39 protein-coding genes (1 of these 39 only partly in view) are annotated in these 42896 nt (G+C 62.3%); 7 read left to right on the plus strand and 32 right to left on the minus strand.

Annotation, left to right across the window (positions count from 1 at the left end; translation table 11 throughout):
- Positions 1–52, plus strand: the 3' end of a protein-coding gene (locus BMH52_RS27365; RefSeq protein ID WP_014716703.1) for a DnaJ C-terminal domain-containing protein. 887 nt of this gene lie to the left of the window's left edge; the window shows 52 of its 939 coding nt (coding positions 888–939); its start codon lies beyond the left edge, outside the window; it ends in the stop codon at positions 50–52.
- Positions 53–135: 83 nt separating this feature from the next.
- A complete protein-coding gene (locus BMH52_RS27370) occupies positions 136–5307 on the plus strand; it encodes a dermonecrotic toxin domain-containing protein (protein ID WP_073845640.1) in 5172 nt (1723 codons plus the stop codon).
- Here the strand turns inward: BMH52_RS27370 and ureC are convergent.
- The 20 genes from ureC to cbiE form a co-directional block, all read right to left on the minus strand.
- Positions 5304–7004, minus strand: a complete 1701-nt coding sequence (gene ureC, locus BMH52_RS27375) for an urease subunit alpha (protein WP_073845642.1) — start codon at positions 7002–7004, stop codon at positions 5304–5306. The genes BMH52_RS27370 and ureC overlap by 4 nt on opposite strands.
- Positions 7005–7171: 167 nt before the next feature.
- Positions 7172–7477: an urease subunit beta gene (locus BMH52_RS27385; RefSeq protein WP_003188134.1), complete on the minus strand. Its 306-nt coding sequence runs from the start codon at positions 7475–7477 to the stop codon at positions 7172–7174.
- Complete coding sequence (locus BMH52_RS27390; protein WP_020301611.1) at positions 7474–8007, minus strand: GNAT family N-acetyltransferase; 534 nt, start codon at positions 8005–8007, stop codon at positions 7474–7476. The genes BMH52_RS27385 and BMH52_RS27390 overlap by 4 nt, the downstream gene beginning before the upstream one ends.
- A gap of 5 nt (positions 8008–8012) precedes the next feature.
- Positions 8013–8525, minus strand: a complete 513-nt coding sequence (locus tag BMH52_RS27395) for a GNAT family N-acetyltransferase (protein WP_073845644.1) — start codon at positions 8523–8525, stop codon at positions 8013–8015.
- A gap of 9 nt (positions 8526–8534) precedes the next feature.
- Positions 8535–8837 (minus strand): urease subunit gamma, encoded by a 303-nt coding sequence (gene ureA / locus BMH52_RS27400; protein ID WP_003171437.1) that lies wholly within the window; start codon positions 8835–8837, stop codon positions 8535–8537.
- Positions 8838–8929: 92 nt separating this feature from the next.
- Complete coding sequence (locus BMH52_RS27405; protein WP_014716708.1) at positions 8930–9769, minus strand: urease accessory protein UreD; 840 nt, start codon at positions 9767–9769, stop codon at positions 8930–8932.
- A gap of 30 nt (positions 9770–9799) precedes the next feature.
- On the minus strand, positions 9800–10498 hold the full coding sequence (gene urtE, locus BMH52_RS27410; RefSeq protein WP_034134779.1) for an urea ABC transporter ATP-binding subunit UrtE: 699 nt from the start codon (positions 10496–10498) through the stop codon (positions 9800–9802).
- Positions 10499–10653: 155 nt separating this feature from the next.
- Positions 10654–11487 (minus strand): urea ABC transporter ATP-binding protein UrtD, encoded by an 834-nt coding sequence (gene urtD / locus BMH52_RS27415; RefSeq protein WP_014716710.1) that lies wholly within the window; start codon positions 11485–11487, stop codon positions 10654–10656.
- Positions 11484–12551: an urea ABC transporter permease subunit UrtC gene (urtC, locus tag BMH52_RS27420; RefSeq protein ID WP_072434902.1), complete on the minus strand. Its 1068-nt coding sequence runs from the start codon at positions 12549–12551 to the stop codon at positions 11484–11486. The genes urtD and urtC overlap by 4 nt, the downstream gene beginning before the upstream one ends.
- Entirely contained in the window at positions 12551–14053 is a 1503-nt protein-coding gene (gene urtB / locus BMH52_RS27425; protein ID WP_032904025.1) for an urea ABC transporter permease subunit UrtB, read from the minus strand. Before urtB ends, urtC begins: the two co-directional genes overlap by 1 nt.
- Before the next feature lie 165 nt (positions 14054–14218).
- A complete protein-coding gene (gene urtA, locus BMH52_RS27430) occupies positions 14219–15484 on the minus strand; it encodes an urea ABC transporter substrate-binding protein (protein WP_003188149.1) in 1266 nt (421 codons plus the stop codon).
- A 194-nt stretch (positions 15485–15678) separates the two neighbouring features.
- A complete protein-coding gene (locus BMH52_RS27435; RefSeq protein ID WP_014716714.1) occupies positions 15679–17040 on the minus strand; it encodes a PepSY domain-containing protein in 1362 nt (453 codons plus the stop codon).
- A 118-nt stretch (positions 17041–17158) separates the two neighbouring features.
- Positions 17159–19219, minus strand: coding sequence for a TonB-dependent copper receptor (locus BMH52_RS27440; RefSeq protein ID WP_073845646.1), 2061 nt, complete (start codon positions 19217–19219; stop codon positions 17159–17161).
- Positions 19220–19312: 93 nt separating this feature from the next.
- Complete coding sequence (locus BMH52_RS27445) at positions 19313–19714, minus strand: DUF2946 domain-containing protein (RefSeq protein WP_032873444.1); 402 nt, start codon at positions 19712–19714, stop codon at positions 19313–19315.
- A gap of 10 nt (positions 19715–19724) precedes the next feature.
- Positions 19725–20207, minus strand: coding sequence for a copper chaperone PCu(A)C (locus tag BMH52_RS27450; protein WP_073845648.1), 483 nt, complete (start codon positions 20205–20207; stop codon positions 19725–19727).
- Positions 20208–20254: 47 nt separating this feature from the next.
- Positions 20255–20647: a DUF2946 domain-containing protein gene (locus tag BMH52_RS27455; RefSeq protein ID WP_003188156.1), complete on the minus strand. Its 393-nt coding sequence runs from the start codon at positions 20645–20647 to the stop codon at positions 20255–20257.
- Between the two features lie 469 nt (positions 20648–21116).
- Positions 21117–21440 carry a DNA-binding protein gene (locus BMH52_RS27460; RefSeq protein WP_014716718.1) on the minus strand — a complete coding sequence of 108 codons (324 nt, stop codon included), beginning with the start codon at positions 21438–21440 and terminating at the stop codon, positions 21117–21119.
- A 5-nt stretch (positions 21441–21445) separates the two neighbouring features.
- A complete protein-coding gene (locus BMH52_RS27465) occupies positions 21446–21778 on the minus strand; it encodes a type II toxin-antitoxin system RelE/ParE family toxin (protein WP_019818285.1) in 333 nt (110 codons plus the stop codon).
- 56 nt (positions 21779–21834) lie between these two features.
- A complete protein-coding gene (locus tag BMH52_RS27470; RefSeq protein WP_072434910.1) occupies positions 21835–22560 on the minus strand; it encodes a cobalt-precorrin-6A reductase in 726 nt (241 codons plus the stop codon).
- A complete protein-coding gene (gene cbiE / locus BMH52_RS27475; protein WP_072434912.1) occupies positions 22557–23762 on the minus strand; it encodes a precorrin-6y C5,15-methyltransferase (decarboxylating) subunit CbiE in 1206 nt (401 codons plus the stop codon). Before cbiE ends, BMH52_RS27470 begins: the two co-directional genes overlap by 4 nt.
- 38 nt (positions 23763–23800) lie before the next feature.
- Between cbiE and cobG the strand changes: the two genes are divergently transcribed.
- The 5 genes from cobG (at position 23801) to BMH52_RS27500 (ending at position 29150) form a co-directional block, all read left to right on the plus strand.
- A complete protein-coding gene (gene cobG, locus BMH52_RS27480; protein ID WP_032904724.1) occupies positions 23801–25147 on the plus strand; it encodes a precorrin-3B synthase in 1347 nt (448 codons plus the stop codon).
- On the plus strand, positions 25140–25766 hold the full coding sequence (locus BMH52_RS27485; RefSeq protein WP_014716722.1) for a precorrin-8X methylmutase: 627 nt from the start codon (positions 25140–25142) through the stop codon (positions 25764–25766). The genes cobG and BMH52_RS27485 overlap by 8 nt, the downstream gene beginning before the upstream one ends.
- Complete coding sequence (locus BMH52_RS27490) at positions 25766–26497, plus strand: precorrin-2 C(20)-methyltransferase (protein WP_019818281.1); 732 nt, start codon at positions 25766–25768, stop codon at positions 26495–26497. Before BMH52_RS27485 ends, BMH52_RS27490 begins: the two co-directional genes overlap by 1 nt.
- A complete protein-coding gene (cobJ, locus tag BMH52_RS27495) occupies positions 26497–28134 on the plus strand; it encodes a precorrin-3B C(17)-methyltransferase (protein ID WP_073845650.1) in 1638 nt (545 codons plus the stop codon). Before BMH52_RS27490 ends, cobJ begins: the two co-directional genes overlap by 1 nt.
- 236 nt (positions 28135–28370) lie before the next feature.
- Complete coding sequence (locus BMH52_RS27500) at positions 28371–29150, plus strand: hypothetical protein (protein WP_032904016.1); 780 nt, start codon at positions 28371–28373, stop codon at positions 29148–29150.
- Here BMH52_RS27500 and BMH52_RS27505 read toward each other — a convergent pair.
- The 12 genes from BMH52_RS27505 to BMH52_RS27560 all read right to left on the minus strand — a co-directional run.
- On the minus strand, positions 29147–29743 hold the full coding sequence (locus BMH52_RS27505; RefSeq protein WP_003171467.1) for a MarC family protein: 597 nt from the start codon (positions 29741–29743) through the stop codon (positions 29147–29149). The genes BMH52_RS27500 and BMH52_RS27505 overlap by 4 nt on opposite strands.
- Before the next feature lie 200 nt (positions 29744–29943).
- Entirely contained in the window at positions 29944–32718 is a 2775-nt protein-coding gene (locus BMH52_RS27510) for a hybrid sensor histidine kinase/response regulator (protein ID WP_072434913.1), read from the minus strand.
- A 116-nt stretch (positions 32719–32834) separates the two neighbouring features.
- On the minus strand, positions 32835–34127 hold the full coding sequence (gene purD, locus BMH52_RS27515) for a phosphoribosylamine--glycine ligase (protein ID WP_014716727.1): 1293 nt from the start codon (positions 34125–34127) through the stop codon (positions 32835–32837).
- A 125-nt stretch (positions 34128–34252) separates the two neighbouring features.
- Entirely contained in the window at positions 34253–35860 is a 1608-nt protein-coding gene (gene purH / locus BMH52_RS27520) for a bifunctional phosphoribosylaminoimidazolecarboxamide formyltransferase/IMP cyclohydrolase (protein ID WP_014716728.1), read from the minus strand.
- Between the two features lie 82 nt (positions 35861–35942).
- Positions 35943–36263 carry a DNA-binding transcriptional regulator Fis gene (gene fis, locus BMH52_RS27525; protein WP_002555375.1) on the minus strand — a complete coding sequence of 107 codons (321 nt, stop codon included), beginning with the start codon at positions 36261–36263 and terminating at the stop codon, positions 35943–35945.
- A complete protein-coding gene (gene dusB, locus BMH52_RS27530; RefSeq protein WP_003188182.1) occupies positions 36260–37273 on the minus strand; it encodes a tRNA dihydrouridine synthase DusB in 1014 nt (337 codons plus the stop codon). Before dusB ends, fis begins: the two co-directional genes overlap by 4 nt.
- A gap of 185 nt (positions 37274–37458) precedes the next feature.
- Entirely contained in the window at positions 37459–38718 is a 1260-nt protein-coding gene (locus BMH52_RS27535) for a DUF3426 domain-containing protein (protein WP_072434915.1), read from the minus strand.
- Positions 38719–38748: 30 nt separating this feature from the next.
- Complete coding sequence (gene prmA / locus BMH52_RS27540) at positions 38749–39627, minus strand: 50S ribosomal protein L11 methyltransferase (RefSeq protein WP_034126418.1); 879 nt, start codon at positions 39625–39627, stop codon at positions 38749–38751.
- A 185-nt stretch (positions 39628–39812) separates the two neighbouring features.
- Positions 39813–41174 carry an acetyl-CoA carboxylase biotin carboxylase subunit gene (gene accC / locus BMH52_RS27545; RefSeq protein ID WP_003188188.1) on the minus strand — a complete coding sequence of 454 codons (1362 nt, stop codon included), beginning with the start codon at positions 41172–41174 and terminating at the stop codon, positions 39813–39815.
- Between the two features lie 17 nt (positions 41175–41191).
- Positions 41192–41656: an acetyl-CoA carboxylase biotin carboxyl carrier protein gene (gene accB, locus BMH52_RS27550; protein WP_014716731.1), complete on the minus strand. Its 465-nt coding sequence runs from the start codon at positions 41654–41656 to the stop codon at positions 41192–41194.
- Between the two features lie 24 nt (positions 41657–41680).
- Positions 41681–42136 carry a type II 3-dehydroquinate dehydratase gene (gene aroQ, locus BMH52_RS27555; RefSeq protein ID WP_014716732.1) on the minus strand — a complete coding sequence of 152 codons (456 nt, stop codon included), beginning with the start codon at positions 42134–42136 and terminating at the stop codon, positions 41681–41683.
- A 291-nt stretch (positions 42137–42427) separates the two neighbouring features.
- A partial coding sequence (locus BMH52_RS27560) for a methyl-accepting chemotaxis protein (protein ID WP_143192556.1) occupies positions 42428–42896 on the minus strand: 469 nt, incomplete at its 5' end.

A 42896-nucleotide genomic window follows, 5' to 3' on the forward strand; every position in this document is an offset into this window, starting at 1 on the left:
GTGGGAGGCCCTGGCGCAAAAGGCTGCGTTCAATCCGCGCGAGCAGTTCTGAACGGGTCATTGATTTAGTTAGCGCCAGCCGCAAAAACGGCGTGCCTAGGATGACAACCTCTTCCAAGAAAAGGTTGTCATCCCATGCCGGACCTTCAAGTCACCGACCCCGCCACCCCGCCTCCTGGTGAGCAGGGCCAGCATTACGAACTGATCAAGCAGGCGATCCCCACTTGCCTGGTCAACAGTTCGCCCTCCCGTCGCAAGGCCCTCAAGGACACGCCGCCGGCTATTCCCCGCTGGTATGACGCCGCTTCCCAGGCACGCAAAGATCAGCTCAAAGTGCTGCTGGACGCCCGTTGCGAGTCGCTCAACGAACTGGAGAAAACTTTCAGTCACATACGCTCGGAGCAAGCGTTTGCCCAACCCTTGCTGGAAGCCGAGCTAAAGGCTATCGGCCACGAGCTGGACGTCAATCAAACCTGGTTGCGCCTGTATGTACCGGTCGAAGATGCCTTTGGCGTGAAGACCGGTGGCTTCAGGGTCAAAACGTTCTCCCTGCTGCACGCTGCCCTCGGCAACTTTGAGCAACGGGAGACTCGAGAGGGCTATTTCAACAGCGCCTCAGGTTTCATTACCCAACCGGACGTGCGCGATCATTTCGAGCGCCACACCACGACCCTGAAGATTCATGCGTTCACCCAGCTGTGCCGAGACCTGGACCTGGGCAAGCAGTACCAGGCTCACCTCAAGGCACAGTTGAAACCTGACGACGCCAAATCCCAAGCCGAACTGCGCGAACGTTACGTCCGGCATCAGAAAGCCGCCTTCAAGGCGGCGGCGTACCTGGCGTTGCTCAAAGGCGACATTGGCGACAGCGACCACGCGCTGCTGATGCGGGTGGCGGCCGGGGAAAAACATATTCTCAGCGACGGTAAGCCCATCGGGTATCGCAGCCTGAGCCTGATGAACCTGCATGTGCACGATTGCCTGGTCATCGACACTTGCGCCAAGCCTGGCTACACCTGCTGGGTCATCGTCTATATTCCCGATGACCCCGACCATCCCATCAAGCGTTATGAAAGCTTCAATGACTTTCGCAATGATTTGACCGAGCGCCTGAGCGCGAAAACCACCCAGCAAGCTGACCGCTCCCAAGGCTGGAAGGCTACGCCGAACCAGCATTTTTTTGCCCGGTTCGTTGCCGACAAAGACCGCGCCTACTACTACAAACGACTGACCGAACTGGTGCTGGACGCACCTCCCCAGCCGTTTGGTGCACAGGCCTTGCGATCGGAGTGGGGGCGCTTGCTGACTTCTCCGTCCTTTGCCACGCCTTCGGCACTGGGCGAACCCCAGCCCTACGTGCGCGTGCATGCCACTGCCCCTGAATTCAACATTCGCGCCCACACCCTGACGGACCTATGGCAAGTTGCAGACCTGTGGACCTATCGCCTGGGCAGCCTGCGTACGCGGCTGTTCGAGAACGCCCGGCATCGTGCGGTGAGCACCGCCGATGTCGATGAGGCCTCGCGTTCACTGCGCGCTGCGCATTACCTGAGTATCGGCCTGTTCGGCCTGAACCTGGTGGCCATGGCGGTGCCGCCGCTGGGTGTGGTGATGGCTGTGGCGATGGCCGGGCAACTACTTTACGAAGTCATCGACGGTGTTATCGAGCTGAGCGAAGGCGACCGCGAAGCGGGCTGGGCGCACATCACCGACGTGGTGGAAAACCTGGCGGCGCTGGCGGTACAGGCAGCCGTGGTGCACTTCACCGTGTCGCCGTTTATCGAGCAGCTCAAGGCCGTTACCCTGCCCAGTGGCAAGACTCGGCTCTGGAAACCCGACTTGTCGGCCTATGAGCACACCGCGTCCCTCCCTTCAGTGGCGGCGGATGAGCAAGGCCTGCACCGGCACAACGGCCAGACCGTGCTGCCGTTGGAGGGCAAACGCTATGCCGTGCAACAAGACCCGCTGACCGAGCAATATCGCATCCTGCACCCTACACGTGCCGAGGCCTATCAACCGATATTGAAGAGCAACGGCACTGGCCTCTGGAACCATGAAGTGGAACGCCCGCACACCTGGGAAGGCGCCACGTTGATGCGGCGATTGGGCCCGGTGACGGAGGGCTTCAGCGATGCCGAGTTGGAGCAGGCGCGCAGCGTGGCGGCTGTGAGTGAGGACGTGCTGCGCCGCGTGCATGTGGAAGGCGAGCCGGTACCGGCGATCCTGCTCGACACCCTGCGCCAGTTCAGGGCGTATCGCGATGCGGTGAACGTCGCCGAGGGCATTCGCCAGGGCTCGCTCAGCAGCGCACTGTGCAGCTATGCCGCATCCCTGGCGGTGGAGTTGCGGGGATGGCCAGCGAGCAAGGCGATCGAGGCATTTACCGGCACCGAGTTGAGCGGACCGTCGATCAAATACGGTAATCAGCAGGCCGCGGCGGCGGACACCGTGCAGGTCCACCGCGCCGATTTGATGAGCGGCCAGTTGCCCATACGCATTATCGAAGCGCTCAGCGAACCTCAGCGAGATGCTCTGGTGGGCAGTTACACCGCCCGCACACCCGAGGCGAGAACCGAGGCCCTGAGATTGAAACTCGAACAAAGGGCCATCGAGGTGCGCGAGCGGTTGATGAAGAGTATCTACGTCGAGCAGCAGCCACCCTCCGACACCGCGATTATGCTGATCCAGCGCGACTTCAGTGGCGTGCCGACGATTTTGGCGCGCGAAGTGCTGGCGGACGCGACGCCGAGCGAGCGCGACACGATGAACCGCGCCAAGCGCATTCCCCTGCGGCTCGCTGAAAAGGCGCGCCGGGCGCAGCAGCAAATGCGCCTGACCCTCGCGTATGAAGGCTTGTACCTCGACGCGTTGGCCGGTCCAGACACCGAAACCCTGGCCCTCCACACACTGCCGGCACTGCCCGGCTGGTCGGACAATTTGCGCCTGGAAGTTCGCGAAGGCCGGTTTGAAGGCCCAGTGCGCGCCAGCTTCGGCCCCCTGGAGGCGAGTAGTCGCAAGGTGTTGGCACGCATGGAGGATGGGCGTTACCAAGCCTTCGATGAGCGCGGCCAGCACCTGCATGGGCTCAATGGTTTCTATGGTGCTTTGCAGCATGCGTTGACCGATGCCCATCGCAACGCGATTGGCGTGCCCCACGTCGGCCAGGGTGAGCAATTGAAGGGGTTGATCAAGCAGCATGCAATAGGCCGAGTACCGTTGCGCAAAGCCTTGGGCATGTCGCCGGAAAAACTGCCTTTTTTTCGACCGCCCAGCGTGTTGCCGGGTGAGCGTCGCGGCTATCCATTGAGCGGGCGGGGTGGCACTGAGTGGGAAAAAATCACGCGCGAGCGGATCCGCAGCCTGTACCCGCAAATCACCCGGGACGAAATGCTCGCCCTGATCAACGAGCGCGGCGCGCTGGATCTGAGCTGGCTGCGTGCGTTGGAGCAAGAGTACAAGACCCTGCAGGCCGCCTTGCACAACTGGTTGAGCACACCGCCCCGGGGCATGGAGGCGTTCGGTGACCAGCAACGCCAGGTGCTGAGGGCCAGGCGCAAGATTTATACGGCGCTGGATGACGCCTGGAGAAAGGTCGGCCCACGGCACTACGATCGAAATGGGCGCCTTTTGGGGCAGAAAATCGAATGGTTGGAAGACGACCTGGCGCAGCAGCTCAGAACCTTGCCCGCACTGACTGCAAACTTCGACCATGTCAGCTACTTGGGCATTGTGGGAACCGAAGGCTCGCAGCTGACGGATGCAGATGTGCAGCCACTGCTCGCCAACTTTCGCGGTCTGCGTCGATTAGGGATCGAGGCTGCTCAACTGACAAGCGTGCCGTCAGCCATCGAACAGATGCCGCATTTGCAGCGGTTGCATTTGGGCGGCAACGATATTGTCCTGACGCCTGAAGACGTCCTGCGCTTGAAAGATCGGGTGCGTCTCAAGGAGTTGTTTTTGGACATGAACCCACTCGGCTTGCCACCCGATGTTGGGCGCATGCCGCGCTTACAGACCTTGCTGCTCAATGACACAAGCCTGGAGGAGTGGCCTGCCAGTGTGTTCCGTGTGCCCAGGCCGGAAAATTTCATTCTGGATATGCGGCAGAACCCGATAGCGCGGATTCCCGAGTTCGCGCCGGGCTCGGATAAGGCACTGATTGTGGCGAAAACCTTCCTCACCCGTGAAGAGCTGACGCCTGAACTGCTTGCTCAATTCAAGCGGTACATCGAGGCCGCTGGCCGCGATCCGGATCGCCAATTGCCGAAAAGGGGGGCGCTCGACAGCGAGCAGTGGAAAACCGGTTATTCGGCGCAGGAATGGCCCTCCAGGCAAGTGTTATGGGACATGCTTGAAGGCTCGTTTGGCTCTGAGGGCTTTTTCAATCTTCTTCGTGCCGTCAGGCACTCCGGGGACTCGACAGGCAGGGGCGGCGTATGGTTGCCGGAATTGACCGCCAAAGTCTGGCGCATGCTTGAGGCGATGGGCGAAGACGCCGAATTACGCGAGCACTTGTTCCTGATGGCCCGGGACCCAGCGGCCTGCGTGGACGCCGGGGCGCAGTTGTTCAATTCGATGGGCGTTGCCGTGCTGCATTGGTCAGCCTACTTCAGCGAGGATGTCGACGCCGTGCGCAGGGCCGTGTTCAACCTAGCCAGGAGGAAATGGCGCCTTGATGAGCTGGGGCGTATTGCCCATGCTCGCGTCGCCGAGTTGCAGGAGCAGGGCGCCAGGTTTCCCGAGTATGATGCCCAGGGCCTGCGCATTGAGCATTACGATGGCGCCGGTAATGTGATCGCCGATATCGACGAAGTCGAAATCTATCTGGCGTATACGGTGCCGCTGGCCACCCGGCTGGACTTGCCCTGGCAATCCAGAAGCATGATGTTTCGCGAGGACTATGTCACGGCGCCGATGGTGGAGGCGGCATTCCAGCGCGTACAGCTGCAGGATCAGGGCGCGCAGTTGCGTGACAATCTGCTGGAGCAGCCGATGTGGACTGACTTCCTGCAGCGTGCGCATCAAACTGATTACGCGCTGATTGCCGAAAAATTCGACGCCCTGATCGACTATGAGGCCGCGCAGGCACAATGGGCCGCCGCTGCCCACCTCCCCGAGAGAGCGAGGCAGGCCCTGCGTCAAACCATCAGCCAGACAGCCCGGCGCCTGGGCCGATCGGCTTCGGAAAGTGAACCGGGGCAACTGATGCCCCAGCAAGACTACGATGACACCTTTGGCCGCATCAATGCCGAGCTGATCACCTTGAACCAGACACTGACCGATCAAGCGATCAGCGCCATCCTCTAGAACAGGAAGTACCGCTGGGCCATCGGTAACACCTCGGCCGGTTCGCACCACAGCAACTGACCGTCAGCCTTGACCTGATAGGTTTGCGGGTCAACCTCGATATCCGGCAGGTAATCGTTGTGGATCAGGTCGGTTTTCTGCACATCGCGGCAACCCTTGACCACCGCGATCTGCTTCTTCAGGCCCAGGGCCTCGGGCAGTCCGGCCGCCTGCGCGGCCTGGCTGATAAACGTCAGGCTGGTGGCGTGCAGGGAGCTGCCGAAGCTGGCGAACATGGGTCGGTAATGCACCGGCTGCGGCGTCGGGATCGAGGCGTTGGCGTCGCCCATCAGGCTCGAAGCAATGGCGCCGCCCTTGAGGATCAGCGTGGGCTTGATGCCGAAAAAAGCCGGGCGCCACAGCACCAGGTCGGCCCATTTGCCGACTTCGATGGAGCCGACGATATGGCTGATGCCGTGGGTGATCGCCGGGTTGATGGTGTATTTGGCGATGTAGCGCTTGGCGCGGAAATTGTCGTTGCCGGGGCCGTCGCCGGGCAGCGGGCCGCGCTGTTTTTTCATCTTGTCGGCGGTCTGCCAGGTGCGCGTGATCACTTCGCCGACACGGCCCATGGCCTGGCTGTCGGAACTAATCATCGAGAACGCGCCGAGGTCGTGCAGGATGTCTTCGGCGGCGATGGTTTCGCGGCGGATGCGGCTTTCTGCGAAGGCCACGTCTTCGGCAATGCTCGGGTCCAGGTGGTGACACACCATCAACATGTCCAGGTGTTCGTCGATGGTGTTACGCGTGAACGGCCGCGTCGGGTTGGTGGAGCTGGGCAGCACATTGGGGAAACCGCAGGCCTTGATGATGTCCGGTGCATGGCCGCCACCGGCACCTTCGGTGTGGTACGTGTGGATGGTGCGGCCCTTGAGCGCGGCGAGGGTGGTTTCGACAAAGCCCGACTCATTGAGGGTGTCGCTGTGGATCGCCACCTGCACGTCGTAGGCATCGGCGACGCTCAGGCAGTTGTCGATGCTCGCCGGCGTGGTGCCCCAGTCTTCGTGCAGCTTCAAGCCGATCGCACCGGCCTTGACCTGCTCGATCAGCGGCTCGGGCAAACTGGCGTTGCCCTTGCCGGTAAAGCCAATGTTCATCGGGAACGAATCGCTGGCCTGCAGCATCCGCGCAAGGTGCCACGGGCCGGAGGTGCAGGTGGTGGCGTTGGTGCCGGTAGCCGGCCCCGTGCCGCCGCCGATCATGGTGGTGACGCCGCTGGTCAGGGCCTCTTCGATCTGCTGCGGGCAGATGAAGTGCACATGGGAGTCGATGCCGCCCGCCGTGAGGATCATGCCTTCCCCGGCGATCACTTCGGTGCTGGCGCCGATGGCCATGGTCACACCGGGCTGGATGTCCGGGTTGCCAGCCTTGCCGATAGCGTGGATGCGGCCGTTCTTGAGGCCCACGTCAGCCTTGACGATGCCCCAGTGGTCGATGATCAGCGCGTTGGTGATCAGCGTGTCGACCACTTCATGGGCGAGCAACTGGCTCTGGCCCTGGCCGTCACGGATCACCTTGCCGCCGCCGAATTTGACCTCTTCGCCGTAGACGGTGAAGTCCTGTTCCACTTCGACGAACAGTTCGGTGTCGGCCAGGCGCACCTTGTCACCGACGGTGGGGCCGTACATGTCGGCGTAGGCTTGTCTAGATATCTTCATGGGTGTGTCCTCGATCGTTCCCACGCTCTGCGTGGGAATGCATCCTGTGACGCTCTGCGTCACGACGTAAAGAGCGGACGCAGAGCGTCCCTGGCGGCGTTCCCACGCGGAGCGTGGGAACGCTCTATGCATTTCAACGTGGGAGCTGGCTTGCCTGCGATGAGGCCCTAAAGGTCGCCCATGACTCGCCCTGCAAACCCAAATACCCGCCGCCCACCACCCAAATCCACCAACTCCACCTCCCGACGCTGCCCCGGCTCAAACCGCACCGCCGTGCCCGCCGGAATATTCAGGCGCATGCCACGGCTGGCCGCTCGGTCGAATTCCAGCGCGTCATTGGTCTCGAAAAAGTGGTAATGCGAGCCCACCTGGATCGGCCGGTCGCCGCTGTTGGCCACGCCGAGGGTGAGGGTGCGGCGGCCGACATTCAGTTCGATCTCGCCAGGCTGGATCTGATATTCACCAGGAATCATGCAGGTTGCCCCAGGGTCTTGAAGTAGATGGCGGTCGGGCTGTAGCGCCCGTCCGGGCTTTGGCAATAGTCGGGCAGCTCACCGATTTTGGTGTAGCGCAGCGACTGGTAAAAGGCTTCGGCGCCGGAGCCGGCCTCGGTGTCCAGGTACAGCAGGCCACGCTTGTGCTGGCGCGCGGCGAGTTCCAGGGTATTCATCAATTGCTGGCCCAGGCCATGGCGACGGGCGCTGCTGTGCACCAGCAACTTTTGCACCTCGGCGCGGTTCAGACCGTTGGCTTTCTGGCACAACGCCAATTGCACGCTGGCGATCACCTGCTCGTCGCGCACCACCACCCACAGCAGCAGGCTGGTGTCCTCGACACCGGCTTGCACGCCGCTCAGGTAGTCCCGGGCCTGGGCCTCATCGAAGTCGGCCATGAAGCCCACCGACGCGCCGTGCTGCACCGCGTCCAGCAACAGCTCGATCAAGCCCCGGCGGTAGTGGGCAAAACTTTCCGCATTGACTCGACGCAGTTGTGCAGCGCTCATCGATGTCACTCCTTGGGCGGTTGTGCGCCCGGGTTCAAGGTCAGTTGCATAAAGGTCAGGTCCAGCCAGCGGCCGAACTTGATGCCCACTTGCGGCATTTGCCCGGTAGTCACGAAGCCCAGGCGCTCATGCAGGCGGATCGAGGCCAGGTTGCCGCTTTCGATGGCGCCGACCATGACGTGCTTGCCGCAGCTGCGGGCGCGCTCGATCAGGGCCTGCATCAGGTGTGGGCCGAGGCCTTTGCCACGCTGGTCATTGCGCACGTATACCGAGTGTTCGACGCTGTAGCGGAAGCCTTCGAAAGGGCGCCAGTCGCCGAATGAGGCGTAGCCGGTGACTTCGTCGTTGTCCACCGCCACCAGGATCGGGTATTGCTGCGCCTGGCGCGCACTGAACCAGGCCTGGCGGTTGGCCAGGTCCACCGGTTGCTCGTTCCAGATCGCCGTGGTGTTCAACACCGCGTCGTTGTAAATGGCGCGGATTGCCGGCAGGTCGTGTTCGGTTGCATCACGAATCATGGCTGCGCCTCAGGCAATGGGCTGGTGGACGGTGACCAGCTTGGTGCCGTCGGGGAACGTGGCTTCCACCTGGATATCCGGGATCATTTCCGGGATGCCTTCCATAACCTGTTCGCGGCTGAGCAGGGTGGTGCCGTAGTGCATCAGGTCGGCCACCGTGCGGCCATCGCGGGCGCCCTCCATCAGGGCGGCGGAGATATAGGCGATGGTCTCCGGGTAGTTGAGCTTCACTCCGCGTGCCAGGCGCCGTTCGGCGACCAGGCCTGCGGTGAAGATCAGCAGTTTGTCTTTTTCCCGTGGGGTCAGGTCCATGGTTCAGGGTCCTTCATAAAATTCATTCTTAAATACATAGAAGATCCCATGTGAAGCTGATTTATGTGGGAGCTGGCTCCACAGTTTGATCTTCATGTGCTCCAGATTCTTGGTGATATCGCTTCCCTGCCGAGTACGGCCGGTCGCAAAAGCCGCCATAAATCAATCAACCACCCCCGCGCCAGCAGCGCTTCACTGGCCAGGCACCGCGCCACCAGCAAACCGGGCAGTTGGGTCAGGTCACCGCGCACCGCGTGGGGCAGTGAGCGGCATTGTTCCAATAATTCAGGTTCGATCTCACCGGTCACCAACAATGTGGCAAACACCGGCTGCCCATCCAGCCCGATAGGCGAATCCAGCAACCCATCGGCGCCCACAATGCGCTGGCGCTCATGCCAGAGCAACTGGCCGTCGCGGCGAATGTCCAGGTGCGATTGAAAATGGCCCAGGTCGAACCGTTCGCCACTGGCCGGGCGCCCCAGGGCGACCACATCCCAATAGAACAACCGTGCATCGCCCAACAGCTCGATTCGCGTGGTGAGTTCGGCCTGGGCCGCGCTGAACACGATGGTTTCCTGAGGCAGCCATTCCAGGGTCGCGCCGGCTTCCACAGTCAGTTCAAGTTGCTGATACGCCGGGCCGCTGGCGCGGTACCACTTGGCGGCGCCGGGGCTGGTCAGTTGTGCCCAGGCACCCGTGCCCACATGGGCGCTGATGTCCAGGCGATCGCCACCGGCAATCCCGCCGGGAGGGTGCACGATGATGTGCTGGCACACCTCAGGGCCTTCGGCGTACAAGTGTTTTTGCACGCGCAGCGGGCCAAGGTGGCGGCGCAATACCGGGCGTGTGGTGTCTTTGACACGCGCGTAGCCGAGTTCCAGCTCGGCGTGCCAGCTGGGCGTGAACAGGGCAGGGGTAATGGGCAGGTTCATGGCGTGTGCTTATCGTTAGGAGGCTACAGATTAGATGGTTACCAGCCCACGCACACCCTCGCTTTCCATATTTTCACCACGGCCCTGCTGCACGATTTCGCCACGGGACATCACCAGGTACTGGTCAGCCAGTTCAGCGGCAAAGTCATAGAACTGCTCCACCAACAGGATCGCCATGTCGCCGCGCTCCGCGAGCTTCTTGATCACCGCGCCGATTTCCTTGATGACCGACGGCTGGATGCCTTCGGTGGGCTCATCGAGAATCAACAGGCGCGGGCGGCTTGCCAGGGCGCGGCCAATCGCCAACTGTTGTTGTTGGCCCCCGGATAAATCGCCGCCGCGGCGGTGCTTCATTTGCAGCAATACCGGGAACAGTTCGTAGATGAAGGCCGGCACCTCTTTGGCTTCGGCGCCAGGGAAGCGCGACAGCCCCATCAGCAGGTTTTCTTCCACGGTCAGCCGCGCAAAAATCTCGCGGCCCTGGGGCACGTAGGCGATGCCGGCATGTACGCGCTGGTGCGGCTTGAAGCCGGTGATGGCCTTGCCTTCCCAGTTCACCGCGCCTTCCTTGGCTGGCAGCAGACCCATCAGGCACTTGAGCAGGGTGGTCTTGCCCACGCCGTTACGCCCGAGCAGGCAGGTGACTTCGCCGACCTTCACGTCGAAGGACAGCCCGCGCAGAATGTGGCTACCGCCGTAATACTGGTGCAGCTTGTCGACTTGCAGCATGTTCGATACTCCTCAATTCCCCTGTGATCGTTCCCACGCTCTGCGTGGGAATGCATACCGTGACGCTCTGCGTCACCGTTGCTCAGCGGGACGCGGAGCGTCCAACTTGGCATTCCCACGCGGAGCGTGGGAACGATCAGCCGTTCGTGTCAGCGTTAGCGGCCGAGGTAAACCTCGATCACCCGCTCATTTTCCTGCACCTGTTCCAGCGACCCTTCGGCCAGCACGCTGCCCTGGTGCAACACAGTCACATGGTCGGCAATTGAGCCGACAAACCCCATGTCGTGTTCCACCACCATCAACGAGTGCTTGCCGGCCAGGCGCTTGAACAGTTCGGCGGTGAACTCGGTCTCGGCATCGGTCATGCCCGCCACTGGTTCATCGAGCAGCAACAGTTGCGGGTCTTGCATCAGCAACATACCGATTTCCAGGAACTGCTTCTGGCCGTGGGACAGCAAGCCGGCGGGGCGATGCACCGAGGCGGTGAGGCGGATGGTGTCGAGCACTTCCTCGATGCGGTCCTTCTGCTCACCGTTCAGGCGCGCACGCAGGCTGGCCCACACCGACTTGTCGGTCTTCTGCGCCAGCTCCAGGTTTTCGAACACGCTGAGGGCTTCGAACACCGTGGGCTTCTGGAATTTGCGCCCGATGCCGGCCTGGGCGATTTGCACTTCGCTCATGCGCGTCAGGTCCAGGGTTTCGCCAAACCAGGCCTTGCCGTGGCTGGGTCGGGTCTTGCCCGTGATCACGTCCATCAGCGTGGTCTTACCCGCGCCGTTGGGGCCGATGATGCAGCGCAATTCGCCAACGCCGATGTACAGGTTCAGGTCGTTGAGGGCCTTGAAACCGTCGAAGCTGACGCTGATATCTTCCAGGGTCAGAATGGTGCCGTGGCGGGTGTTGAGCCCTTTGCCCGCGACCTGGCCGATGCCAATCGCATCGCGGCCGCTGCCTGCGTCGAAAATAGGTTCAAGCATGACGTTCCTCATTTCTTCAGCAGGCCGATAACGCCCTTGGGCAGGTACAGGGTGACGATAATGAACAGCGCCCCCAGGAAGAACAGCCAGTACTCGGGGAAGGCCACGGTGAACCAACTCTTCATGCCATTGACCACACCGGCGCCGAGCAGCGGCCCGATCAGCGTGCCACGCCCGCCCAGCGCTACCCACACGGCGGCTTCGATGGAGTTGGTCGGTGACATTTCGCTGGGGTTGATGATGCCCACTTGCGGCACATACAGCGCACCGGCAAGGCCGCACAACACTGCGCTCAACACCCACACGAACAGCTTGAAACCGCGTGGGTCGTAACCGCAGAACATCAGGCGGTTCTCGGCATCGCGCAGGGCGGTGAGCACACGCCCGAACTTGCTCTTCGCCAGGCGCCAGCCGATGTAGAGGCTCGCCACCAGCAACAGCACCGTGGCGATAAACAACACCGCCCGCGTGCCCGGTTCAGTGATTCCAAAACCTAAGATGCTGCGGAAGTTGGTAAAGCCGTTGTTGCCGCCGAACCCGGTCTCGTTGCGAAAGAACAACAGCATCCCCGCGAACGTCAGGGCCTGGGTCATGATCGAGAAATACACGCCCTTGATTCGCGAGCGGAAGGCGAAGAAACCGAACACCAACGCCAGCACCCCGGGGGCCAGTACCACCAGGCACAACGCCCACAGGAAGTGGTCGGTGCCGGCCCAGTACCAGGGCAATTCGGTCCAGGACAAAAAGGTCATGAACGCCGGCAACTCGCTGCCTGCCGCCTGGCGCATCAAGTACATGCCCATGGCGTAGCCGCCCAGGGCGAAGAACAAACCGTGGCCCAGGGACAACATCCCGGCGTAACCCCACACCAGGTCCAGCGCCAGGGCGACGATGGCGTAACAGAGAATCTTGCCCACCAGGGTCAAGGTGTAGGCCGACACATGCAGCGGGTTGTCGGCAGACAAGAGCGAGCACAGGGGCAACGCCAGCAGCAGGAGCAGGATGACTGCACCGACTGCAATCGTGACCTTGGGGCCGGCCTTTTGCGTGGCCGTAAGCATCAATGGCTGGTTCATCAGTCGATCACCCGTCCTTTCAGTGCGAAGAGTCCTTGCGGGCGTTTCTGGATAAACAGAATGATCAGCGCGAGGATCAGGATCTTGCCGAGCACGGCGCCGATCTGGGGTTCGAGGATCTTGTTGGCGATCCCCAGGCCAAAGGCGGCCATGACACTGCCGGCCAACTGGCCGACGCCGCCGAGCACCACCACCAGGAACGAGTCGATGATGTAGCTCTGGCCCAGGTCCGGGCCGACGTTGCCGATCTGGCTCAGCGCCACGCCGCCCAAACCTGCGATACCGGAGCCGAGGCCAAAGGCGAGCATGTCCACGCGCCCGGTGGGCACGCCGCAGCAGGCGGCCATGTTGCGGTTCTGGGTGACGGCGCGCACGTTCAGACCCAGGCGCGTCTTGTTCAGCAGCAGCCAGGTGAGCACCACCACGAACAGCGCAAAGGCGATGATCACGATGCGGTTGTACGGCAGCACCAGGTTGGGCAGTACCTGGATGCCGCCAGACAGCCAGGCCGGGTTCGACACTTCGACGTTCTGCGCGCCGAACACCAGGCGCACCAGCTGGATCAGCATCAGGCTGATGCCCCAGGTGGCGAGCAGGGTTTCCAGTGGGCGGCCATACAAGTGACGGATGACTGTGCGTTCCAGCGCCATGCCGATGGCCGCGGTGACAAAAAACGCCACCGGCAACGCGATCAACGGGTAGAACTCGATGGCCTGGGGCACATAGCGCTGCATCATCAACTGCACCACATAGGTGGAGTAGGCGCCGAGCATCAGCATCTCGCCGTGAGCCATGTTGATCACGCCGAGCAGGCCGAAGGTGATCGCCAGGCCCAGGGCCGCCAACAGCAGGATCGAGCCCAGGGACATGCCGCTGAACGCCTGGCCGAGGATTTCACCCATCATCAGTTTGCGTTTGACCTGGGCCAGGCTGGTTTCAGCGGCGGTGTGCACGGCGGCGTCGGCTTCCACGCCTGGCGCCAGCAGCGCTTCAAGGCGCGTGCGGGCCAGCGGGTCGCCGGTGCTGCCGAGCAAGCGCACGGCTGCCAGGCGCACCACCGGGTCGGGGTCGACCAATTGCAGGTTGGCCAGGGCCAGGCTCAGGGCGCTGTGCACCTGCTCATCCGTTTCGGCGGCGACCTGCTGGTCGAGGAATTTAAGTTGTGCAGGCACCGCGCTTTTTTGCAGGGTGCGCGCTGCGTCCAGGCGCACCTTGGGGTCGGCGGCGAGCAGTTGCTGGCTGGCTTGCACGTTATTGATCAAGCCGCGCAGGCGGTTGTTCAGGCGCACGGTCTTGGTTTCGCCGTTGAGCATGAGTTGACCTTGCTCAAGGGCGTCCACCAACTCGATACGCGTTGGGTCGGGGTGGGCGGCCCAGTCCTGCAGGAGTTTGGCTTGCTGCACCGGGTTGGCGGCAAGGAAGTCTTCGGCGTCGCTGGCGTGTGCGCCAAAGGGCAGCACCAGCAGCACGGCGAGGATGAGGCGGTGGAGGGCAGTGGGCATAGCAAAATGTCCTGATCATGCGGGGACAGTGTGGGAGCAGGCTGTGTGGGGGCTGGCTTGCCTGCGATGGCATCGCTGCGGTGTGTCAGGCACACCGAGTTGTTTGCATCGCAGGCAAGCCAGCGCCCACAGTGACCATGTCCTACATTCGAGCTGTGGGGGGCGTTAGTTGCTCTTCACGGCATAGTCCGGCTTTTTGTCATTGCCCGGGATGTAGGGGCTCCACGGCTGTGCACGAATCGGCGCTTCGGTCTGCCACACCACCGAGAACTGCCCGTCGGCCTGGATCTCACCGATCATCACCGGCTTGTGCAGGTGGTGGTTGGTCTTGTCCATGGTCAGGGTGAAGCCCGACGGCGCGGCGAAGGTCTGGCCGCCCAGGGCTTCACGCACTTTGTCGACGTCGGTGGACTTGGCTTTTTCCGCCGCCTGCGCCCACATATGGATGCCCACATAGGTGGCTTCCATCGGGTCGTTGGTCACGGCTTTGTCGGCGCCCGGCAGGTTGTGTTTCTTGGCGTAGGCTTTCCAGTCGGCCACGAACTTCTGGTTCACCGGGTTTTCCACCGACTGGAAGTAGTTCCAGGCCGCGAGGTTGCCCACCAACGGCTTGGTGTCGATGCCACGCAGTTCTTCTTCACCCACCGAGAACGCCACCACCGGTACCTCGGTGGCTTTCAAGCCTTGGTTGGCCAGTTCTTTGTAGAACGGCACGTTGGAGTCGCCATTGACGGTGGAGACCACAGCCGTCTTGCCACCGGCGGAGAACTTCTTGATGTTGGCGACGATGGTCTGGTAATCGGCGTGGCCGAACGGGGTGTAGACCTCTTCGATGTCTTTATCCGCCACGCCTTTGGAATGCAGGAACGAGCGCAGGATCTTGTTGGTGGTGCGCGGGTACACGTAGTCGGTGCCGAGCAGGAAGAAACGCTTGGCGCTGCCGCCTTCTTCGCTCATCAGGTATTCCACCGCCGGGATCGCCTGCTGGTTCGGCGCCGCACCGGTATAGAACACGTTGGGCGACATCTCTTCACCTTCGTACTGCACCGGGTAGAACAGCAAACCGTTGAGTTCTTCAAACACCGGCAACACCGATTTACGCGACACTGAGGTCCAGCAGCCGAACACCACGGCGACCTTGTCCTGGGTCAGCAGTTGGCGGCCTTTCTCGGCGAACAGCGGCCAGTTGGACGCTGGGTCTACCACCACCGGTTCGAGCATCTTGCCGTTCACCCCGCCTTTGGCGTTGATCTCGTCGATGGTCATCAGCGCCATGTCTTTGAGCGAGGTTTCGGAGATCGCCATGGTCCCGGACAACGAGTGCAGGATGCCGACCTTGATGGTCTCGGCGGCCTGGACGGTCCAGGTCAAACCCATGGCGGCAATGGATGCCGACAAAGTGAAAGCCTTGATCAAGCTGCGACGCTTCATGGTGCGATCTCCGTGTACCGATAATTGTTGTGGGGCAGATACACAGGGCTTTGCAAGGGCTGTGCCTGCTACGCCAGACACGGGTTTACCGGCGGGTTCGGGAGGTAAAGCCGCTCCGTGGCGCACCAGGTTGGCGCCACGGAGGCCGTTGGGTGCACGGCAGGCTTCAAAAGAGGGCGTTGGGCGACAATGCTTCAGGCGTTTGCGCTAATGCGTGACAGCAGCAAGCGATCCAGCGCCCACACCAGGACCAACGAAGCCCCTACCAACGGGAAAATGATCGCCAGCCCGAGCATGATCGCCATCGCGGTTTTCCACTTGGGCAGGTCGTGGCGCAGCGGCGGTACACCCAGTCCACCCTGGGGCCGGCGCTTCCACCAGATCACCACGCCGCTGACCGCACTGAGCAGAATCATCAGGCAGATCACCAGCACGATCAGTTGGTTGACCCAGCCGAACATCTTGCCTTCGTGCAGCATCACGCCGGTCTCGGTGGCGCGTGCGACCAGGTTGTAATGATCCCAGCGTACATCGGCCAGGACCTTGCCGGTGTACTGGTCCACGTGCAGGGTGGCGTCGTTGCGCGGGTCGTCGGCGAACACCGCGACGGTGAATACACCGGAGGCGGTGGTGGGGAAGGTAATGCTGTAGCCGGGCTCGACCTTGCGTGTGTTGGCCAGGTCGACCACCTGTTGCAGGCGCACCGTGGGTGCGGCCGGGCCTGCGTGCATTGCGCCGTGATTCATATGCTCGGCGTGGTCGCCGGACATTGGCATCGGCGTGTTTTCCAGGGCCCAGGGCACGGTTTGCTGGGTGGCCGTGTTGAGCACACGGGCCTGCTGGTCGGACTGCGGCACGCTGTTCCACATCGCGGCTGGGAAGGTGTTCCACAGGTCGGCGTATTGCTTGCCCCAGAAGCCGGTCCAGGTCATGCCGCTGAGCAACATCACCAGCAGGAACGCTGCGCCCCAGAAGCCGGCGACAGCGTGCAGGTCACGCCAGAACAAGCGGCCACGGCTGCCGATGCGCGGCCATAACACGCCGGCCGAGGACTTGCCCCGCGGCCACCACAGGTACAGGCCGGACACCACCAGCATCACGCCCCAGCCAGCGGCCAATTCGATCAGGCGATCGCCCACGGTGCCGATCATCAGTTCGCCGTGCAGGGCGCGGACGATGGCTTGCAGGTTGTTGTTTGCGTCTTGCTCACCGAGGACGGTGCCGCGATAGGGGTCGATGAACACCGTCACCTCGTGGGCATCGTTGCGCATCACGAACTGCGCGCTGCGAGTGGCGCCGGCAGGGGGCAGGTATTTGCTGATCGCGGCGTGGGGGTAGGCGGCCTGGGCGCGCTGCAGTTGCTCGTCGGCGCTCAGCGCATGTTCGGCGGCGGGCACGGTGAGCAGGTGGCCGTACATCAGCGGGTCGAGCTGGGGTTTGAACAGGTAGATGATGCCGGTGAGGGCCAGCAGCACCATGAAGGGGGCGACGAAGAGGCCGGCGTAGAAGTGCCAGCGCCAGGCCAGGTTGTAGAAGGAAATTTTTTGTGTGGTCATCGGCTGCTCCGCATAAGGCTTTTGATTTTTCTTGGTCTGTTACACCGTCATCGCAGGCAAGCCAGCTCCCACAGGGGACTGTAATCCACCTGTGGAAGCTGGCTTGCCTGCGATGCTTTTAGAAGCTCATGTCCACCTTGGTCCAGAGCGTACGCCCCGGCTCCTTGATGGCCTGCGGGTCGTTGGCTGGGTAACCGAAGCCTGCGTTACCGGCCAGGTTCAGATGCTCGGCGTAGGCCTTGCCAAACAAGTTGTCGACGCCGGTGCTGACCTTGAAGTGCTTGTTGATGCGGTAGGCCGCGTTCAGCGAGAACACGCCGAAGCCGCCACTCTTGTCGTAGTCCTTGCCGACCACGTTGCCTTTGTTCGGGTCGATACGGTGTTGCGCCGCAACCACCCTCCACAACGCACCAGCGCTCCAATCGTCTTCGCTGTAGGTCAGGCCCAGGCGCGTGTCCAGCGGTGGCATTTGTGGCAGGGCCTTGCCGTCGCTGCTGTTCTTGCCCCAGGCATAGGCGAGGCTGGCGTCGGCTTTCCAGTGCTGGCTCAGCTTGTACGCCGCGCCCACTTCGCCGCCCATGATGCGTGCGTCCACATTGCGCGCCTGGGAGGTGGTACCCATCATGCCGGGCCTGTAGTCGAACAGGATGAAGTCGCGCACCTGGCCGACATAGCCCGACACCCAGGCTTCCAGGTCGGCGCTCTTGTACTGGGCACCGAAGTCGAGCTGGGTGGTTTTCTCGGGCTTCACGCCGTCGAAGGCATTCACCGAGCCGGCCGCGCCGGTGTTGGGGGAGAACAGTTCCCAGTAATCCGGGAAACGTTCCGCGTGGCCCAGGCCGGCATACAGCGTGGTGGGGCTGTCCGCCAGGTCGTGCTCATAACGCACAAAGCCCGAGGGCAATGTATCGGCGCGGGTGTCGCCGGCGCTCGGGTTCGGGCGCGACATCATTCCCGAGCCGGTGCGTTGACGGAAGTCTTTGGCCGAGGCGCGGTCCAGGCGTGCGCCGGTGATCAGGCGATCGTTGTCGGCGGCGTACCAGGTCAGTTCGCCGAACACACCGTAGTTGTGGAAATTGGCGTCCTTGTTGCGCGGCAAATCCTTATACGTGTCGATGCCCATGCTGCTGCGCGCACGGTGTTCATTGGTCTGCGCATCCAGGCCGCTGATCAATTGCACATCCGCCCAGCGCCAGGTGGCCTTGATGCGTGCGCCAAGGGTGCGGCGGTCGACGTTGGACGCCATGGGGCCCGCCATCATGCCGGTGCTCGAAGGGACACGCAGGCTGTAGTTGTCCATCACATGGTCGGCGTAGTTGTAGTAGACCTGGGCCTCGACCTTATCCAGCACCTCGCCGATATTGGATTTCTCGAAACGCAGCCCCAGGCTTTCGCGCAGGAACTGCGAGCCGTCCATGCCGCGACCGGCGTAGCGCGCTTCACCATCGCCACGCCCGGCGGTGAGTTCCAGCAGGGTGTCGGCGTCGGGCGTGAAGCCCACAGCCACGTCACCGTTCCACTTGTCATAACGCGAGGCGACGGTGTCGTTGTTGCCGTCCTTGTAGTCGTCGGCATGGGCCTGGTTGCCGATCACGCGCACATAGCCCAATGGGCCGCCGGCAGCGGCATCGATGACCTTGTCGAAACGCCCGTTGGAGCCGGCCAATACGCTGGCGTTGACCCGTGTGCCCAGCTCGCCGAACTGCTCCGGCTCACGCTCGAACAGGATGGTGCCGGCAGACGCGCCCGGGCCCCAGAGCACGGTTTGCGGGCCTTTGATCACGGTGAGCTTGTCGTAGGTTTCCGGCGAAATGTACGAAGTTGGCGCATCCATGCGGCCCGGGCAGGCGCCGAGCATCATGCCGCCGTTGGTGAGGATATTCAGGCGCGAGCCGAACATGCCGCGCAGCACCGGATCGCCATTGGTGCCGCCGTTACGCACCAGGGCGAAGCCGGGGATGGTCTTGAGGTAGTCGCCGCCATCGCTGGCGGGCACCGGTTGGCGAGGGTCTTTGGGGTTGGTGACCACGGTCAGCGGTGAGCTAGGGGCGATCGCGGTGATGACGGTGGGGCTCAGCTCATGCTCGTCGGCGTGAGCGTGGGCAGCCAATAGTGCGCCGCATAAGGCGGTGAGCAGGGCAGTACTTCCCAAACGGGTGTCAGCAGAAAACCTGGACATGACAAATTCCATCAATCAATCGTAAACAACACGGCCAGCAGCCTGCGGCTGTCTGTCTAAAGTCGGCCGGGGTGAAGTAACGCTGTGAAGGGCTTACGAAACGATGGGCGGCGCACGGCTACGGGCGCCGGGGAAGATGCTCTGCCGGGCATGGCCCAGGCGCGTGGCGGGTGTGAGGGCGTTGGCGGGCGGCGGGGTGCCGAGGGCCACGAACGACACACTGCCGGGCAGGGCCGGGCAGCTGAATAGCAGGTCGCAATAGCCGCACTTGGCCCAGAGTGCGTGGTGTTCGGCTGGAGCTTGGGTGTGATGGGATTCACCGTGGTCGCTCGGCATATCCATGGGCATTTCCATGGACATACCGGCGTGATGATCCATCGGCATCGCCTGGGAAATCAGCGGACCGATAAAGATCATCAGCATGGCGAACAGGCTGATCCAACTGCCGCGCTTCACGCGGTAGTGGGGAGACAACCTGGCGCGAGGAGCGCCCATCGAGGTTGGCTTACTGAGCGTGCATATGCTCGTGGCCAGCCATCGGTGGCGCTTTTTGCACCGACACTTGCACCTCGACCTTGCCGGCTTTCTCGAAGGTGAGGGTCAGCGGGAATTGCTTGCCATCGGCCAGCAGGCTGCGGTCCTTGAGGCCCAGCAGCATGACGTGATAGGCCATTGGCGCGAAGGTCAGCTCACCCTTGGCCGGTACGGCGACGCTGGGCACTTGTTGCATCTTCATCAAATCGCCTTGCATTACGTGCTCATGCAATTCGGCTTTCTCCGCCAAGGGCGTCTCGGCACTGAGCAGGCGATCCGGCGTCTCGCCAGTGTTATGAATCACAAAGTACGCCGCGACGGTTGGCGCATTCGGCGGCAATTCCTGGGACCAGGGATTGCTGACCTCCAAGTCTCCGGCCTTGTAGTCATCGGCATTGGCAGCACTGAACACCGGCAGCAGCAACGCAGCCAGAAGCAGGGAAGATTTAAGCATGGCAGTTCTCCAGAACGGTTCTAAACGCAGTTCACTTGCGAAGAAGTTCAGACCGTTGGAGAGGCGCGGGGGTTAAGGCTTGGCCATTGCTGGCGCGGGGTGGGATTGCGCAATAAGCGCGGCGGCAGGCTCTGCACCGCCTCGAAGCGCGTCACATACAACTGCGGCACATGCCCTGGCAACGCCACCAACGGCGCCGAACCCGAGCAACACCAGCAATGCTGCATAGCCGAGTGATCATCCGGCGGCGCCGGGATTTCCAGCTTGCCCAGGGCAATCGCCTTGAGGCTCGCGCCATTGGACGAACAGAACCCGCCCCACATCAGACGCTTGATCGGGTCATCCGTCTGCTGCATCGCACTGGCCAACGGCATGGCAAACGCATTGAACAGCACTGCAAGGCAGGCGATCCAGGCAATTGCAAAGCGTTGACGGGCCATGGCGGATAATCCGTAGGGTTAAACGATCAGGCGGGTATTTAGCCTGATCGGGGGGGATAAGTAAAAAGGGCGGGTGTGGTTTGGTGTCGCAGTGGTGGGTTTGAGGATAGACGAGAACGGCCGCTTGCCAATTTTGCAGAAGGGACGCAGCGTACCAGGCGGGCTGATCGTTCCCACGCTCTGCGTGGGAATGCCGCGTTGGACGCTCTGCGTCCGCTTTTAAAGCCGTGACGCGGAGCGTCACAGGATGCATTCCCACGCGGAGCGTGGGAACGATCAAGTCAGGTATAGGGCTTTTTCCAGCCAATGGTTGCGCAGTTGATTGAGCTAGCGCCTTGGCTGGCTGATCTACTACCGTCATTTGATAACGCAATTCCAAAGTGTGTGCGGGCTTGCTCGCGAAAGCGGTGTGTCAGTCGCTGGATGTTTCGGCCGACACACTGCCTTCGCGAGCGAGCCCGCTCCCAAATTATGCAGCGGGTACGCCGTGGACCTGCATATCGACCCCCAGGGCTTTTCTAATCACGGCAAAAATCGCCGCAAGGTTATCCATGCTGGGGTTGCCGCTGGCCGAAAGCATTCGGTGCAGGCTTTTGCTAGGTTTGGCGGTTTGTTTCGCAAGGCCTTCAAAGCCTACTGTGGCGTTGACTAAATCACGCAGGATCACGCGAGATATTTCCGGCTCGCCATTGAGAAATAGCGTAGCGGCCTCGTCGAGAAGCGCTTGGGCGAATGCAGGGTCTCGCTGGGCACGTTCAGCGATGGTGTGTTTGTAGCTACGGGTAAGCGCCATGCTGGTCACCTCTTTTGTTTCAATTTCTTGTCACGCTGATACTCGTTAATCAGCGACTTTACGACCTTGATATCGCGCTTTTGACTGGACTTATCACCACCACCGAACAGGATGATTAATCGATGTCCTTCTCGTATCAAATAGATTCGCAAGCCGGGTCCCCAGTCGATACGGTATTCGCCTAGCCCATCGAACCACTTGATGTTGCTGGTGTTGCCTGTTTCAAGCCGAACTAAAGCGGTTGAAACTCGAGTTGCCGCTGGGACACTCAAGGATGAAAACCACTCATCGAACGGACTGGAATCGTTGTCGCGTTGGTATTCTTCGATCTCAATCATTAGCCGTCCTGAAGGTAACAAATAGGTTACTAATCAAGCAAGCGAGCGATCCTGACTCATCGAGTGAAGTTTGCCAACGCGCTGAGTGTTTCTTCAGACGACAGGAATTCCCTATCTACTTGAGCCAACACCGGCCGCTTCAACACCAACACCTGCACCCCACGCTCACGCGCCACTTCCAGCTTCGGCTCGGTGGCGGTGCTGCCGCTGTTCTTGCTGATCAGCACATCAATTCGCCGTTCTTCGAATAACGCCCGCTCGTCCTCGATGAGGAACGGCCCGCGTGCGCCGATCACTTCACAGCGCTTGTTGCCCGGATACACATCCAGCGCGCGCAAGGTCCAGAACTGCTCGGCGGGGATTTCGTCGAGGTGCTGCAAGGGTTCGCGACCCAAGGTGAACAGAGGGCGCTTGAAGGGTTTGAGCGCTTCGACCAATTCGGCCCAGTCGGCGACCTCTCGCCAGTCATCCCCCGGCTGCGGCTGCCAGGCCGGGCGTCGCAATGCCCAGCAAGGTACGCCGCATGCCCTTGCAGCCTCGGCCGCGTTGCGGCTGATCTGCGCCGCATACGGGTGCGTAGCATCAAGGATCAGGCTGATGCGTTCGGCACGTACAAACTGCGCCAGGCCTTCACTACCGCCGTAGCCGCCGACCCGCACCTGGCAGGTGAGGTCGGTGGGTACGCGGCCCACGCCGGCCAGGCTGTAGACGTGTTCAGGCCCCAAGGTGCGGGCGATGGCCAGCGCTTCCGTGACGCCGCCCAGCAGCAGAATTCTTTTCATAGCGGCTTGATCACTTCCAGCAACGTGATCGGCAGTGCCTGGCGCCAGGTATCGAACTCGCCCAAGGGCTGCGCCTGGGCCACATGGATGCGGGTCAGTTCGCCGCCATGCTCGGCACGCCAGTTCATCAAGGTCATTTCGCTTTGCAGGGTCACGGCATTGGCAACCAGGCGGCCACCGGGGCGCAGGTGTTGCCAGCAGGTATCGAGCACGCCGTCGCGGGTGACGCCGCCGCCGATGAAGATGGCGTCTGGTGTTTCCAGGCCGCTTAACGCCTCCGGCGCCTTGCCGCGAATCAGTTGCAGACCGGGCACCCCGAGGGCGTCGCGGTTGTGTTCGATCAGGCTCTGGCGGCCGGTGTCGGCTTCAATCGCCAAGGCACGACAGCTGGGATGGGTGCGCATCCATTCAATACCGATGGAGCCACTGCCCGCGCCCACGTCCCATAACAGTTCGCCCGGCATGGGCGCGAGGCGGGCGAGGGTCATGGCGCGCACATCGCGCTTGGTCAGTTGGCCATCGTGTTTGAAGGCTGAGTCCGGCAAGCCGGCAAGACGCGACAGACGCGGTGCGTTCGTATCCGCCAGGCAGTCGATGGCGACCAGGTTCAAATCGGCAACCGCGGTGTGCTCCCACGCTTGCGCGTGCCCGTCGATACGCCGTTCAGCCGGGCCGCCCAAGTGTTCAAACACACTGATGCGGCTGGGACCAAAACCGCGCTCGGTTAACAACGCAGCAATCAAGGCGGGACTGCTGCCATCATTGCTCAGTACCAACAAGCGCACGCCACTGGCCAAATGCGCGTTGATTGCCGCCAATGGCCGCGCCACTACCGACAATGTCACCACCTCCTGCAACGGCCAGCCCACGCGCGCCGCCGCCAGGGATACCGACGAGGGCGCTGGCAAAATCGTCAACTCCTCAGCCGCCACTTGCCGGGCCAGGCTGGCGCCGACGCCATAGAACATCGGGTCGCCACTGGCCAATACGCACACAGGCTCTCCACGCCGCGACAACACCGGCTCCAGGGAAAACGGGCTCGGCCACAGCTGGCGCTCGCCACCAATACACTGCGGCAGCAGGTCCAACTGGCGCTGAGCACCTATAATCCGCGTGGCGCGCAGCAAGGCATGCCGGGCATTCCTGCCCAGGCCTTTGAAGCCGTCTTCACCGATGCCTACAACCGTCAGCCAGGGCGACATATCAATTCCTTGAACGACATCCGACGGGCAGGCTTTTCATGCCGCCGGACAAAGCAGGCATAATACCGCGCCTTTACCCGTCAACCGGTAGCCCCGTGAACCCAACGCCCGCTGTGAATACCTTGCGCCCCTCGGCTTGTCCGGGGTTGCTGCGTATTGTGCAGGCGTTGGACGGCGGCATTTGCCGAGTCAAATTGGCGGGCGGCGCGATCACTGCCGCCCAGGCCCACGCCGTGGCGGACGCGGCCCAGGCGTATGCGGGCGGGGTGATCGAGGCGACCAACCGCGCCAACCTGCAGATCCGCGGCATCGGCGCCGAGCAGGAGGCGTTGATCGCCCGGCTGCTGGCGGCGGGCCTGGGCCCCAGCAACGCGGGCGGTGACGACGTGCGCAACCTGATGCTCAGCCCCAGCGCCGGCATCGACCCGCAGATGCTGTTCGACACCCGCCCGCTGGCCGCACAGATCCTCGCCACTCTGGAGAACCATCCGCGTTTCCATGAATTGTCGGCCAAGTTCGCGGTGCAACTCGATGGTGGCGAGGACCTGGCGATGCTCGAACATCACCACGACCTGTGGTTATCGGCCTTCGTACGCCACGGCGAAACCCTGCTCGCGTTCGGCCTGGCCGGCTGTCCGGGCCTGGATGCGCCCCTGGCCGCCGTGCCATTGGGCCAAGGCCTTGAGTTGGTAGTGGCTGTGCTGGAAACCTTTCTGGACCTCGCCACCCCAGAGCAAACGCGTATGCGTCATTTGCCTGTGGATAACGTACTGAGCCATTTGCGCTTGCCGTTGCTGCCAATCGACGGCTTCGAGCGCCCGCCCAGCGACCCGTCGCTCCAGGTGGGCACTTATCCACAAGTGCAAAAGAATCAGTTCTACGTCGCCGCCCTCGCGCCCTTGGGCCGCCTGGACCCGACGATGCTCAAGGGCGCCGCACAACTGGCCAGCGACTATGGGGACGGCACCTTGCGCTTCACCCCCTGGCAAGGTGTGCTGGTGCCCAACGTCGAAAAGCCTCACGCCGTGACCGAGCGCCTGGCGCAACTGGGCTTTATCTGCTCGCTCGGCCACCCGCTGGCGCGCATGATTGCCTGCACCGGTTCCAGCGGCTGCGCAAAAGGCCTAGCCGACACCAAGGCCGACGCCGTGCAACTGGCCGCTCTGCAATCGGGCGTTGAGGTGCATCTGTCCGGCTGCCCGCGCTCCTGTGCTGCCGCGCACACCGCGCCAGTCACCTTGCTGGCGGTGAGCCCCGGCCACTACGACCTCTATTTTCGCGATGCAGCCCAGCCTGGTTTTGGCCGGCTGCACGCGCGCACTCTTTCCATTGAAGCGGCGGGCGCCCTGTTGCGCGCTCGTCCACGGAGCAACACCGATGATTGATTACATCCGCGACGGTCAGGAGATCTATCGCAACTCCTTCGCCATTATTCGCGCGGAAGCCAAGTTGGACCGCATCCCGGCTGATTTGGAAAAACTCGCGGTGCGGGTGATTCATGCGTGCGGCATGGTCGAAGCCATCGACGGCCTGCAATTCTCCGAAGGGGCCGGCAAGGCCGGGCGTGACGCGTTGGCCGCTGGCGCGCCGATTCTGTGCGATGCGCGGATGGTCTCCGAAGGCGTGACTCGCACACGCCTGCCGGCCAATAACCAGGTGATCTGCACCCTGCGTGACGACAGCGTGCCGGAGCTGGCGCGGGAGCTGGGCAACACCCGTTCCGCCGCCGCCCTTGAGCTGTGGCGCCCGCACCTGGAGGGCAGCGTGGTGGTGATCGGCAACGCGCCGACCGCGTTGTTCTACCTGCTGGAAATGCTCGACGCCGGCGCGCCGAAACCGGCGTTGATCCTCGGTTTCCCGGTGGGTTTTGTCGGCGCCGCCGAATCCAAGGCCATGCTCGCCGCTGACAGCCGTGGGGTGCCGTTCGTGATCATGCAAGGTCGCCTGGGCGGCAGCGCCATGGCTGCCGCCGCCGTCAATGCCCTGGCCACGGAGGTCGAATAATGCAGGTGCGCGGACGTTTGCTTGGCCTGGGCGTAGGCCCCGGCGACCCGGAACTGATCACCGTCAAGGCTCTGCGCTTGCTGCGCGAATCGCCGGTGGTGGCGTACTTCGTGGCCAAGGGCAAGAAGGGCAACGCCTTCGGCATCATCGAGGACCACCTGGTGCCGCAACAGACCCTGATGCCGCTGGTGTACCCGGTGACCACCGAAGTGCTGCCCGCGCCGCTGTCCTACGAGCAAGTGATCAGCGACTTCTACGACAACGCCAGCCTCGACGTGGCCGCGCACCTGGACGCGGGCCGCGACGTGGCGGTGATCTGCGAAGGTGACCCGTTTTTCTACGGCTCCTACATGTACCTGCATGACCGCCTGGCCGAGCGCTACGACGCCGAGGTGATTCCAGGCGTGTGCTCGATGCTCGGTGGTGCCTCGGTACTCGGCGCGCCGTTGGTGTATCGCAACCAGAGCTTGTCGGTGCTCTCGGGCGTGTTGCCCCACGAGGACCTCAAGCGCCGCTTGGCGGATGCCGATGCCGCAGTGATCATGAAGCTGGGGCGCAACTTTCCGAAAGTGCGCCAGGTGTTGGAAGAACTGGGTCTGGCCGAGCGGGCGTTGTACGTGGAACGCGCGACCATGGCCAACCAGAAGATCGTGCCGCTGGATCAGGTGGAGCCGATGTCGTCGCCGTATTTCTCACTGATCATCGTGCCCGGTGAACGGTGGCAAGGTTGATGACCCCGGCGATTGTGATTCTGGGCCAGGGCAGCCTGACGACTGCGCGCAAGCTTCAGCAGGTTTACCCCGGCGCGTTGATCCACGGTTTGGCCACACGGGTTGAAGGTGCAGACCGCACCTACAGCGAATTCGGCGCGACCTTGCGTCAGCTTTATCAGCAGGGCACGCCACTGATTGCCCTGTGCGCCGCGGGCATTGTGATCCGCACCCTGGCGCCGTTGCTGCTGGAAAAGGGCGAAGAGCCCGCCGTGCTGGCCGTGGCCGAAGACGGCAGCGCGGTGGTGCCGTTGCTCGGTGGCCTGGGTGGCGTGAACCTGATGGCGCGCGACATTGGCGCAGCACTTGGCGTGTCTGCCGCCATCACCACCAGCGGCGAGTTGCGTTTTGGCACCTGCCTGCTCAACCCGCCAGCGGGTTATCAACTGGCCGACATCGAGTTGGGCAAACGCTTTGTCTCCGACCTTCTGGCCGGCGAAAGCGTGCGCATCGAAGGCACGGCGCCATGGCTGGAGGACGCTAACCTGCCTCAGGATCAACAAGCGCGCCTGGCGATTCATGTAGGCAGTGCCGAGCGCACACCGACAGCCAACGAGTTGCTGATTTACCCGCAGAATGTCTACGTTACCTGCCGGCCGGGTGCGCAATTGGCCGAGCGTGTGCGCACGGCGTTGCAGGAGGCGGGCGTGGCCGTGCAATCCCTGGCCTGCTTGCTGGCCAGCGACCTGCAGATGGCTGACGCGTCCTTGCATGAGGCCGCGTCGGCCTTGGGTGTACCGTTGCGCTTTGCCGCGCTGACACCCGTTGCGGACATCAGTATTACCGTGGCCGAGCAGCCCTTGGACCTGTCACAGGTTGGGCGCCCGCGCGGGCGGCTGGCGGTGATTGGCCTGGGCCCCGGCGCCGCAGAACTGATGGTGCCGGCGGTGAAGGCGGAACTGGCGCGTTGCACCGATGTGCTGGGCTATGAAACCTACGTGCGCATGGCCGGGCCATTCCGTGACGATCAAGTGCAACACTGCACCGACAACCGCGAAGAAATGCAGCGCGCCCGCCACGCCTTCGAGCTAGCTGCGCAAGGCCGCTCGGTGGTGGTGGTGTCCTCTGGTGACCCGGGTGTATTCGCCATGGCCGCGGCGGTGATCGAGGCGCTGCACGAGTCCAGCGAGCCGGCCTGGCATCAGGTCGACCTGGAAATCCTGCCAGGGGTCTCCGCCTCGCTGGCCACCGCCGCCCAGGCAGGCGCGCCGCTTGGGCATGACTTCTGTGTGATGTCGCTGTCGGATAACCTCAAGCCTTGGTCTATCATCGAAAAACGCCTGGACCTGGCTTCCCAGGCCGACCTGGCCTTGGCGTTCTACAACCCGATCTCGCGGTCGCGGCCTTGGCAACTGGGGCGCGCCCTGGAAATCGTCGCGCTGCATCGCACGCCACAGACGCCAGTGGTGCTGGGCCGTGACATCGGCCGCCCAGGCCAGACACTGCGCGTCACCACCTTGGGGCAACTGACGCCCGAGCAGGTGGACATGCGCACCATGGTACTGATCGGTTCATCCACCACTTGTGTGTTCCCGCGTGCGGGTGGCGGCGAGTGGGTGTACACGCCACGTTGGTATGGCAACAAACCCAACTCCTGAAACAGCCCCGTTGGCTGCCGGAAAGCTCCGAATATCCCAGGGATTCCCCTGGCGTTGTTCGGAGCTTTTTCTTTTTTATGCGATGAAAACCGCACGCCTGCCCGCCGCGCCTTGTCATTGCTGGACGCTGGTTTTGGGCGGGGCAGGCCAAGGGATGTTTGTCGCATGGAAACCCCGCCGCTCCCTGGACTAGTGTGGAAGCAAGCCCCATGTGGGGTGCTTGTGGAGAACAGAAAATGGAGCGACGTCACAAAAGGATCAACAGCAAAAAAAGGCGCAAGTTGATTGCCGCCTACAAGTTACCGGGCGCACCTGCCAGGCAGGCCACGGCAGTGTTGGATAGCGAGGATGATTGCAATGCGGCCGTTGTCAACAACGGCGTGATTTCGTTTGCCGAAGGCTTGTCGGCGTTGAATCGGGAATACGTGCGCAAAAGCTATCTGCTGGCCAGCAGTTATGTGAGCGATGTGCTGAACGTCCAGCGAGGCAGCGAGGCGTGGTACGAGGAATTTATCAAGGTGATGGTCAGCCTGGGGTGGCTGCCGCTGCGCAGTCGCTTTGAGCGAGTCTCGCGTGCGGGCAAGGGCCTGACGGTGCAACTGGCGGCGCTGAATATCATCGCCTCGATGCTGACGTCGACGGCGCTGTCCGGGCCACTGCTCAGCGCATTGCCAAAGCTGGCCGCCGATGCGCTGGACACACTGAAGCGCCAGCCAGCGTCTTTCGAGCTGTTCAAGCGCAATTGCGCGGTGCGTGAGGGCGGCGATTTCGGCCTGGCCTCCTGCGCTGAAACAGACGGCGAGTTGATCATGGTGCTGGTGACCTACAGCACCCATGGTGTGGATAAACAGGTGGGCCTGCCCTTCCTGGAGTGGGACAGCTCCTCGTTCGAGGCCTTCAGCGGGCAGACTTGCCTGGTGCTCAGTACCTCGATGGTCAACGAGAAAACCATCCAACTGATGCGCGAAAGCGCCGGTGACAAAGTGGAAATGGCTATCGCCAAATACCGGATCTAGGGCACCAGGTAGCCGCGTACCCCGGTAAAAATGATTTGCGCGGCCAGGGCGCAGACGAACAGGCCCATCAACCGGCTGACAATCTGCAAGCCCTGGTCGCCGAGAATGCGTTCGATACGGTTGGACAGGTACAGCACCACGCCCACTGTCAGGCTGGCCAGGGCAATACTGAGGATGGCGGTGAGCTTATCGTCCCAGTGCGGTTGGCTGACGCCCATCACCAGTAAGGCGCCAATGGTGCCGGGGCCGACGGTGAGCGGGATGGTCAGCGGCACGATGGTCACGTCCTGCTGCACGTTGTCGGTCTGCACCGCCGACTTGCCCTGAGCCATGCCTAATGCGGAGATAAACAACACGCTGCCGGCGCCGATACGGAACGCATCCACGGTAATGCCGAACACGCTGAAAATTACCCGACCGAACAGGTAGAGCAACACGCTCGATACCAAGGTGGCCAGTGCAACTTTCCACGCCAGGCGCCGACGCTCCTTGCTGGAGTAGCCACGGGTCAGGCTGATAAAGCAGGACAGCACAAAGAACGGGCTGTAGAGCACCAGCATCTTCAGGTAAACGCTGAACAACACATGGAGCATGGGGGCGGCTCGCGGGCGGGGAAAGTGTGGAGGAGTCTATCCGACACAGATCAAATGTGGGAGCTGGCTGATCGTTCCCGCGCTCTGCTGATCGTTCCCACGCTCTGCGTGGGAATGCATCCAGTGACGCTCTGCGTCGCGTTCAAGCAGGACGCGGAGCTTACCGGGCGGCGTTGCCACGCGGAGCGTGGGAACGATCATCAGGAAAGGGTGCTGTGCTCAGGGCGCTGTTGGCGCTGCGCCACCCAGTAGTCCACCAGCTCGCGCAGTTGCGACAGTTCAACCGGCTTGGCCATATGCCCGTCCATGCCCGCCTGGCGTGCGCGTTCTTTGTGTTCCGACAGGATATGCGCGGTAAGCGCCACCACCGGCGTGCGCACGCGTTGATGGCTGATTTCCCACGCCCGCAGTTGCTGCGTGGCGGAGAAACCATCGAGGATCGGCATCTCACAGTCCATCAATACCAGGTCATAACGCTGGGCTTTCATTGCCTGCAGCGCTTCTTCGCCGTTGCTGGCGGTGTCCGGGTTGAGGTTGAGCTTGCCGAGCATGCCGCGAATCACTTTGGTGGAGATGCTGTTGTCTTCGGCTACCAGGATGCGGAAATCGCTGGGCACGGTAATGGCTGCCGGTGCGCTGGGGGCCGGGCGTGCAACGAGGGCGCCTTTGCTGCGCTGGGTCAGCTCATCGGCCAGGGTGGTCTTGAGGGTATAACCCGCCACTGGCTTGGCGAGAATGCGCTTGATCCCACAGTTGCGCGCAATGATCTTGCTCGGCGCGTTACTGATGCCGGTGAGCATGATCAGCAGTATGTCGTGGTTCAGGCTCGGATCTTCCTTGATCTTCGCCGCCAGTTGCATGCCGGTCATGCCGGGCATGTTCTGGTCCAGCAGCACCACGTCAAAGTAATCACGCAGGTGCGCTTTGGTACGCAGCAGCGCCAGGGCCTCCTTGCCCGAAGGCGCGGCGCTGACGTTCAGGCCCCAGGCCGTGCACTGCTGCACCAGCACTTTGCGGCAGGTGTCGTTATCGTCCACCACCAGTACGCGGGCGTCCTTGAGCGGGCCGTCGAGGTCGCTGGTCGGATGCTCCAGGCGTTCCGGGTCCAGGGGCAGGGTCAGCCACAGGGTGCTGCCCTGGTGACTGCCGCTTTTGATGCCGAACTCGCCGTTCATCAACAGGATCAATTGGCGGGCAATGACCAGGCCCAGGTGGCCGCTCAAGCGCGTCGCCGAGAGGAAGTTCTTGCTGTGCAGTTCGCTGTGCAGCAGGGCGTCGCGTTCGGCGGCTTCCATGGGTACGCCGCTGTCTTGCACGGCAATGCGCAGGCGTGGCTTGGGGCTGCGCTCATCCAGGGCGACGACGATCAGCACTTCGCCTTCATCGGTTTTGTGCAGGGCGTTTTCCAAAAGGCTCAGCAGCGCCTGGCGCAGTCGCGTCGGATCACCGCTGATCACCCGTGGCACCTGAGGCTGGATAAAGCTGATCAGCTCGACATTCTGCTGCTCGGCCTTGGCGCGGAAGATGCTCAGGCAGTCGTCGATCAATGCATTGAGGTCGAACTGCACATCATCCAGTTCGATCTGACCGGATTCGAGCTTGGAAATGTCGAGAATTTCGTTGATCAGGGTGAGCAACTCGTTACCGGCGCTGTGGATGGTCTGCACATAGTCGCGTTGCTTCACCGACAACGGCGTGCCCAGCAGTAACTCGGTCATGCCCAGCACACCGTTCATGGGCGTGCGGATTTCGTGGCTGATCTTCGCCAGGAACTCGGCCTTGGCGGCGATTTCGGCGTTGCTGGCCGCCAGGTCGCGGCTCAGGCTGAAGCGGGTTTCGACAATGGCGCGCTGGCGCTCGCCGAGGGCCAGGCTCATCAGCAGGCCGCTGAGGCAGATAAAGCTCAGCAGGGTGACGATCAGGCCTTGTGGCGCCACCAGGGTGAGGCCGAGCAGGGCGGGCAGGATGATCAGCGTGCCGATGTTGAACACCACCATGGCCGCCACGAACAAGCGCGCCGGGCGGTAGCCTTTTTGCCAATGATAGGCCGAGACGAACAGCATGCTCAGGCCCGCCAGCGCGACCAGGGCATAGGTGATGATGTTCAGCGGCAAGGTGTTGACGAACAACAACAGCAAGCCGCACAGGACGATCAGCAGGATGTCCGCCATCAACACTTTGTTCAGCGGATGCGGGCCCAGTGGCATGAAAAAGCGGTAGGCAAACATCAACCCGCAGGGTGCGGTCAGCAGTAGGGCCAGGTAGGCGCCAGGGGTCTGGATCGCGTGCCAGTTCGGCAGCCACGGCCCCACCAGGTTGAGCAGTAGCGCCAGGCTGAGCATCAACAGGAATTCGCACGCGGCCAGCCACAGGCTACTGCGCGAGCGGTGGTAGGCGAAGCGCGTGAGGTTGTGCAGGATCAGCATCGACAGCACGCCGAACAGCAGACCGTAGATCAATGTCTGGTTCTGGTTGGCAGCGGCCTGCACCGCCGGTTCCAGGGTGATGTAAGGGCGCAGTTCGTGTTCCGAGACCAGGCGCAAATACACCTCCAGGGGCCGCGGGCTCTGGGGCATCGGTAACATGAAGTCACTGCTGGGCAACGGGCGCTCAGCCTGGGGTTGGCGAGTGCCGGTGATTTGCTGCTCCACCAGGGTGTCGCCGTCCAGCACGTACAGGCTCAGGCTGGACAGGTCCGGGGCAAACACCCGCAGCACTTGTTCGTGCTTGCCGGGTTGCAGCCTGAAGCGCACCCACAACGCACCGTCCGGCTGCGCGGCAGTGATCCGGTCCAGTTCGATGGGGCTGAATTGATTGGTATAGCGGGCGGAACGGATGTCGCTCAGTTGCAGGTCGGCCTGTTCATCAAGCAATACCGCCCAGCCACTGCCTTGTGCGGCGGCCTGGGCCGGTAGCAAGCAGAGCAGGGTCAGTAGACTGATTGTGAAACCTATGGCGATCCTGAGCCAGCGCACGGCGAAATCCCTTCGGTAGGTGGATGCACGGGTTAACTATGCGCGGGGCGACAGGGTACGGCAAGGGCCAAAGGCCCTTACCTAACCGAACGGATAGCTACTGCAAGCGTAGCTACTCAGTTGTTCTCACCACGTTCGCGGGCAATGGCACGGTAGCCAATGTCGGTGCGGTAGAAGCAGCCTTTCCAGTCGATTTTCGCCGCCAGTTTGTAGGCCTGTTGTTGCGCGGCATCGACACTGGCACCCATCGCGGTGGCGCACAATACGCGGCCACCGGCGGTTACAACTTTGCCGTCCTTGAGCGCGGTGCCCGCGTGGAACACCTTGCCTTCCAGCGCAGCGGCGGCGTCGAGGCCTTCGATCACATCGCCCTTGGCGTAGTCGGCAGGGTAGCCACCGGCCGCCAGCACAATCCCAACACTAGGACGTGGGTCCCACTGCGCTTCGACCTTGTCCAGGGCCTGGGCGAGGGCGGCTTCCACCAGCAGCACCAGGCTCGATTGCAGACGCAGCATCACCGGTTGGGTTTCCGGATCGCCGAAGCGGCAGTTGAACTCGATGACTTTGGGGTTACCTGCTTTGTCGATCATCAGGCCGGCATAGAGGAAACCGGTGTATACGTTGCCTTCATCCGCCATGCCGCGCACGGTTGGCCAGATCACCAGGTCCATGACGCGCTGGTGCACGTCGGCGGTTACGACGGGTGCCGGGGAGTAGGCACCCATGCCGCCGGTGTTCGGGCCGCTGTCGCCGTTGCCGACGCGCTTGTGGTCCTGGCTGGTGGCCATCGGCAATACGTTCTTGCCGTCGACCATCACGATAAAGCTGGCTTCTTCGCCATCGAGGAATTCCTCGATGACCACCCGCGAGCCGGCGTCACCAAAGGCATTGCCGGCGAGCATGTCGCGCACGGCGTCTTCGGCTTCCTGCAGGGTCATGGCGACGATCACGCCTTTACCGGCAGCCAGGCCATCGGCCTTGATCACGATCGGTGCACCTTTCTCACGCAGGTAAGCCAGGGCCGGCTCGATCTCGGTGAAGTTCTGGTAGTCGGCCGTGGGGATCTTGTGGCGAGCCAGGAAGTCCTTGGTGAAGGCTTTCGAGCCTTCCAGCTGGGCGGCGCCCGCGGTAGGGCCGAAGCAGTCCAGGCCACGGCTGCGAAACAGATCGACGACGCCTGCCACCAGTGGCACTTCCGGGCCGACGATGGTCAGGGAAACATTCTTCTCGGCAAAATCTGCCAACTGCTCCAGGGCCAGCACGTCTATGGCGACGTTTTCGCACTTGGCTTCGATGGCGGTGCCGGCGTTGCCGGGGGCCACGAAGACTTTCTGCACGCGTGGGTCCTGGGCTACTTTCCAGGCCAGGGCGTGTTCACGGCCACCGCTGCCAATGATCAAAACATTCATTTCAAAAACCTCGTTAGGATGATCGTTCCCACGCTCTGCGTGGGAATGCCTCTACGGACGCTCTGCGTCCGAGGGACGCGGAGCGTCCCTGGCTGCGTTCCCACGCGGAGCGTGGGAACGATCAATCAGTGGCGGAAGTGGCGCATGCCGGTGAAGACCATCGCAATGCCAGCTTCATCAGCGGCGGCGATGACTTCTGCATCACGCATCGAACCGCCCGGTTGGATCACGGCGGTCACGCCGGCTTTTGCAGCGTTGTCCAGGCCGTCACGGAACGGGAAGAATGCATCGGAAGCCATCACCGAACCCACCACCTGCAAACCGGCGTGCTCAGCCTTGATCGCGGCGATACGCGCCGAGTTCACGCGACTCATCTGACCAGCGCCGACACCGATGGTCTGGCGGTTCTTGGCGTAGACGATGGCGTTGGACTTGACGTATTTGGCCACTTTCCAGGCGAAGATCAGGTCGTTGATCTCTTGCTCGGTCGGCGCGCGCTTGGTCACGACTTTCAGGTCCTGGCTGCCGATCATGCCGATGTCGCGGCTCTGTACCAGCAGGCCGCCATTGACGCGCTTGTAGTCCCAGGCCGCGGCGCGGTCTGCCGACCACTCGCCACAGGCCAGCAGGCGCACGTTGGCTTTGGCGGCGACGATGGCGCGGGCTTCTTCGCTGACGCTTGGGGCGATGATCACTTCGACGAACTGGCGCTCGACGATGGCCTTGGCGGTCTCGGCATCCAGTTCGCGGTTGAAGGCAATGATGCCGCCGAATGCGGATTCGGTGTCGGTGGCGTAGGCCAGTTCGTACGCCTGGCGGATACCGCCTTCAGCGTCCGGGCTGACGGCCACGCCGCACGGGTTGGCGTGCTTGACGATCACGCAGGCCGGTTTGACGAAGCTCTTCACGCATTCCAGCGCGGCGTCGGTATCGGCCACGTTGTTGTAGGAAAGTTCTTTGCCTTGCAGTTGGGTCGCGGTGGCAATGCCCACTTCGGCAGGCTTGGCTTCCACGTAGAACGCCGCGCTCTGGTGCGGGTTCTCGCCGTAGCGCATTTCCTGGGCCTTGATGAACTGGCTGTTGAAGGTGCGCGGGAACTGGCTGCGGCCTTCGGTGCTGAGGGTGTCAGCCGCCTGGTTCACGGTGCCCATGTAGTTGGCGATCATGCCGTCGTAGGCGGCGGTGTGTTCGAACGCCTTGAGCATCAGGTCGAAGCGCTGGGCGTAGGTCAGGCCACCGGCCTTGAGGTTTTCCAGGACGTTGGCGTAGTCACTGGCGTTGACCACGATGGCCACGTCTTTGTGGTTCTTGGCCGCCGAGCGCACCATGGTCGGGCCGCCGATATCGATGTTTTCGATGGCGGTCGGCAGGTCGCAGCCTGGCTTGTTGATGGTGGCTTCGAACGGGTAGAGGTTAACGGCCACCAGGTCGATCGGCTTGATGCCGTGCTCGGTCATGATGGCGTCGTCGATGCCGCGACGGCCAAGGATGCCGCCGTGGATTTTCGGGTGCAGGGTCTTGACGCGACCGTCCATCATTTCTGCGAAACCGGTGTAGTCCGCGACTTCCACTGCGGCCACGCCGTTGTCCTGCAGCAGTTTGAAGGTCCCGCCCGTGGAGAGGATTTCCACACCCAGGGCTTCCAGCTCCCGGGCAAATTCAAGGATCCCGGTCTTGTCGGAAACACTGATCAAGGCACGGCGGATCGGCAGGCGGGTGGTCTGGTCGGTCATCTCAATTTCCATCAAAAGCAAAGGAAGTCAGCAAAAAAGGCGACCGGTTTTACGCGGGCGCCTTTCTGGTTTGATTGAATGCTTACAGCAAATCGTACTGCTTGAGCTTTTTGCGCAAGGTGCCACGGTTGAGGCCCAGCAGCTCACTGGCTTTGGTCTGGTTGCCCTTGACGTAGTTCATCACGCTTTCGAGCAAGGGCGCCTCGACTTCGGAGAGCACCAGGTTGTACACATCCGTGACGGAAGCGCCCTCAAGGTGGGCGAAATAATTGTGCAGCGCCTTCTCGACACTCCCGCGAAGGGTCTGGCCTTCTTCGCTAGGCGTGTTGAGGTGCTGTTTCAAATTGACGTTGTCGCTCACGGGTGTTGTTCCACTCACTAAAGTCTCGGTCATCATCGTCATGCGGCCACCCCTTCTCCATCCCCTGTTCCCAGGCTCTTGTCGCGTCCGGCGAAGAACTCACGAACGGTGGCGACCTGTGCCTGCGTTTCATCCAAACGATTGAACTGAGCGCGGAATTCCTTGGCGCCCGGCAAGGTGGCGAGATACCAGCCGACATGCTTGCGAGCAATGCGTACTCCCATCACGTCCCCATAGAAGGCGTGCAGGGCGGCCAGATGCTCTAGCAGAATACGTTCCACCTCGACCAACTCTGGTGCCGGCAAGACTTCACCAGTACGCAGGAAATGCTCGATTTCACGAAAAATCCACGGCCGCCCCTGGGCGGCCCGGCCAATCAACAAACCATCGGCACCGGTCGCGTGCAGCACGCGCCGGGCTTTCTCGGCACTGTCGATGTCGCCATTGGCAAAGACGGGCATCGACACGGCCTGCTTGATCGCGGCAATGGTGTCGTACTCGGCTTCACCGGTGTAAAGGTCGGCGCGGGTGCGGCCATGCACCGCCAGCGCTGCAATACCAGCCTGTTCAGCGATCTTCGCCACCGTCAGGCCATTCTTGTTGTCCCGGTCCCAACCGGTACGAATCTTCAGGGTCACCGGTACATCTACTGCGCCGACAACGGCCTGCAGGATCTCGGCGACCAACTGCTCATCTTTCAACAGCGCGGAACCGGCGGCCTTGTTGCAGACCTTTTTGGCCGGGCAGCCCATGTTGATATCGATGATCTGTGCACCCAGCTCCACATTGGCCCGGGCTGCATCCGCCAGCATCTGCGCATCGCCACCGGCGATCTGCACCGAGCGTGGCTCGGGATCACCTTCGTGGATCATGCGCATCCGCGACTTGCGGGTGTTCCACAAACTCATGTCGCTGGTAACCATTTCAGAGACTACTAGACCCGCGCCCAAACGCTTGCACAGCTGACGAAAGGGCTGGTCGGTGACACCCGCCATCGGGGCGAGGATCAAGCCGTTCTGCAATGTGTATGGGCCGATGCGTACCGCCGACATAGGACTTCCCTGTTGTGGGGCCGGATCATTAGAGTTCGAAAAAGGGTTGGCATGATACCCGCTCTCGATGACGGGTTAAAGGCTGAATTGGATAAAATCTGAACAGTTATTTTTTTATCGCCATCGGTTTGGTTGACGATGGCCAAGTCAATAATCCGCCGTCAAACCTCGGTGGGCGCGCCGTTTCACTCGGGTGAATGGAAGCTCAGGCTGTAATTCACGGCTTTGTTGCCGGGGTCCAGGATGTCCAGGGAGATGTGGATCGGCGTCTGCGAGGGCATTTCGCTCACGCCGGCCAACTCGCCGCTCAGGTATTCGGCGGGCTTGAAGCGACGACTGGCGATCAGGCTGCCGTTCAAGTCCGCAAAGCGCAGCTCCAGCAGTGGGAAGGGCTGGGAGAAGGTCGCGCGGTTATAGAGGATGGCATCCACCACCAGTGCCCCGGCGAACTCGGGGTGGCTGCGCACCACCAGGTTGCTGCTCTTGATATGGGTAATGTCGACCCGCGATGGCACGGTGCACCCCAGTTTCGGGCATAGCGTCTGGAACCACGGGCGATAGGCGTCCTGGCGGGCCAGGTCGTCGAACTGGTAGGCGATGTACTGGCCGGCCAGGCCGGCGGCGGCGAGTACGACCAACAATATCCAGAGCAGACGGCGACCCCAGCCTGACGGACGCTTCTGCGCATACAGGTGCAGGGGGTCGTCTTCCAGGTCCTGGAGCAACTCATCGTGTACACCGGCCTCCGTTCGCGCGCGCTTGCGTCGCGCGAACGCGCGGTCTTCGGGTTCAGGCTCATCGTGCTCGTCGCGGGTGGGTGTCAGCGGCGGGTCGAGGTCGTCATCCACGGTAGTGGCGTGCAGAGCTGGTTCGTCATCGAGTTCGTCGACGTGGGCAGACATGGACGGTTCGGTGCGCTGTTTGGACGCAGGTGCCTTAACCGGCTCGGGCTCTTCTTCTGGTGCCTGTGCACGCTCTTCGGGTGGCTCACTGAACAGGCTGGCCGCCCATTTTTCTTCCTCGGCCTTGACCGTGTCGCGGCTGGCACTGAAGGACTCTTCCTTTTGCCGACGGTCGGCGCCTGGCTGGCGACGTTCTGCGCCCACTGCCTGGGTGTGCTGGATCTCGCGACGTTCCAGCCTGGCCAGTTCCTTGTCCAGGTTATCCAGGTCCAGCTCTTCGGCCGTCCACTGCTTCTGGCTGATGGCCCGCGGTGGCTCGGGAGGCGTTTCGACAGTCGGTTCGGCGGCCGGCTCGGCGGTGGTCGGCACTTCAGGCTCCGGCGCAGACGCCTGGGCCCGTTGCTCCAGCAACTGGCGAGCGGCGTTGAATACTTGCAGGCACGAGCCGCAACGCACCACGCCGCGGGCCACGCTCAACTGAGCGTGGTTGACGCGAAAACGCGATTGGCAATGTGGGCACTGGGTGACGAAACTGTCGGTCATGCGGCCATCCAATTCAGGCAAGCGCTCATTCTAGCGCCGACGACCGCTGATGCGTACCCAGCCATCACGGTTGGCGATCGGGTCCAGCTCGAAGTCCTTGGCGTAGGCCGCAGCCACGTCTTCACCTTGCTCGGCCAGGATGCCCGAGAGCGCCAGGCGCCCGCCCGGCTTGACCAGGCTCGACAGTTGCGGCGCCAGCGACACCAGTGGCCCGGCGAGGATATTGGCGACCAGTACGTCGGCCTGAACCTGGGGAAGGTCCTCAGGCAGGTAGAGTGGGAATTTGCCTTCGGCAATGTTGTTGCGCCCGGCGTTATCGCGGGAGGCTTCCAGGGCCTGCACGTCGATATCGGTACCCACGGCCTCCTTGGCGCCCAGCAGCAGGGCGGCGATGGCCAGGATCCCCGAGCCGCAGCCGAAGTCCAGTACGTTGCTGTCGGTCAGGTCCTGGCCGTCCAGCCATTCCAGGCACAGGGCGGTGGTCGGGTGCGTGCCGGTACCGAACGCAAGGCCCGGGTCCAGCAGCAGGTTGACGGCGTCTGGCTCGGGAGCGGCGTGCCAGCTTGGCACGATCCACAAGCGCTGGCCGAAGCGCATGGGCTGGAAGTTATCCATCCAGCTGCGTTCCCAGTCCTGGTCTTCGATGACTTCGCTGTGATGCTCGGGCAGCGGGCTGCCGGTGAGCAGTTCCATATGGGCCAGCACGGCAGCGGCGTCGGTGCCGTCTTCGAACAGGGCCAGCAAGTGGGTGTGGGACCACAGCGGCGTGGTATTGAGTTCCGGCTCGAAGATCGGCTGGTCTTCGGCGTCCATGAAGGTCACCGACACGGCACCCACTTCGAGGAACGCGTCTTCGTAGGTTTCGGCTTGTTCTGGGCTGATGGCGAGACGGACTTGCAGCCAAGGCATGGCGGGCACCTTTGAAAAAAATGAATGTGCGGCGGGCAGGCCGCGAAAGCGCGCAAGTTTACGCGAGAGCAAGCCAGAAGACGACTGCGCCGACGATCGTTCCCACGCGGAGCGTGGGAACGATCGGGGGGCGGTGGCCCATAAACAACAAAACCGCCCGAAGGCGGCTTTGTTGGGTGGAGCACTTACTGGTTGGCCAGCTTGTGTTCCAGGTAGTGAATGTTCACACCACCTTCGCAGAAGCCTTCATCACGAACCAGATCCCGATGCAGCGGGATGTTGGTCTTGATGCCGTCGACCACGATTTCGTCCAGGGCGTTGCGCATACGGGCCATGGCCTCGTCGCGAGTGGCGCCCCAGGTGATCAGCTTACCGATCAGCGAGTCGTAGTTGGACGGAACCTTGTAGCCGCTGTACAGGTGCGAATCCACACGTACGCCGTTGCCGCCGGGCGCGTGGAAATGCTTGACCAGGCCAGGGCTTGGGATAAAGGTTTTCGGGTCTTCGGCGTTGATGCGGCACTCCAGCGAGTGGCCGTGCATCTTCACGTCGTCCTGGGTGAACGACAGCACGTTACCGGCGGCGATGCTCAGCATCTCCTTGACGATGTCGATACCGGTGACCATCTCCGATACCGGGTGCTCTACCTGCACACGAGTGTTCATCTCGATGAAGTAGAAACGGCCGTTCTCGTAGAGGAACTCGAAGGTGCCGGCGCCACGGTAGTTGATATCGATGCAAGCCTTGACGCAGCGTGCCAGGACTTCCTGACGCGCCTTTTCATCCAGGCCCGGAGCCGGAGCTTCTTCCAGGACTTTCTGGTGGCGACGTTGCAGCGAGCAATCGCGGTCGCCCAGGTGGATAGCGTGGCCCTGGCCATCGGACAGTACCTGGACTTCCACGTGACGTGGGTTGGTCAGGTACTTCTCCAGGTAGACCATCGGGTTGCCGAACCAGGCGCCCGCTTCGGAGCGGGTCTGCTTGGCGGCTTCGATCAGGTCTTCTTCCTTGTGCACCACGCGCATGCCGCGACCACCACCGCCACCGGCGGCCTTGATGATCACCGGGTAGCCGACTTCGCGACCAATGCGCAGAGCGGTTTCCTCGTCTTCAGGCAGTGGGCCGTCGGAGCCTGGAACGGTGGGCACACCGGCCGCGATCATGGCGTCCTTGGCCGAGACCTTGTCGCCCATCAGGCGAATGGTTTCGGCTTTGGGGCCGATGAAGGCAAACCCGGATTTTTCCACTTGTTCGGCAAAATCGGCGTTTTCCGCGAGGAAGCCGTAGCCGGGGTGGATGCCATCAGCGCCGGTCACTTCTGCCGCAGCGATGATGTTCGAGACTTTCAGGTACGAGTTCGTGGCCAGTGGCGGGCCGATGCAGATGCTTTCGTCCGCCAGCTTCACGTGCATCAATTCGGTATCGGCCGTCGAGTAAACAGCGACGGTCTTGATGCCCTCTTCCTTACAGGCGCGCAGGATACGCAGCGCGATCTCGCCGCGGTTGGCGATCAGGACTTTTTGCAGTTTCTTCGCAGGTTTCAACATCGAAGGCGCTCCGCGGTTCAAACGATGGTGAACAGCGGCTGGTCGTACTCAACCGGCTGACCGTTTTCTACCAGGATGGATTCGATGACGCCGGCTTTTTCCGCGGTGATGTGGTTCATCATTTTCATCGCTTCAACGATGCAGATGGTGTCACCCACTTTCACGGTTTTGCCCACTTCAACGAAGGCTGGCGAGGTCGGTGCCGGGGTGCGGTAGAACGTACCGACCATTGGCGACTTGACCACGAAGCCGTTCAGCGCAGGCGCGGCTGGGGCGGCAGGTGCAGTGGCGGCGGCAGGCGCGGCAGCCGGAGCAGCAGCGGCTGGAGCCGGCGCTTGCATCTGTGGTGCGTAGAACTGTTGGGCCGGGGTCTTGCTGTGACGGCTGATCCGTACGGACTCTTCGCCTTCCTTGATTTCCAGCTCGTCGATACCGGATTCTTCCAGCAGTTCGATCAGTTTCTTAACTTTACGGATATCCATGAATCATCAACTCCCAAGGGTCGGTCAGGGGCGTTTAGCCTGTTCTTCAATGTGTTCCAGGGCGGCCTCCAGGGCCAGTCGGTAACCGCTGGCGCCAAGGCCGCAGATCACTCCTACCGCTACGTCGGAGAAGTAAGAGTGATGGCGGAAAGCTTCGCGTTTGTGCACGTTCGATAAATGCACTTCGATGAATGGGATGCTCACCGCCAGCAGCGCGTCACGTAATGCAACGCTTGTATGCGTAAAAGCGGCGGGGTTGATCAGAATAAAGTCCACGCCTTCGCCGCGCGCGGCATGGATACGATCAATCAATTCATACTCGGCATTGCTTTGCAGGTAGAGCAAATGGTGGCCGGCTTCACGTGCCCGTCGTTCCAGGTCGAGGTTGATCTGATCGAGGGTTACTGCCCCGTAGACGCCCGGTTCGCGGGTGCCAAGCAGGTTCAGGTTGGGTCCGTGAAGAACCAGTAAGGTCGCCATTGGCTGTTCCTTGTTATTGGTGTGGGTACGTCAGAACCCGGCGACTATGCCGCAAAGCCTTTGTGACTGTCCAGTTCTATGCAGTAGCCGGCACGATTAGCGAGGATTGCGCAAAATTTGTGACCAAGACCCTGCATCTGGTCAGTGTGGGAGCTGATCGTGCCCACGCTCGCGTGGGCACGCATCCAGTGATGCTCTGCGTCACGGCTTTAAAGCGGGATGCGGAGCGTCTGGGGCGACATTCCCACGCGGAGCGTGGGAACGATCAGCCAGCTCCCACATTAGATCGGGTCAGACGCGGAAGGCTTGCACGGCGGTAGTCAGTTGCCCGCCCAGTACCAGCAGGTGCTCGCCCTGGCTACGGCCCTGGCCAATACGCAGCAAATTATCCTCACCCAATTGATGAATCCGCTCACTGTTGTCGCGTATCTCGCTCACGGCGCCACTCTGCTGCGCGGTCACATCGGCAATGCGCACGGCAGTGTCGGAGATGGTCTGGATCGCGCCGACGATTTCATCCAGCGCGCCATCCGCCGCCTGGGCCTGCTGGGCGGTGGCTTCGGCGTGTTCGACCTGGGCGCGCATGCCTTCTACCGACTGGTGCGCGGCGGTTTGCAGGCCGGCGATCAGGCCCTGGATTTCGGCAGTGGCACCGGCGGTACGCTGGGCCAGGGCGCCCCCTTCCTCGTCCACCACGCCGAACACACCCCCGCCCCCCCCCCCCCGCCCGCCCTCGACACCCCCCCTCCGCCCACGCCCC

The sequence above is a fragment of the Pseudomonas sp. BTN1 genome (genome assembly GCF_001907715.1).
GTDB classification, from domain to species: domain Bacteria; phylum Pseudomonadota; class Gammaproteobacteria; order Pseudomonadales; family Pseudomonadaceae; genus Aquipseudomonas; species Aquipseudomonas paracarnis.

Bases quoted from the DNA above. Each gene is read 5' to 3' on its own strand.
- BMH52_RS27370 (WP_073845640.1), top strand. From the start codon at position 136: ATGCCGGACCTTCAAGTCACCGACCCCGCCACCCCGCCTCCTGGTGAG.
- ureC (WP_073845642.1), bottom strand. From the start codon at position 7,004: ATGAAGATATCTAGACAAGCCTACGCCGACATGTACGGCCCCACCGTC.
- BMH52_RS27385 (WP_003188134.1), bottom strand. From the start codon at position 7,477: ATGATTCCTGGTGAATATCAGATCCAGCCTGGCGAGATCGAACTGAAT.
- BMH52_RS27390 (WP_020301611.1), bottom strand. From the start codon at position 8,007: ATGAGCGCTGCACAACTGCGTCGAGTCAATGCGGAAAGTTTTGCCCAC.
- BMH52_RS27395 (WP_073845644.1), bottom strand. From the start codon at position 8,525: ATGATTCGTGATGCAACCGAACACGACCTGCCGGCAATCCGCGCCATT.
- ureA (WP_003171437.1), bottom strand. From the start codon at position 8,837: ATGGACCTGACCCCACGGGAAAAAGACAAACTGCTGATCTTCACCGCA.
- BMH52_RS27405 (WP_014716708.1), bottom strand. From the start codon at position 9,769: ATGAACCTGCCCATTACCCCTGCCCTGTTCACGCCCAGCTGGCACGCC.
- urtE (WP_034134779.1), bottom strand. From the start codon at position 10,498: ATGCTGCAAGTCGACAAGCTGCACCAGTATTACGGCGGTAGCCACATT.
- urtD (WP_014716710.1), bottom strand. From the start codon at position 11,487: ATGAGGAACGTCATGCTTGAACCTATTTTCGACGCAGGCAGCGGCCGC.
- urtC (WP_072434902.1), bottom strand. From the start codon at position 12,551: ATGAACCAGCCATTGATGCTTACGGCCACGCAAAAGGCCGGCCCCAAG.
- urtB (WP_032904025.1), bottom strand. From the start codon at position 14,053: ATGCCCACTGCCCTCCACCGCCTCATCCTCGCCGTGCTGCTGGTGCTG.
- urtA (WP_003188149.1), bottom strand. From the start codon at position 15,484: ATGAAGCGTCGCAGCTTGATCAAGGCTTTCACTTTGTCGGCATCCATT.
- BMH52_RS27435 (WP_014716714.1), bottom strand. From the start codon at position 17,040: ATGACCACACAAAAAATTTCCTTCTACAACCTGGCCTGGCGCTGGCAC.
- BMH52_RS27440 (WP_073845646.1), bottom strand. From the start codon at position 19,219: ATGTCCAGGTTTTCTGCTGACACCCGTTTGGGAAGTACTGCCCTGCTC.
- BMH52_RS27445 (WP_032873444.1), bottom strand. From the start codon at position 19,714: ATGGGCGCTCCTCGCGCCAGGTTGTCTCCCCACTACCGCGTGAAGCGC.
- BMH52_RS27450 (WP_073845648.1), bottom strand. From the start codon at position 20,207: ATGCTTAAATCTTCCCTGCTTCTGGCTGCGTTGCTGCTGCCGGTGTTC.
- BMH52_RS27455 (WP_003188156.1), bottom strand. From the start codon at position 20,647: ATGGCCCGTCAACGCTTTGCAATTGCCTGGATCGCCTGCCTTGCAGTG.
- BMH52_RS27460 (WP_014716718.1), bottom strand. From the start codon at position 21,440: ATGGCGCTTACCCGTAGCTACAAACACACCATCGCTGAACGTGCCCAG.
- BMH52_RS27465 (WP_019818285.1), bottom strand. From the start codon at position 21,778: ATGATTGAGATCGAAGAATACCAACGCGACAACGATTCCAGTCCGTTC.
- BMH52_RS27470 (WP_072434910.1), bottom strand. From the start codon at position 22,560: ATGAAAAGAATTCTGCTGCTGGGCGGCGTCACGGAAGCGCTGGCCATC.
- cbiE (WP_072434912.1), bottom strand. From the start codon at position 23,762: ATGTCGCCCTGGCTGACGGTTGTAGGCATCGGTGAAGACGGCTTCAAA.
- cobG (WP_032904724.1), top strand. From the start codon at position 23,801: ATGCCGCCGGACAAAGCAGGCATAATACCGCGCCTTTACCCGTCAACC.
- BMH52_RS27485 (WP_014716722.1), top strand. From the start codon at position 25,140: ATGATTGATTACATCCGCGACGGTCAGGAGATCTATCGCAACTCCTTC.
- BMH52_RS27490 (WP_019818281.1), top strand. From the start codon at position 25,766: ATGCAGGTGCGCGGACGTTTGCTTGGCCTGGGCGTAGGCCCCGGCGAC.
- cobJ (WP_073845650.1), top strand. From the start codon at position 26,497: ATGACCCCGGCGATTGTGATTCTGGGCCAGGGCAGCCTGACGACTGCG.
- BMH52_RS27500 (WP_032904016.1), top strand. From the start codon at position 28,371: ATGGAGCGACGTCACAAAAGGATCAACAGCAAAAAAAGGCGCAAGTTG.
- BMH52_RS27505 (WP_003171467.1), bottom strand. From the start codon at position 29,743: ATGCTCCATGTGTTGTTCAGCGTTTACCTGAAGATGCTGGTGCTCTAC.
- purD (WP_014716727.1), bottom strand. From the start codon at position 34,127: ATGAATGTTTTGATCATTGGCAGCGGTGGCCGTGAACACGCCCTGGCC.
- purH (WP_014716728.1), bottom strand. From the start codon at position 35,860: ATGACCGACCAGACCACCCGCCTGCCGATCCGCCGTGCCTTGATCAGT.
- fis (WP_002555375.1), bottom strand. From the start codon at position 36,263: ATGACGATGATGACCGAGACTTTAGTGAGTGGAACAACACCCGTGAGC.
- dusB (WP_003188182.1), bottom strand. From the start codon at position 37,273: ATGTCGGCGGTACGCATCGGCCCATACACATTGCAGAACGGCTTGATC.
- BMH52_RS27535 (WP_072434915.1), bottom strand. From the start codon at position 38,718: ATGACCGACAGTTTCGTCACCCAGTGCCCACATTGCCAATCGCGTTTT.
- prmA (WP_034126418.1), bottom strand. From the start codon at position 39,627: ATGCCTTGGCTGCAAGTCCGTCTCGCCATCAGCCCAGAACAAGCCGAA.
- accC (WP_003188188.1), bottom strand. From the start codon at position 41,174: ATGTTGAAACCTGCGAAGAAACTGCAAAAAGTCCTGATCGCCAACCGC.
- accB (WP_014716731.1), bottom strand. From the start codon at position 41,656: ATGGATATCCGTAAAGTTAAGAAACTGATCGAACTGCTGGAAGAATCC.
- aroQ (WP_014716732.1), bottom strand. From the start codon at position 42,136: ATGGCGACCTTACTGGTTCTTCACGGACCCAACCTGAACCTGCTTGGC.